At 65.2% G+C, this 42,342-nt stretch carries 41 protein-coding genes (1 of these 41 only partly in view); 23 read left to right on the forward strand and 18 right to left on the reverse strand.

Features of this window, described 5'->3' with window-relative positions:
• From DWV00_RS14510 to mnmC, 3 genes are all read right to left on the reverse strand, one after another.
• Nucleotides 1–889, reverse strand: partial view of a YbdK family carboxylate-amine ligase gene (locus DWV00_RS14510; RefSeq protein ID WP_115534262.1) — the 5' portion only. Its footprint begins 230 nt before the window's first position; the window shows 889 of its 1,119 coding nt (coding positions 1–889); the start codon lies at nucleotides 887–889; the stop codon falls past the left edge of the window.
• A gap of 59 nt (nucleotides 890–948) precedes the next feature.
• Nucleotides 949–2,151, reverse strand: a complete 1,203-nt coding sequence (locus tag DWV00_RS14515) for a cation:proton antiporter (RefSeq protein ID WP_115534263.1) — start codon at nucleotides 2,149–2,151, stop codon at nucleotides 949–951.
• A gap of 854 nt (nucleotides 2,152–3,005) precedes the next feature.
• On the reverse strand, nucleotides 3,006–4,982 hold the full coding sequence (gene mnmC, locus DWV00_RS14520) for a bifunctional tRNA (5-methylaminomethyl-2-thiouridine)(34)-methyltransferase MnmC2/FAD-dependent 5-carboxymethylaminomethyl-2-thiouridine(34) oxidoreductase MnmC1 (protein WP_115534264.1): 1,977 nt from the start codon (nucleotides 4,980–4,982) through the stop codon (nucleotides 3,006–3,008).
• A 262-nt stretch (nucleotides 4,983–5,244) separates the two neighbouring features.
• Here mnmC and DWV00_RS35080 point away from each other — a divergent pair, with 262 nt between their 5' ends.
• Nucleotides 5,245–5,391: a hypothetical protein gene (locus DWV00_RS35080; protein WP_425452775.1), complete on the forward strand. Its 147-nt coding sequence runs from the start codon at nucleotides 5,245–5,247 to the stop codon at nucleotides 5,389–5,391.
• Between the two features lie 15 nt (nucleotides 5,392–5,406).
• Nucleotides 5,407–5,685, forward strand: a complete 279-nt coding sequence (locus DWV00_RS14525) for an HU family DNA-binding protein (protein ID WP_074262967.1) — start codon at nucleotides 5,407–5,409, stop codon at nucleotides 5,683–5,685.
• Between the two features lie 173 nt (nucleotides 5,686–5,858).
• On the opposite strand, the gene DWV00_RS14530 is transcribed toward DWV00_RS14525, so the two are convergent.
• Nucleotides 5,859–7,160 carry a GTP-binding protein gene (locus DWV00_RS14530; RefSeq protein WP_115534265.1) on the reverse strand — a complete coding sequence of 434 codons (1,302 nt, stop codon included), beginning with the start codon at nucleotides 7,158–7,160 and terminating at the stop codon, nucleotides 5,859–5,861.
• 136 nt (nucleotides 7,161–7,296) lie between these two features.
• On the reverse strand, nucleotides 7,297–7,740 hold the full coding sequence (locus DWV00_RS14535) for a lytic transglycosylase domain-containing protein (protein WP_115534266.1): 444 nt from the start codon (nucleotides 7,738–7,740) through the stop codon (nucleotides 7,297–7,299).
• A gap of 456 nt (nucleotides 7,741–8,196) precedes the next feature.
• Between DWV00_RS14535 and gspD the strand changes: the two genes are divergently transcribed.
• The 3 genes from gspD to gspF are packed head-to-tail and all read left to right on the forward strand — an operon-like array spanning nucleotide 8,197 to nucleotide 13,289.
• Nucleotides 8,197–10,575: a type II secretion system secretin GspD gene (gene gspD, locus DWV00_RS14540; RefSeq protein WP_115534267.1), complete on the forward strand. Its 2,379-nt coding sequence runs from the start codon at nucleotides 8,197–8,199 to the stop codon at nucleotides 10,573–10,575.
• Nucleotides 10,572–12,068: a type II secretion system ATPase GspE gene (gspE, locus tag DWV00_RS14545; protein WP_115534268.1), complete on the forward strand. Its 1,497-nt coding sequence runs from the start codon at nucleotides 10,572–10,574 to the stop codon at nucleotides 12,066–12,068. The genes gspD and gspE overlap by 4 nt, the downstream gene beginning before the upstream one ends.
• Before the next feature lie 3 nt (nucleotides 12,069–12,071).
• A complete protein-coding gene (gene gspF, locus DWV00_RS14550; protein WP_115534269.1) occupies nucleotides 12,072–13,289 on the forward strand; it encodes a type II secretion system inner membrane protein GspF in 1,218 nt (405 codons plus the stop codon).
• 51 nt (nucleotides 13,290–13,340) lie between these two features.
• Here the strand turns inward: gspF and DWV00_RS14555 are convergent, their stop codons facing one another.
• On the reverse strand, nucleotides 13,341–13,754 hold the full coding sequence (locus tag DWV00_RS14555; RefSeq protein WP_115534336.1) for a general secretion pathway protein GspC: 414 nt from the start codon (nucleotides 13,752–13,754) through the stop codon (nucleotides 13,341–13,343).
• Nucleotides 13,755–13,890: 136 nt separating this feature from the next.
• Here DWV00_RS14555 and gspG point away from each other — a divergent pair, with 136 nt between their 5' ends.
• The 8 genes from gspG (at nucleotide 13,891) to gspN (ending at nucleotide 20,006) form a co-directional block, all read left to right on the forward strand.
• Entirely contained in the window at nucleotides 13,891–14,355 is a 465-nt protein-coding gene (gene gspG, locus DWV00_RS14560) for a type II secretion system major pseudopilin GspG (RefSeq protein ID WP_115534337.1), read from the forward strand.
• 67 nt (nucleotides 14,356–14,422) lie between these two features.
• Nucleotides 14,423–14,941, forward strand: a complete 519-nt coding sequence (locus DWV00_RS14565; RefSeq protein ID WP_115534270.1) for a GspH/FimT family pseudopilin — start codon at nucleotides 14,423–14,425, stop codon at nucleotides 14,939–14,941.
• A 1-nt stretch (nucleotide 14,942) separates the two neighbouring features.
• On the forward strand, nucleotides 14,943–15,368 hold the full coding sequence (gspI, locus tag DWV00_RS14570) for a type II secretion system minor pseudopilin GspI (protein ID WP_115534271.1): 426 nt from the start codon (nucleotides 14,943–14,945) through the stop codon (nucleotides 15,366–15,368).
• A complete protein-coding gene (locus DWV00_RS14575) occupies nucleotides 15,346–16,029 on the forward strand; it encodes a PulJ/GspJ family protein (protein ID WP_115534272.1) in 684 nt (227 codons plus the stop codon). Before gspI ends, DWV00_RS14575 begins: the two co-directional genes overlap by 23 nt.
• A gap of 2 nt (nucleotides 16,030–16,031) precedes the next feature.
• Entirely contained in the window at nucleotides 16,032–17,177 is a 1,146-nt protein-coding gene (gspK, locus tag DWV00_RS14580) for a type II secretion system minor pseudopilin GspK (RefSeq protein ID WP_425452771.1), read from the forward strand.
• Nucleotides 17,178–17,207: 30 nt separating this feature from the next.
• Nucleotides 17,208–18,617 (forward strand): type II secretion system protein GspL, encoded by a 1,410-nt coding sequence (gspL, locus tag DWV00_RS14585; protein ID WP_115534273.1) that lies wholly within the window; start codon nucleotides 17,208–17,210, stop codon nucleotides 18,615–18,617.
• On the forward strand, nucleotides 18,614–19,135 hold the full coding sequence (gene gspM, locus DWV00_RS14590) for a type II secretion system protein GspM (protein ID WP_115534274.1): 522 nt from the start codon (nucleotides 18,614–18,616) through the stop codon (nucleotides 19,133–19,135). Before gspL ends, gspM begins: the two co-directional genes overlap by 4 nt.
• Before the next feature lie 85 nt (nucleotides 19,136–19,220).
• Entirely contained in the window at nucleotides 19,221–20,006 is a 786-nt protein-coding gene (gene gspN, locus DWV00_RS14595) for a type II secretion system protein N (protein ID WP_115534339.1), read from the forward strand.
• Between the two features lie 7 nt (nucleotides 20,007–20,013).
• On the opposite strand, the gene DWV00_RS14600 is transcribed toward gspN, so the two are convergent.
• Nucleotides 20,014–21,492 (reverse strand): efflux transporter outer membrane subunit, encoded by a 1,479-nt coding sequence (locus DWV00_RS14600; protein WP_115534275.1) that lies wholly within the window; start codon nucleotides 21,490–21,492, stop codon nucleotides 20,014–20,016.
• Nucleotides 21,493–21,732: 240 nt separating this feature from the next.
• On the opposite strand from DWV00_RS14600, the gene DWV00_RS14605 reads away from it, so the two are divergent.
• Nucleotides 21,733–23,295 carry a DHA2 family efflux MFS transporter permease subunit gene (locus DWV00_RS14605; RefSeq protein WP_115534340.1) on the forward strand — a complete coding sequence of 521 codons (1,563 nt, stop codon included), beginning with the start codon at nucleotides 21,733–21,735 and terminating at the stop codon, nucleotides 23,293–23,295.
• A gap of 73 nt (nucleotides 23,296–23,368) precedes the next feature.
• On the opposite strand, the gene DWV00_RS14610 is transcribed toward DWV00_RS14605, so the two are convergent.
• The 4 genes from DWV00_RS14610 to ada form a co-directional block, all read right to left on the reverse strand.
• Complete coding sequence (locus DWV00_RS14610) at nucleotides 23,369–23,770, reverse strand: hypothetical protein (protein WP_115534276.1); 402 nt, start codon at nucleotides 23,768–23,770, stop codon at nucleotides 23,369–23,371.
• 125 nt (nucleotides 23,771–23,895) lie between these two features.
• Nucleotides 23,896–25,512 (reverse strand): glutamate--cysteine ligase, encoded by a 1,617-nt coding sequence (gene gshA / locus DWV00_RS14615; protein ID WP_115534341.1) that lies wholly within the window; start codon nucleotides 25,510–25,512, stop codon nucleotides 23,896–23,898.
• A gap of 217 nt (nucleotides 25,513–25,729) precedes the next feature.
• Nucleotides 25,730–26,662, reverse strand: a complete 933-nt coding sequence (locus tag DWV00_RS14620) for a DNA-3-methyladenine glycosylase family protein (protein WP_115534277.1) — start codon at nucleotides 26,660–26,662, stop codon at nucleotides 25,730–25,732.
• Complete coding sequence (gene ada / locus DWV00_RS14625; protein ID WP_425452776.1) at nucleotides 26,659–27,783, reverse strand: bifunctional DNA-binding transcriptional regulator/O6-methylguanine-DNA methyltransferase Ada; 1,125 nt, start codon at nucleotides 27,781–27,783, stop codon at nucleotides 26,659–26,661. The genes DWV00_RS14620 and ada overlap by 4 nt, the downstream gene beginning before the upstream one ends.
• Before the next feature lie 500 nt (nucleotides 27,784–28,283).
• On the opposite strand from ada, the gene DWV00_RS14630 reads away from it, so the two are divergent.
• On the forward strand, nucleotides 28,284–28,709 hold the full coding sequence (locus DWV00_RS14630; protein WP_115534279.1) for a VOC family protein: 426 nt from the start codon (nucleotides 28,284–28,286) through the stop codon (nucleotides 28,707–28,709).
• 6 nt (nucleotides 28,710–28,715) lie between these two features.
• On the opposite strand, the gene DWV00_RS14635 is transcribed toward DWV00_RS14630, so the two are convergent.
• On the reverse strand, nucleotides 28,716–29,264 hold the full coding sequence (locus tag DWV00_RS14635) for a YaeQ family protein (RefSeq protein ID WP_115534280.1): 549 nt from the start codon (nucleotides 29,262–29,264) through the stop codon (nucleotides 28,716–28,718).
• Between the two features lie 293 nt (nucleotides 29,265–29,557).
• Nucleotides 29,558–29,902: a surface attachment protein Sap1 gene (sap1, locus tag DWV00_RS14640; RefSeq protein WP_115534281.1), complete on the reverse strand. Its 345-nt coding sequence runs from the start codon at nucleotides 29,900–29,902 to the stop codon at nucleotides 29,558–29,560.
• Nucleotides 29,903–30,424: 522 nt separating this feature from the next.
• Between sap1 and DWV00_RS14645 the strand changes: the two genes are divergently transcribed.
• Together DWV00_RS14645 and DWV00_RS14650 are read left to right on the forward strand one after the other, a co-directional pair.
• A complete protein-coding gene (locus DWV00_RS14645) occupies nucleotides 30,425–31,051 on the forward strand; it encodes a LysE family translocator (protein ID WP_115534282.1) in 627 nt (208 codons plus the stop codon).
• A gap of 75 nt (nucleotides 31,052–31,126) precedes the next feature.
• On the forward strand, nucleotides 31,127–31,345 hold the full coding sequence (locus DWV00_RS14650; protein ID WP_115534283.1) for a hypothetical protein: 219 nt from the start codon (nucleotides 31,127–31,129) through the stop codon (nucleotides 31,343–31,345).
• A gap of 36 nt (nucleotides 31,346–31,381) precedes the next feature.
• On the opposite strand, the gene hutG is transcribed toward DWV00_RS14650, so the two are convergent.
• The 5 genes from hutG to DWV00_RS14675 all read right to left on the reverse strand — a co-directional run bounded on the left by hutG (nucleotide 31,382) and on the right by DWV00_RS14675 (nucleotide 35,538).
• Entirely contained in the window at nucleotides 31,382–32,359 is a 978-nt protein-coding gene (gene hutG, locus DWV00_RS14655) for a formimidoylglutamase (protein WP_115534284.1), read from the reverse strand.
• Complete coding sequence (locus tag DWV00_RS14660; RefSeq protein ID WP_115534285.1) at nucleotides 32,356–33,147, reverse strand: amino acid ABC transporter ATP-binding protein; 792 nt, start codon at nucleotides 33,145–33,147, stop codon at nucleotides 32,356–32,358. The genes hutG and DWV00_RS14660 overlap by 4 nt, the downstream gene beginning before the upstream one ends.
• Complete coding sequence (locus tag DWV00_RS14665; RefSeq protein WP_115534286.1) at nucleotides 33,144–33,812, reverse strand: amino acid ABC transporter permease; 669 nt, start codon at nucleotides 33,810–33,812, stop codon at nucleotides 33,144–33,146. The genes DWV00_RS14660 and DWV00_RS14665 overlap by 4 nt, the downstream gene beginning before the upstream one ends.
• Before the next feature lie 129 nt (nucleotides 33,813–33,941).
• Nucleotides 33,942–34,697 (reverse strand): transporter substrate-binding domain-containing protein, encoded by a 756-nt coding sequence (locus DWV00_RS14670; RefSeq protein WP_115534287.1) that lies wholly within the window; start codon nucleotides 34,695–34,697, stop codon nucleotides 33,942–33,944.
• Nucleotides 34,698–34,791: 94 nt separating this feature from the next.
• Complete coding sequence (locus DWV00_RS14675) at nucleotides 34,792–35,538, reverse strand: IclR family transcriptional regulator (protein ID WP_115534288.1); 747 nt, start codon at nucleotides 35,536–35,538, stop codon at nucleotides 34,792–34,794.
• Between the two features lie 381 nt (nucleotides 35,539–35,919).
• Here DWV00_RS14675 and DWV00_RS14680 point away from each other — a divergent pair, with 381 nt between their 5' ends.
• The 6 genes from DWV00_RS14680 to cysD all read left to right on the forward strand — a co-directional run.
• Nucleotides 35,920–37,587: a methyl-accepting chemotaxis protein gene (locus DWV00_RS14680; RefSeq protein WP_115534289.1), complete on the forward strand. Its 1,668-nt coding sequence runs from the start codon at nucleotides 35,920–35,922 to the stop codon at nucleotides 37,585–37,587.
• 174 nt (nucleotides 37,588–37,761) lie between these two features.
• A complete protein-coding gene (gene cysC, locus DWV00_RS14685; protein ID WP_115534290.1) occupies nucleotides 37,762–38,469 on the forward strand; it encodes an adenylyl-sulfate kinase in 708 nt (235 codons plus the stop codon).
• Nucleotides 38,459–39,493, forward strand: a complete 1,035-nt coding sequence (locus DWV00_RS14690) for a DHHA1 domain-containing protein (protein ID WP_115534291.1) — start codon at nucleotides 38,459–38,461, stop codon at nucleotides 39,491–39,493. Before cysC ends, DWV00_RS14690 begins: the two co-directional genes overlap by 11 nt.
• A 55-nt stretch (nucleotides 39,494–39,548) precedes the next feature.
• Nucleotides 39,549–40,685 (forward strand): sulfotransferase family protein, encoded by a 1,137-nt coding sequence (locus DWV00_RS14695; RefSeq protein WP_115534292.1) that lies wholly within the window; start codon nucleotides 39,549–39,551, stop codon nucleotides 40,683–40,685.
• A 174-nt stretch (nucleotides 40,686–40,859) separates the two neighbouring features.
• Complete coding sequence (locus tag DWV00_RS14700; RefSeq protein WP_115534342.1) at nucleotides 40,860–41,654, forward strand: sulfite exporter TauE/SafE family protein; 795 nt, start codon at nucleotides 40,860–40,862, stop codon at nucleotides 41,652–41,654.
• Between the two features lie 88 nt (nucleotides 41,655–41,742).
• Nucleotides 41,743–42,342: sulfate adenylyltransferase subunit CysD (cysD, locus tag DWV00_RS14705; RefSeq protein ID WP_115534343.1), on the forward strand; the 600-nt coding region annotated here is incomplete at its 3' end.

Here is a 42,342-nt window from a genome sequence, read left to right on the forward strand (position 1 = left end):
TGCAAGTGCCGCCGAGTCCGAAACGGCAAGCCTCGAACCGGTTGAACGTATAGACGAGGTAGTCGTCTTCCTTGGGCACGAACGGCCGATCGATGAGCAGGTGCCGCGCAAGCGTCTGGATATAGCAAGCAATGGCTGCGGCCCGGTCCACCGATAGCGGCGTATCCATCACGCGTACTTCGATCGTGCCGAAGCCGGGCTTCGGTCGAATATCCCAGTAGAAATCTTTCATGCTGTTGACGACACCGGTGGCGACCATCTTCGAAAAATATTCCTCGAAGCCTGACCAGGTCAGCACGAACGGCGCGCGCCCCGACAGCGGAAACGCGAACACGGAATTGAGCCGCGCCGAATGGAAGCCGGTGTCCACGCCCTGCACATAAGGCGACGATGCCGACAGTGCGATGAAATGCGGAATGAATCGCGACATCGCATGCAGCAGGAACAGTGCGCTATCGGGATCGGGACAGCCGATGTGCACGTGCTGGCCGAAGACGGTGAACTGCTTGGCCAGATAGCCGTAAAGTTCGGACAGGTACTGAAAGCGCGGCGCATCGAAGATCTGCCGCTCGCTCCATTGCTGGAACGCATGCGTGCCGCCGCCGGCCAGGCCGACGTTCAGATGATCGGCCGCGGACACGAGCGTATCGCGCAGCGCGCGCAGCTGGGAGAGCGCCTCCTCGTGCGAATTGCAGATGCCCGTCGACAGCTCGATCATGCTCTCGGTGATTTCGGGCGTGATGTTGCCCGTGATCTTCTGATCCTTGACGAGCCGCATGAGATCGGATGCGGCTTTCGTCAGATCGTAGTCGTGCGTGTTGACGACCTGGATCTCGAGCTCGACGCCGAACGTGAACGGCTTGGAATTGATGAACGGTTCAAGTGCCATGATGTTTTCCTTCGGGCCGGCCCATTAGGGCTGGCCCCATTCGGGCTTGCGGGCAGCTTTCAAGCGCGCCGTTCGCCGACGAGCGCGAGCGAGCGGTAGACGAGCCAGGGTCCGACGAGCTGCAGGACGGCGATGGAGCACATCACGACGGCGCGCAGCGTGGGGTCGAAGTTCGGATACAGCGCATAGGTATCGTCGACGAGCAGATAGGCGAGCGCCGACATCGGCGAGAGCGACAAACCGAGCGCCACCCCTTGCTTCCAGCCGATGCCGCTCGGCTTCGCGAACGCGAGCACGCCGACGAGCTTGCCGATGAAGCGCGCCACGATCAGCAGCACCGCCGCGACGCCGCCCAGCGCGATGTCGTGCCATTGGAAGGCCGTCATCGTGAGGACGAACAAGATGACGGTGAGCAGCCAGCCTGCCGTGCCGAAATGCTCCGGCCACAGTTGCGGCTTGGCTTCGACGTTCTTCACGATGATGCCGGCCGCGAGCAGGCTAAGGATCGTCGACAGATTGAACAGGTGGGCGATCGCGATCGCCAGCAGCACGAGGCCGAACAGCGCGACGAACGAATGCTCGTCCTGCACTTGCATCGAACGATAGAAGAACGTGCAGGCCTTGGCGAGCAGGTAGGCGAGTATGAGCGAACCGACGAGCAGGTAGAGCGGCTGAGCGATCGTCGCAAAGACGTTGCCGTAGACCTCCTGATGCAGCCAGCCCGAGGCGATCTTCTCGATCACGACCGCGTACATGCTGTTGAGCGCCGTGAGCGTCAGCAGACGCTGCGTGACTTGTCCTTCCGCGCGCAGCTCGGTCTTGAGCTGAATCACCATCGCCGGCGAGGTCGACATCGCGATGGCCGCGATCACCGTTGCCACTGCGGCGCTGATATGCGTGAACAGCAGCGCGGCGAGGACGAGCACGAAGGTCAGCGTCGCCTCCGCCAGACTCGAAGCCACCAGCCACGGATTGCGACGAATCCAGCGCAAATCGAGCCGGCTGCCGAGTTCGAACAGCAGCAGGCCGAGTGCGACGTCGAGCAGCAGGCGCAGCGTCCCGCCCGAGCTGGCGTCGATCGCGCCGAATCCCGCCGCCCCCGCGATCAATCCGATCACGGCGTAGCCCGAGACCCGCGGCAGCCGCCACGTGCGATAGCACAGCTCGCCCAACAGGCCGGCAACGAGCAAGGCGAGCCCGGCCCAGAAAACCGCGTCCGGCACGAACGGCCAGTGAGGAAGAAAGGAAAACGCCGATTTCATCTGATAGCTGCTCCTTTACGGAAGGGCCCTGCAAGGCATCTTGCCCGCTTTTGGGCGCGTTCTCGTGGGTTGCGGGTCCGGTCTTACGGCGACGTGCCGCGGCGCGGACGGAAAGGGTGATTGCCGACGGCGCGGCGGCTGCCGGACGTGGCGATTGGGCACGCTCGATTCGATGCGTGCGGCCGGGCGCTCAGGCGGAGCGTGGCGCATGCCCGGCAAGAGGAACCAAGGTGTGGCGGCACCGACCTCCGGCTCACGCCGGCCCGGCTATCGACATCGCCTCCATTGGCGCAGCGGATCCGTGATGCGCCGCCATGCAACTTGTGCAAGAGGAACACCGATTGTGCCATAGCTTGACTCCAAAACGCACGATTGTTCATCGATTAGCATCGATATCGGTACAAACGACGTCAAATTTCGTATTGCGGAGAAAAAATGGCCGATTTCGTCTGCGTTTGGCACAACCACCGAATGGGTGTAGACGAAAAATAGCGTGTTCGGGTTCGCCGTGCTTGGACAGTTCCGGCGGCGAGGCGTGCGTGCCGGGTTAGGGTTTACTGTTTACGTATGTATACGTAGTAGAAGTTAACAAGGGTGGGCCAAATCTGTGCAAAACCCTTGTTTACTCAAACGGATCAAGATCTTGCCGAACGCATAACCGCATGTGCAGCATGTGCGGGGCGCAGGGGTTTCGAGGCATAACTTTTGCCTCGTCCGGCGCCGAAGGCAAGTTGTCCCGAAAGCATCCACATCGACCTCACACCCATTTCACCGCCGTTTCACTCGCTTATCCACACGTTGCGGTGGATAACATGGCGTATTAGGCCGGGAATCGGGCGGCGTGCAAAGGGGAGTTATCCTCGATCGAAGGTGCCCTGGCGCAACGCGCGCAGCAGATAGCGCGCCGGATCGAGTGCCTCGGCCAGATCGCGCTCGAGCGGCCAAGGTTCGCCCTCGAGCTGGGAGGCGGCCAGTTCGGCGCCGAGCGAGGCCCAGACGAGCCCGCGCGAGCCGAATGCGAAGCTGCCGTAAAGGCCGGGCGCGCGAGGCAGATCGAGCGGCCACGCGCCGCACAGCGAAGCGGCCTGCTGCTCGCTGGCGGTTTCGTCGGCAAGCGCGCCGATCATCGGCAGGCGGTCGCTCGTCACGCATCGGAAGGCCACGCGCCCGCTCAGCGTCGCCGGGTCGAGGCTGGCGCTCTCCTGCGTTTCGCCGAAAGCCGGAAGCAGCCTTGCCAGCCTGGCGAGATTGTCGGCGTGGCTCTCGACACGCAGATCGTTGCCCGCGTCGTCGATATCGTAGGTTGCACCCGTCAGCAAGCCGTCCGTGAGCGGAATCGCGTAGCCGTCACCGATCGCCGGCAGGCGCAGAGCAGGTGCGCAAGCGTGCGGCAAGCGCGTCAGCTGACCGCGCACGATACGCGTCGGCGCGTGCGCGAGGCCTGCGAGGCGCGCCGCATCGCGCGCGTTGGCGAACATGACGACGCTTGCGCGCGCGATGACCTCGCCGTCGGCTCCGAGGACGTTCCAAGCATCGCCGTCGCGTGCGATGCGGCCGGCTTCGGTGCCCGTGCGCCAAACGATCGCATCGCCCGCACTCGCACATAACGCCGCGCACAGTGCGGCCGGATCGAGCGATCCGCCTTGCGGGTAAAAGCATCCGCCGCGCGCGACGCTCACGCCGGCCGCCGCGTGGGCTTCGGCCGCCGACATCGGCCGAACGAGTTCGCGCGGATATCCGAGCGATTCGATCGCTCGGGTGAGCGCGTGCAATTCGTCTTCGTCGCAGGCGATTTGCAGCAGGCCCTCCCGGGTGCGCGCGAAGTCGTAGCCCGCGCGCTCGAGCGTTTGCCATCGCGCCAGCGCGTACTCGAAGCCGGCGCGCGTGATTTTCGACGCGACGCTGTCGTCACGAGAGAGCAAAGGGTGAAACACGCCGGCCGGATTGCCCGATGCCTCGCGTCCCGGCCGAGCGTGGCGCTCGACGATCGTGACCCGCCAGCCGCGGGCGGCGAGCCGATCGGCCAACGCACAGCCGGCCAAACCGGCACCGACGACGATCGCATGGCGCTCGCTCGCGGCGAACGGCAGCGGCGGCTCGTGGCGCCGCACGCGCCAGCGCGGCGAGAAGCGGCCGACGAGCATCGCGTGCTTTCCCGCGAAACCTTCCGTCTTCGTGCATTCGAACCCGGATTGAGCCAGCCCCCGCAGCACGTCGCCGGCACAGGTGTAGGTGGCGAGCGTCGCGCCCTCGCCCGCCAGCCGAGCCAAGGCCTTGAAGGCGAACGGCGACCACATGTCCGGGTTCTTGGCGGGGGAAAAGCCGTCGAGATAGAACGCGTCCGCGCGCAGCCAGAGCTTGGGCAGCAATTCGAGTGCGTCGCCGAAAGCGATCGTCAGCGTCACGCGCCCGCCCTCGAACTCCAGGCGATGCAATCCGGGCGTCAGCATCGGCCAAGCCTGCGTCAACTGCTCGGAAAGCGCCCCGACCGTTGTGTCCGCAACCATGCGGGCGTGCAGTGCGCGCAGATCCTCGGCCCTGAAAGGATGCTTTTCGATCGAGACGAATGCCAGGCGCTCGCACCGGTTGGGATCGGCGCGCCAGGCTGCCCAGGTCGAGAGGAAGTTGCCGCCGATGCCGAAGCCGGTCTCGACGACGGTGAAAAGGCGCCGTCCGCGCCAGCGTCCGGGCAGGCCGTTTCCGCTCAGAAAGACATGCTCGGCCTGGGCGAAAGCGCCCGCGGCGCTATGGTAGATGTCGTCGTACGCGGGGGAAAACGGCGTGCCGTCGTCGCGAAAGGCCAAGATGGCGGGAGTCAGCGTTGAAGTCATCGGCAAAGCGAAAACTGTGGGAAGAGCGCAAGTTTGGACGTAAGGGGCAACCCTAATCGCGACATCCGAGGTGTTGCCGATCGCCCGAAAACCCATGCTGGACAAGGCTTTGCGGGCGTTGGCAAAATCCAACGACATACGGACGCAACGTTGAGAAGCCCTTGGCAGCAGGGGTTCGCGAGTACGACAATGCTCAAACCCAGCGCCGACAAGGCTCGCCAGCGTTAAATTCTTTGAGAGCCTTGCCGTTATTGGGTTTGCGCTGAGCTATCATAGCAAGCGCCGCAAGGCCGTAGCGCCAGGGGTTCAGCGCGACCGAGCGGCGCACGCTTCGCCACTGCTACTCGACGGCACAGCTTGCGTACGTATAATTCGGCGCGTTTGCGCTGTCCGTGTCACTTCAATCTGAAAAAGAGGAACGTTAATGAACAAACAGGAACTGATCGACGCCGTCGCAGGCCAGACCGGCGCCAGCAAAGCTCAAACCGGCGAAACGCTCGACACGCTGCTCGAAGTGATCAAGAAGGCAGTGTCCAAGGGCGACGCGGTGCAGCTCATCGGCTTCGGCAGCTTCGGCTCCGGCAAGCGCGCAGCGCGCACGGGCCGCAACCCCAAGACGGGCGAGACTATCAAGATCCCGGCAGCCAAGACGGTCAAGTTCACGGCTGGCAAGGCGTTCAAGGATGCCGTCAATAAGCGCTAAGCCCGTGTCGGCCCAATGAGGCCCGGCTTGACGTTTTGTCGACACCCGCCAACGGCGGGTTTTTTTTCGCCTAGTTAATCGCACGCCGGCGGCAAAGCGCGCGAAGACGATGGAGGCAGGAACCGCCCCGGGCTCGAAGTTGAAGACCCCGGGGCTTCGCCTTCAGCAAGCGATCAATGGACGATTTGTCCTTCGTCGTCGCCTTCGTGATCGTCGGCGTCGAGATCCCACGCCGGGAAAGGGTCGGGCATCCGCGCCCAGCCTTGCGGGCCGAGCGCGTACTCCTCGTCGGTCAACAGACACGCGTCGAACTTGGCGCGCCAGCGCTCGGCATCGAGCGCGACACCGATCAACACGAGCTCCTGACGGCGGTCGCCGATCGTCGCATCGTCCGCCGCGCCGTACCAATCGGCTGCGATCTCACCGGCGAGCTCGTCGTCTTCGGGCCATTCGTCGCGCGGCTGCGCGGCCCACCACATGCCGGCCGGCCCATGACGGCAAACGCCGCCCGCCTGAGAGAGCGAACCGGCCACCTCGTTGCGCGTGGCGAGCCAGAAAAAGCCCTTGCTGCGCAGCACGCCTTGCCATTGCTCGTGCAGCAGCGCCCACAGCCGTTCGGGGTGGAACGGCCGGCGCGCGCGGAAAACGAAGCTGCCGATCCCGTATTGATCGGCTTCGCTGACGTGGGAATGACCGTGTTCATGATCGTGACCATGGTCGTGGTCGTGGTCATGCCCGTGCTCGAGCGACGCGAGCCAGCCCGGCGCACCCGCCGCTGCCTCGAAGTCGAACCGCTTCGTATCGACGATTTCCGAAAGCGGCACGTTGCCAAAGCGGCTCGAGACCTGAACCGCGCGCGGATTGAGCCGCGCCAAGATTCGCTCGAGCCGCACGAGCGCGTCGGCATCGACGAGGTCCGCTTTGTTGACGACGAGCACGTCGCAAAACTCGATTTGCTCGATCAGCAACTCGACGATGGTGCGATCGTCCTCTTCGCTCGCGGCGAGGCCGCGCTCGGCAAGCGCCTCGGCCGACGCGTAATCGCGCAGGAAGTTGAACGCGTCGACGACGGTGACCATCGTGTCGAGCCGCGCGACGTCGGCCAGCGTGCGGCCGTCGTCGTCGGTGAAGGTGAACGTTTCGGCGATCGGCATCGGCTCGGCGATACCGGTCGACTCGATCAAGATCGCGTCGAAGCGGCCTTCGTCGGAAAGGCGCCGGATTTCGGCGAGCAGGTCGTCGCGCAGCGTGCAGCAGATGCAGCCGTTCGAAAGCTCGACGAGGCGTTCCTCGACGCGCGAGAGCGATGCGGCGTCCTTGACGAGCGCCGCATCGATGTTCACGGCCGCGAGGTCGTTGACGATGACGGCGACGCGCAGGCCGGCGCGGTTCGCGAGAATGTGATTGAGCAGCGTGGTTTTGCCCGCTCCGAGAAAGCCGGAGAGCACGGTGACGGGCACAGGCGAATGGTTCATTACGGTCGACATCGGATGGGGCGATGGCGCGAAGCGCCGCCGCATGGAGGGCGTAGGGAGCATTGTGCACCAAACGCCGGAGCCCCATCCTCGCGGCAGCCGCCGGCCGCGGCTCCGTGCGAATCCCTTCTGGGCCTTAGCGCTGCGCCTGCAGCAGCTTCCACTGCGAAAGAATGCCGATGATCTGGTGCGCGTAATGGTCGCGCAGCGAGGGTGTTTCGGAGTGATACGCGCCGACGGCGGCCCAAGTGTTGCCGTACTTGTTCATCTTCTGCCGCAGATGCCACGCCGCGATGTAGACGTTCTTGCAAGGCTCCATTAGCGTGCCGGTCGAAATGCCGTAATGGGCCAGCGTGGGCAGATGAATCGAATTGATCTGCATGAGGCCGTAGTCGGTCGACCCGTTCGCGTTCTTGTGCAAGGCGTCGGGATGATTGTGCGATTCCTGCCAGGCGATCGCACGCAAAATCAGCGGGTTGACCTTCTGGTAGCGTGCCGCTTCGTCGAAACAGTCCGCGCGTGCGTTCGCGCACGCGAAAGACGCGAGCAACACTGCCAAGATCAGAACTGTCCGTTTCATGGTTCGAGTGCCTTCTTCGACAGAACTACGTTTTTATTCGCGGCGCGCAGCTTGCCCCGGCCAGGACGAGCGTCGCACGGGCAGGTTGGGGAAAACCCGAAGCCGCCGTTCGATTCAGTCGAAATATTCGACCGTATGATACCGGGTGCCGACCGACTGCCATAGCACGCCGTCCGACATAACCGAGCCATTGGCGCTCAGCAGGGGGTACGGCATGGGGGATACGGCGTGCAGATTATCGGACAGTGACCGTCGCGACTGTGGCAATCGAGAATTTTCTGACGTAAAAGCGAAGCCTTGCTCGGCGCTTCGTGATTATTCAGACACAAAAAACTGCTAATGTTCGTCTTCTTGAGAGGCGGGGCGAACATCCGACACTTATACCGACCGGCCAGATCGGTGTTTGCGAGGCGCTACCGCCGAGAGCCAGGCACTTTCGCATTGAACCTATCTTCCATGACAAGAAATCGTATGGCACTGCGTCGCATCGCTACCGCGCTCCTGATGGCCGGGCTCATGACCGCACAAGCCGCGCACGCCGATGTAACGCTGAACTTCGTGAATGCGGACATCGACCAGGTAGCCAAAGCGATCGGCGCCGCGACGAACAAGACGATCATCGTCGACCCGCGCGTCAAGGGGCAGCTGAACCTGGTATCGGAAAATCCGGTTCCCGAGGAGCAGGCGCTCAAGACGCTCGAAGCGGCGCTGCGCATGCAAGGGTTCTCGCTCGTCCAGGATCACGGCGTCCTCAAGGTGGTGCCCGAAGCCGACGCGAAGCTGCAAGGCGCGCCGACCTACGTGGGCAACAACCCGCAGGCGCGCGGAGACCAGGTCATCACGCAGGTGTTCGAGCTGCATCACGAATCGGCCAACAACCTGCTGCCCGTGCTGCGGCCGCTGATCTCGCCGAACAATACGATCGCCGCCTACCCGGCCAACAACACGCTCGTCGTGACCGACTACGCCGACAACGTGCGGCGCATCGCGGCGATCATCGCGGGGGTGGACAACGCCGCCGGACAGCAGATCGTCGTCGTGCCGTTGAAAAACGCGAATGCGCTCGATCTCGAGCCCCAGCTCTCGAAGCTGCTCGATCCGGGCTCGATCGGCAGCACCGACGCGACGCTGAAGGTCACGGTCATGGCCGATCCGCGCACGAATTCGCTGATGCTGCGCGCATCGAACAAATCGCGCCTCGATATGGCCAAGCAGCTCGTCGCGCAGCTCGACGCGCCGAGTTCGCAGCCCGGCAACATGCATGTGGTTCACTTGCGCAACGCCAATGCGGTGGCGCTCGCCAAGACGCTGCGCGGGATGCTCGGCAAGGGCGGCAGTTCCGGCAATAGTGCGGAAACCAGCAACGCCAGTTCGTTCAGCCAAAATAACGCTTCCGGAAGTTCGAGTTCGACCGGCACCTCCGGCACCCCGCCGCTACCTTCGTCTTACGGCAGCAGCGGCAGCAGCATGCTCGGCGGCAGCAGCTCCGGCTCGAGCGGCGGGCTTGGCGGCAACAGCAACGGCAATAGCGACTTCCTCGGCGAAAAGCAAGGCCAGAACAGCGACGACAATCAACCGGGCGGCATGATTCAGGCCGATGCGGCCACCAACTCGCTCGTCATCACCGCATCGGATCCCGTCTACCGCAATCTGCGCGCGGTGATCGACCAGCTCGATGCGCGTCGCGCGCAAGTCTATATCGAAGCGTTGGTCGTCGAGTTGAACTCGGCGACGGCCGGCAACCTCGGGATTCAGTGGCAGGTTGCGAGCGGCAACCTTCTCGCCGGCACCAATCTCTCGAGCAGCGCGGGCAACTCGACCAGCTCCAACATCCTCAGTGTGGCCGCGGGCCTGGCCGCCGGCGGTGCGGCCGGGGCGGCAACGCTGCCCAACACGCTCACCCAGGGCCTGAACGTCGGCTGGCTGCACAACATGTTCGGCGTCCAAGGCCTCGGTGGATTGCTTCAATACTTCGCCGGCACGAGCGACGCAAACGTGCTGTCGACGCCGAACCTGATCACGCTCGACAACGAGGAAGCGAAGATCGTCGTAGGCCAGAGCGTGCCGTACATTTCGGGCCAGCTCGGGAACCTGAACAGCACCTCGGCGGGCTCGGTGTTGAATTCGTACGACCGCCGCGACGTCGGTCTTACGCTGCATGTGAAGCCGCAAATCACCGATGGCGGGATCCTGAAGCTTCAGCTCTATACCGAAGACTCGTCGATCGTCAGCGGCACGACGAACGCGGTGACGAATCCCTCGGGTCCGATCTTCAACTTGCGTTCGATCCAGTCGACGGTTCTCGCGGACAATGGCGAGATCATCGTGCTTGGCGGTCTGATGCAGGACAACTATCAGGTATCGAACAGCAAGGTGCCGTTGCTCGGCGATATCCCATGGATCGGCCAGCTGTTCCGTTCGGAAACCAAGCAGCGCCAGAAAACCAATCTGATGGTATTTCTGCGCCCGGTGATCATCAACGACAGCGAGACCGCGCAGCAGATCACTCAGAACCGTTACGACTACGTGCAGGACGTGACGAACAGCTATCGCTCCGACAACAACGTGATGCGCGACAAGAACTTCCCGGTCGTCCCGCCGATGCCGGCTGGTCCGAACCAGGGCGCGTCGCCGGCAGCGAATTTGTTCGACCTCAGGCAGATGACTCACCAGCCGACGCCTGCACCTGCGCCTCAGCTTCCGGCACCGCAGCAACCGGTCGCGCAGCCGCAGGCCGTGCCGCTGCAGCCGGGGCAGCCGCAGTCGGTGCCGCTACAGCCTCAGCAGCAGCCCACGCCGCAGCCCCAGACGGCCGCGCCGGGAGCATCGCAGTGAGCAGCGTACTGGGTTCAGCCAACGAAGGCATGCCGGGTGGACGCCAGGCGCCTTCGCCGTTCGCGGCACGGCTCGTGCCCTATGTGTTCGCGCGCAATGGTCAGATCCTCGTCGCTCATCAGCGCGCCGAGGGCATCGAAGTCTGGATCAGCGATCGCACGAACCAGGCGGCGCTGGCCGAGGTCGCGCGCAACTTCGGCGCGCTGACGGCCGTGCGCCTGCCGGCCGAAGAGCTCGCTCAAGCGATCAATCAAGCCTACGAACGCAACGACGGCAGCGCCGCCCAGGTCGTCGGCGAAGTGGAAGGCGAAGTCGATCTGTCGCGGCTCATGCAAGACATCCCCGAAGTCGAGGACTTGCTCGAGTCGGAGGACGATGCGCCGATCATCCGCATGATCAACGCGCTGCTCACGCAAGCGGCGCGCGAGCATGCGTCGGACATCCACATCGAACCGTTCGAGAACGCGTCGGTCGTGCGTTTCCGCGTGGACGGCACGCTGCGCGACGTCGTCCGCCCGAAGAAAGCGCTGCACGGCGCCCTGATCTCGCGGATCAAGATCATGGCGCAGCTCGACATCGCCGAAAAGCGCTTGCCTCAGGATGGCCGGATCACGCTGCGCGTGGGCGGCCGCGCGGTGGATGTGCGCGTGTCGACGCTGCCGACGGGGCACGGCGAACGCGCGGTGCTGCGTCTGCTCGAAAAGGACGCGCAGCATTTGAATCTCGAGGCGCTCGGCATGGGGCCCGATACGCTCGCGAAGTTCGACAAATTGATTTCGCGGCCGCACGGCATCGTGCTCGTGACGGGGCCGACGGGCTCCGGTAAGACGACGACCTTGTACGCGTCGCTCTCGCGTCTCGAAACGGCGACGACGAACATCATGACCGTTGAAGACCCGATCGAATACGACCTGCCCGGCATCGGTCAGACGCAGGTCAACGAGCGGATCGGGATGTCGTTCGCAAGGGCGCTGCGCTCGATCTTGCGGCAAGACCCGGACATCATCATGATCGGTGAAATCCGCGACTTGGAAACGGCGCAAATCGCGGTGCAGGCCTCGCTCACGGGTCACTTGGTGCTGGCGACGCTGCATACGAACGACGCGGCGTCCGCTGTGACGCGGTTGACCGACATGGGCGTCGAGCCGTACCTGCTCGCGTCGTCGCTGCTGGGCGTGCTCGCGCAGCGGCTCGTGCGGCGTCTGTGCCCGGTGTGCAAGGAAGAGCGCGTCGAGGAAGGCCATGCGCAATGGCATCCAGTCGGCTGCGACAAGTGCGCGCGATCGGGCTATTCGGGGCGCCGCGGTGTGTATGAGCTGCTCACCATCGACGATTCGATCCGAACGATGATCCACCATAACGCGGCTGACGCCGAAATCCTGACGGCGGGGCGTGCCCAAGGCATGCGAACGCTGCGCGAGGATGCCGAGCGCTGGCTGACTTCGGGCCTCACCTCGCTCGAAGAGGTGATTCGCGTGACGGGCGGGGTCTAGCGCATGCCGGCCTTTCGCTTTGAAGCGATCGATGCGGCGGGACACCCGCAAAAAGGCGTGCTCGACGCGGACAGCGCGCGTTCGGCCCGCGCGCAATTGCGCACGCAGGGGCTCACGCCGCTCGTGGTCGAACTCGCGGGCAGCGCGGCGCGCGGCGAACGCACGCGCCGCCTCGCGCTCGGCCGCAAGCTGTCCTCGCGCGAGCAAGCGATCCTCACGCGCCAGCTCGCGAGCTTGCTGACGGCCGGGCTGCCGCTCGACGAGGGGCTGGCCGTGCTGACCGATCAAGCGGAGCGCGACTACATTCGGGAGCTCGTTGCGGCGATCCGCGCCGAAGTGCTCGGCGGCCATTCGCTCGCAAACGCGCTCGCCCAGCATCCGCGCGATTTTCCCGACATCTACCGTGCGCTCGTCGCGGCCGGCGAACATACGGGCAAGCTCGGCCTGGTGCTCTCGCGTCTGGCCGATTACATCGAGCAGCGCAACGCGCTCTCTCAAAAGATCGTGCTGGCGTTCACCTACCCGGCCATCGTCACGCTGATCGCGTTCGGCATCGTTACGTTCCTGCTCAGCTACGTCGTGCCGCAGGTGGTCAACGTGTTCGCCACCACGAAGCAGCATCTGCCGGTCATCACGGTCATGATGATGGCGCTGTCGGGGTTCGTGCGCCATTGGTGGTGGGCGGTGCTCCTTGGCGTCATTTTCGTCGTCTATGCTGCGCGGGCGATTTTGTCGCAGACGGGCCCGCGGCTTTCGTTCGACCGATGGCTGCTCACGGCACCGCTGCTCGGCAAGCTCGTGCGCGGCTATAACACCGTGCGCTTTGCGAGTACGCTCGCGATCCTGACCGCGGCGGGCGTGCCGATTCTGCGCGCACTGCAAGCGGCCGGCGAGACGCTGAACAACCGTGCGATGCGCGGCAACGTCGACGATGCGATCGTGCGCGTGCGCGAGGGCACATCGCTGTCTCGGGCGCTCGGCAATACGAAGACGTTTCCGCCCGTGCTCGTGCACTTGATTCGCTCGGGCGAGGCGACGGGCGATGTGACGACCATGCTCGATCGTGCATCGGAAGGCGAAGCGAGCGAACTCGAGCGTCGGACGATGTTTCTGACCAGCTTGCTCGAGCCGCTTCTGATTCTGGCGATGGGCGGTGTCGTCCTGGTGATCGTGCTAGCCGTCATGCTGCCGATCATCGATCTGAACAACATGGTGCAGTAGCGAACATGGATGGGGCCGAGCGGCCCCTTGGAAGACGGGCGGGCGAGCGGTTCAGCGGACGTAGATGGTCGGGCCGCCCGCGTTGGGTGCCAGCGGGACTTCCGAGCGCACGCCGTTGTGATCGATGACGATCGAGCGAGCGCGCACTTCGGCGAGCGTCGTGCCGTCGGTGATCTTGCTGCCGAGGGCGATTGCGCGGGCCGGTTCATCGCCCACGCCGACGATCGCCGCGGCACCTTCGCGCAGCGCGAGAATGCCGACGAGCTTGATGTTGCGATTGACTTCGTGCGTGAGCTTGCCGCCGAACAGCGCGGCGGCATCTTCGGCCGATGCGCTCGGCGTGACGGCGGCCGCTTGCGGCGCCGGCGCGGGGTGCGCGGTCAGCACGACGATCCAATAGGTGAGCGTCGCGCAGAAAACCGCGAACAGCGCGAACGACAGTAGGCGGATTTGGAGTGTATTCATGCGTGTCATTGTAAGGGCTATTCTGGTCTTTGCGAGTTTTGCGAACCCTGACGCGCAGCCCCATTACAATCGGCGGCGCAAAGCGAAGTGCGCGGGTTGCGCTTCGTCGACAATTCATCGAAAGAGGTAGTGAATGATGCAACTGTGGAACCAACGTCGTAACCAAGACGCGGCCCTGCGCGCGCGCCGCCAACGCGGCTTTACGCTGATCGAGATCATGGTCGTGATCGCGATTCTCGGCATTCTGGCCGCGCTGATCGTGCCCAAGATCATGAGCCGCCCCGATGAGGCGCGTCGCGTCGCGGCGAAGCAGGATATTGGGACGATCATGCAGGCGATGAAACTGTACCGGCTCGACAACGGACGCTATCCCACGCAGGAACAAGGTCTGCGCTCGCTCATCGAAAAGCCCTCGACGGATCCGATCCCGAACAACTGGAAAGACGGCGGCTATCTCGAGCGCCTGCCGAACGATCCGTGGGGCAATGCCTATCAGTATCTCAATCCGGGCGTGCACGGCGAGATCGATGTCTTCAGCTATGGCCCGACCGGCAAGCCGGGCGGCGAAGGCAACGATGCCGACATCGGCTCGTGGCAGTGACGCGGCGCATACCGCGCACGACGCGTGGCTTGCCTTAAGCCCTAGCCCTCTAGCACTCCCCGCGAACATGTCCATCGACGGCGGCATCGGCTCGTCGCGTCAACGGCTCGGTCGGGCGGCGTCAGGCCCGGCGCGCGCGCGCGGCTTCACGCTGCTCGAGATGATGGTCGTGCTCGTCATCGCGGGGTTGCTCGTCTCGCTCGCGTCGGTTTCGCTCAAGCGCAATCCGCGCACCGATCTGAACGAGCAGGCGCAGCGTCTCGCGCTGCTGTTCGAATCGGCCTCCGACGAAGCGCAGGTGCGCTCGCGGCCGATCGCTTGGCAACCCGTCGGAGGCGGCTATCGTTTCGACATCCGCACCGAGGACGGCTGGCGCCCGCTGCTGCGCGACGATCTCTTTCGCCAGCGCAATTGGGAGGCCGGCGTGACCGACGTGACGATCGACTATCCGGGCTCGGATCTGCATCCCGATCGTCTCGTGTTCGGGGTCGAAAGCATCGGGCAGGCGGTGACCGTCACGCTCTATTCGTCGGTCGGACGCGCGACGATCGTCGGCACCGGCAACGGCCGCTATGAGGTGCGTTGAGATGCGTTCCCCTCGCCCGCCTGCTCGTGCCCCGGCTCCTGCTTCTGCTTCCGCTCGGGAGCAAGGCTTCACGATGATCGAGGTGCTCGTCGCGCTCGCGATCATCGCCATCGCCCTCGCCGCGTCGCTGCGCGCGGTCGGCATGCTCGCGGGCGACGAGGCCGAACTGCACAGGCGCCTGTTGGCCGGATGGAGCGCCGACAATGCGTTGGCCGAGCTGCATCTGGCGCGCGAGTGGCCCGAGCTCGGGACGCAGACGTTCGACTGCTCTCAAGGCAATCTGCCGCTCACGTGCACCGAGCGCGTAAGCGGCACGCCGAATCCGATTTTCCGCCGCGTCGAGGTGTCGGTGACGACGCCCGGGCGCGCCGGCAACCTGGCTCAACTCGTCACGGTGGTCGCCAATGAGACGAACCGTGCGCTCTGAACGCCGACGCGCCGGGCGGCGCCAGCGCGGGTTCACGCTGATCGAGCTGATGGTCGCGATCGCGATCCTGGCCGTCGTCGCCATCCTGTCGTGGCGAGGCCTCGACCAGATCATGCGCGGGCGGCAGACCATCCAGAACGCGATGGAAGACGAACGCGTGTTCGTCCAGCTGTTCGATCAGCTGAGCGTCGATGCGCGCCAGGCGGCGACCGACGACGAAGTGGGCCAGCCGGCTGTGTCCGCCACCAGCAACGGGCTGCAGATCGTGCGCTCGTTCGGGTCTCCGGGCGAGGCGCCGCGCCTGCAGGTCGTGCGCTATCAAGTGCAGGACGGGCGGGTGACGCGCTATGCATCGCCGCCGGTTGCGACGCTCGGCCAGTTGCAGCGCGCGCTGGCGGCGTCGAGCACGAGCGGCGCTTGGAGTGCGGTGCCGCTCATTTCCGGGGTCGGCAAGATCACCGCGCGCATGTACGTGCCGAACGTCGGCTGGACGACGAAGATGGGTGACGTCACCAACGAAATCGCACGCAACGCCAATAACGTGAAGGTGCCGCAGTTCGGTTCCACGCCGCTGGCCCGTGCGGTGATGGGGCTCGAAGTGTCGATCGGCGCGCCGTCTCTGCACGTGCCGATCCGCCGCGTGTTCCTCGTCGGAGAATGACGATGCGCGCGCAAATCCCCTCGTTCAAGCATTCGCTTCGCAAGCGGCCGATGGGGCCGCGGCGCCAGCGTGGCGCGGCCATCATCAGCGCGCTGCTCGTCGTGACGCTCTCGGCGATTCTCGTCGCCGGCGTGCTCTGGCGTCAGCAAGTGCAGATCCGGCGCATTCAGAATCAGCGCCTGATGTCGCAAGCGCTGTGGGTGTCGCGCGGCGCGGTCGATTGGACGCGTCTGATACTGCGCTCGGAAGCCGATACCGCGCCCACGGTCACCTATTTGGGCGGTATTTGGGCCGTGCCGATCGCCAAGACGCGGCTCTCGGATTTTCTCGGCAAGGTCGGCGTGGGCGATGCTGCGGAAAGCGAGCAAACCTACCTATCGGGCTCGATCGAAGATGCGCAGGCGAAGTTCAACTTGCGCAATCTCGTCTCGGTCCCGGCGCCAGGCAGGCTGCAGGTCGACGTCAACGAAATGGCCGTATTTGCCCGGCTGCTCACGCTCGTGGGGCTCGACGGCAGCCTCGCGAAAACCGCGGCGCTGCGCGAACGCGCGTCGTTGATGCGATCGGCCACGCGCTTTCAGAACCCGCTCAGCAGCCGGCTCGGCTCGGCGGGACAAACCGTGCAGCCGCAACCGCAGACCGGTGGCACGGTGGGGGGCGACAGCTCCACGAACACGCCGGGCCTGCAAGACGGCTTTAGCGACGGCTCCGAGGGCGCTCCGCTGCAATTCACGAGCGTGGATTCGCTGCTGAACGTGCCGGGCTTCACGCCCGAAATGGTCGCGCGGCTGCGGCCGTTCGTGACCGTGCTGCCGACATCGACGGCCGTCAACATGAATACCGCGCCGGCCGAGGTGATCGCCGCGCTGGTGCCGGGCATGTCGCTCGGGAGCGCGCAGGCGCTGGTGTCTCGGCGTCAGAGCGCGTTCTTCCGGAATACGAGCGACGTGCAGCTCGCCTTGCAGGGCACGGGTGCGCTACCTCCTAATTTCGACATCACGCAGATTCCCATGGACGTCACGACGAGCTATTTTTTCGTGCATGGGCACGTGCAATACGAGCGGGCCGAGGTCGACCGTACGACACTCATCTATCGCGATCCGCTTACGCATACGACACGAGTCGTGCGCGTGCGCGATCAGCTTTGAACCGGATTCAAAACCAAGAGAGGGCGGGCCTTGAGCACGTTGATCGTCTTACTGCCGCCGCGAGATCCGGCGGTGCCGTCGCAAGAATGGCAGATCCCGGAGATGCCGTTCATGCTCCTCGACAAGAGCGGGCGCAAGGAGCGCGCGGGCCGCGCGGCGCTTGCGTTCCTGCCGCGCGCGTCCACGACGGTGCTGATCGTCGCGGCGCGCGACATGCTGATGCTCGCGGCGACGCTGCCGCCGGTGAAGGGGCCTCGGCTCAAGCAAGCCTTGCCGAACGTGGTCGAGGACTATCTGATCCAGGACGCGCAAACCTGCCACATCGCGCTCGACCCGCGGCCGCTTGCCGACGGCAAGCGCATGATGGCCGTCATCGACCGCGGCTGGTTCCGCTTCATCGTCGAAGCCTTCAACTCGGCCGGCCACCGCAGCCTGCGCGCGGTGCCGGTCACGCGCTGTCTGCCGGCGCCGGTCGCCGCACCCACGATGGCCGAGGAGCCGGCGCTTGCCGACGTCGCGGCGGTGGCCGCGTCGGCGAGCGAGCCGGGTGCCGAAGCGGTGCCGGCCGGGGCCGTGCCGCTGGTCGCGGCCGTGCTCGGCACGGTGGCGCAGACGGCGCCCGCGATTCTGGCCGACGCTGCGCTCGCGGCCACGCCCGAGCCGACCTTCATCGACAACACCGAGCCGCGCGTCGAACTCGCTCTGGCTCGGGGCGAGCACGGCGAAGGGCTCGCGGTGCCGCTTTCCGCGCTCGGCACGACGCTTGCGGCGCTGGCCGGCGAAGCGAGCGTGACGGCGTACGAGCTGACGGGATTGCCCGGCGGCGAACCGACGCTGGCCGGCGAGGCGATGCCGGCACACGGCGTGCACGTGGGGGTCGCACCGCTGCCGTTCGAGACGCTCGCTCGCAACGCGCTCGACAGCCGTTTCGACCTCTGCCAGTTCGAGTTCGAATCGCGGCCGTGGCGGCTCGATCGCGCGACGCTGCGCCGGCTGCGCCTGCCGGTCGCGCTCGCGTGCGCGGCACTCGTCGCGGCCGTGATCGGCGCGAACGTGCAGTGGATGATGCTCGCGCACGAGCGCGACGCACTCACAGCGCAAATGACGGAGCTGCTGTTGAATGCGTTCCCGAAGACGACCGTGGTGCTCGATCCCGCATCGCAGATGACGACGCAGCTCGAGCATCTGCGCCTCGCCGCCGGCGAACTGTCCCCCGACGATTACCTCTCGTTGGCGGCGCGGCTTGACCGTTCGCTCGGCGGCATACCCGTGAACGGCATCGCCGCGCTCGATTATCACGATCGCCGTCTCGACGTGACGTTCAAACCCGCCGTCAAACCCGATCCCGCATTCGGGCAGCGGCTCGCGCAGAACGGGCTCGCGGGCGAAATCGATACGAACACCGGCAAGTGGGTCATTCGAAACGGGAGCGGTCAATGAATCTGGGCACACTCGGTGATGTTTGGGCCAGCTTCTGGGAGCCGCGCACCGCGCGGGAGAAGCTGCTGCTGACTTGGGGCGGCGTCGCCGTCGCGGTAGTCGTCGCTTACTCGGTGCTGTGGGCACCGGCGCAGCAAGGCCGCTCGCATCTGCACCAAACGCTGCCGGCGATGCAGCGTCAGATCGCGCAGATGACGGCGCAGGCCGACGAGGCGCGTGCGCTCGCGTCGGCCGCGCAGGGGCTCGCGCCCACGGGCGGCGCGTTGCGCGACGCGCTGTCCGCATCGCTGACGCAAGCGGGCCTCGCGACGACGCAGGCACGCTTGACCGGCGAGGCGGTGCAGCTCGAAGCGAAGAACGCGTCGTTTCCGGCTTGGACGATGTGGCTCGACGGTGCGCGCAAGCAGTTCAAGGTGCGCGTCATCGAACTGCACGCCACGGCGCTGAAGGACGACGGCCAAGTCGACCTCACGGTCGCGCTGCAGCCCGCCACGGCCCCGGCGAGGACCGAGCAATGACGAGCGTCTTTACCTTGGCCGCGAAACGGAGCTGGGATTGCGCGTCGAGTTGCGCGTCGATGCGGCATACGGTGCGAGGTTGCGCATGAGCGGGATGGGGCGGCGTTTGCTCGCCGCGCTGCCGTGGCTCGTGATTGCCGTCGTGTCGTGCGGCGTGACGTTCGTCGCGATGGCGCCCGCCGCGTGGATCACGCCGCAGTTCGCCAAGGCGACGCAGGGCCACGTCAATCTCATCGAGCCGTCGGGTTCGCTTTGGCACGGCTCGGCCACGCTCGTGCTGGCGGCAGGCAGGGATTCGGGCGCCGGTACGCTGCTGCCCGGGCGCGTGCAATGGGATACGGCTTTCTGGCCGTTGTTCACGGGACGCTTGAGCATGCGCATGCGGCAAACACCGGCGATGCCCGACCCGATCGAGGTCGACGCGGCGCCGCGCAACGCCACGGTTTCGTCGGGCGAAATCGCCGTGCCGGCGGCGCTGCTTGCGGGATTGGGGGCGCCGTTCAACACGCTGGATCTGCAGGGCGCGGTGCGGCTGGCCTGGACGCCTTGGCGGCTGCTCGGTACGCGCTCGTACGGCCAGCTCGTCGTGACGTTGAACGACATGAGTTCGCGCGTGTCGCCCGTCAAGCCGCTCGGTTCCTATCGCGTGGCGCTGCAATCGCAAGGCGATTCGTCCACGATCGACCTGTCGACGGTGAACGGCTCCTCGCTGCTGCTGAGCGGGCACGGCACGATCTCGGCGAACGCGAGTTCGTTTCATGGGCAAGCGAGTTCGACCGGGCAGGCCAGCGAAAATCTGGCGGGCCTGCTCAACCTGCTAGGACGCCCGACCGGCCAGGAGGGAACGGTCGCGCTCGACTACACGCATTAGCGTTAGGCTAGCGGGCGCTGCCCACCTCTTCACGATCCATCTGCGCGATGTTCCATCCTCCCCCGAGCGCTTTGACTAGGCCGACCGACGAAACCATCCGTTGGCCGGCCAGACTCGCGAGCTTTTGCTCGGCGGAGAAGGCCGTCGTCTGCGCGGTCAGCACGCTGACGTAGGCGACGGTGCCGGCCTTGTATTCGTTCGTGACGATGGCGAGCGCTTGCTTGGCGGAGTCGACGGCCTGGCGCTGAACGACGATCTCTTGAGCGAGGATCCGTTGCGATGCGAGGTCGTCCTCGACTTCCTGGAACGCGCCGAGCACTGTCTGCCGGTAGACGGCGACTTGCTGGTCGTAGGCAGCGCGCGCGGCTTCGGTCTGCGCGTGGCGCAAGCCCGCATCGAACAGCGTTGCGGCGAGTTGGGGGCCGACGCTCCAGAACCGCGACGGCAGCGTGAACAGCTTGGACAGCACCGAGTTTTGGTAGCCGCCTTGCGCGGAGAGCGTCAGCGTGGGGAAGTAGGCCGCGATCGCGACGCCGATCTGCTCGTTGGCTGCCGCGGTTTTACGCTCGGCCGCCGCGATGTCGGGCCGCCGCTCGAGCAGTGCCGAGGGCACGCCGACCGGCACGGACGGCGGTTCGGCGGCGAGCGGGATCGGCGGAATCGAAAACGTCGACGCACTCTGGCCGACGAGTACGGCAATGGCGTGCTCGTCTTGCGCGCGCGTGACACCGTTGTCGATCGCGGCTGCCTGCGCCGACTGCAGCTGCGTTTGTGCCTGAATGACATCCGAACGCGCGACGACACCCTGCCCATACTGGTTCTGCGTCAGTTTGAGCGCTTGCGTATAGGCGCTCACCGTGTCGTCCAGCAGCTTTTGCGTCGCATCGAGCGCGCGCAGCTGGAAGTAAGTCTGCGCGAGCGTGGCCTGCGCCGACAGCCGCGCGTTCGCCAGGTCGGCCGCGGCACCTTGCTGCCCGGCCTTTTGAGCGGAGACGGTGCGGCTCACTTTGCCCCAAAGATCGGGCTCCCACGACGCATCCAGTCCCGCGCTGAACGAATTGCTGATGCCACTGGACCCTGAGCCTGCCGAACCGAGCGAGCCGCTGCGCGAAGAAAACTGCTGCCCCGCGCGCGACGCGCTGGCCGTCAGCCCGAGCGTCGGGAAATACGCCGCGCGCGCTTCGGCAACGAGCGCGCGCGCCTGCCGGTAAGCTGCCTCGTACTGGGCGATCGTTTGGTTCGACGTATCGAGTTGGTCCATCAACGCCGAAAGCCGCGCGTCGTGGTAGATCGACCACCAGTCGCCGCGATCGGCGTGGTCCGCGGGTTCGGCCACCTTCCATCCGGCCGGCGTTTCCTTGTACGACGCAGCGCTCGGCGTGCTTGGGCGATGGTAATCGGGGCCGACGGCGCACCCGCTCAGCGCGGCTGCCGCGGTGGCGCACGCTAGCGCGGCGGCGAGGGAAGGAAGGGGACGAAGCGGCATGCCTGCGTGTGTTCGATGGAATTCGCCCGATGGTAACGCAGCCGGCCGGCAGCGGGGGTTACGGCAAGTTACCGCACGATGCAATCCTTCAAATGCCTCCGAGTTACAGGACTGAACCATCATTGCATAGAAAAATATTGACAGGGCAATCAAATTTCGAGATATTGGCGCCGAATGGAACCGAACCCCGGTGGGCCACCGCGCGTGGGTTCGCAGGATCAAAGAACAAGGAGAATGCGCATGGCAAATGCGGCTTCCGCCGCGGCCGCGCCGCCGCCGGCTCCCGTGCAGCTGACCGGCGGCACGTTGGCGCTGCTGACGGTCGGTCTCGCCTTCGGCACGTTCATGGAGGTGCTCGACACCTCGATTGCCAACGTCGCGGTGCCGACGATATCGGGTAGCCTCGGCGTCGCCACGAGCGACGGTACGTGGGTCATCTCATCGTATTCGGTGGCGGCGGCGATCGCCGTGCCGCTTACCGGATGGCTCGCGCGGCGCGTAGGCGAGGTGCGTCTGTTCACGATCTCGGTGCTGGCCTTCACGATGGCTTCGGCGTTGTGCGGTCTGGCGGTGAACTTCCCGTCGCTGATCGCATTCCGGTTGCTGCAGGGGCTCGTGTCGGGACCGATGGTGCCGCTCTCGCAGACGATCCTGATGCGCAGCTACCCGCCGGCCAAGCGCGGTTTGGCGCTCGGGCTTTGGGCGATGACGGTGATCGTCGCGCCCATCTTCGGGCCCGTGATGGGCGGCTGGATCACCGACAACTACTCCTGGCCCTGGATCTTCTATATCAATTTGCCGATCGGCCTCATCTCGGCCGCGTCTGCGTACTTCCTGCTGCGCGGGCGCGAAACGCCGACGGCCAAGCAGCGGATCGACGGAGTTGGCCTGGGGCTGCTCGTCGTGGGTATCTCGTGCCTGCAGATGATGCTCGACAACGGCAAAGACCGCGATTGGTTCAGCTCGCCGTTCATCGTCGCGCTCGCGTTGATCGCGGCCGTGGCGCTGGCCTTTCTGCTCGCCTGGGAGATCACCGAGAAAACGCCGGTCATCGATCTGACGCTGTTCAAGGACCGCAACTTTGCCCTTGGCGCGCTGATCATCTTTCTCGGCTACATGACGTTCTTCGGATCGGTCGTCATCTTTCCGCTTTGGCTGCAGACGGTGATGGGCTACACGGCGGGCCTCGCCGGCCTCGCGACGGCGCCCGTCGGCCTGCTCGCGCTCGTGCTCTCTCCGCTCATCGGCCGCAACATGCATCGGCTCGATCTGCGCATGGTGGCGAGCTTCGCGTTCGCGGTGTTCGCGATCGTCTCGATCTGGAACGGCACGTTCACGCTCGACGTGCCGTTCGGCCACGTCATCATGCCGCGGATCGTGCAGGGTATCGGCGTTGCCTGCTTCTTCGTGCCGATGACGACGATCACGCTGTCGAGCATTCCCGACGAACGGCTCGCGAGCGCCTCGGGCTTGTCGAACTTCCTGCGAACGCTTGCCGGCGCGATCGGCACGGCGATCAGCACCACGTTTTGGGAGAACGATGCGATCTATCACCACGCCGTTCTCTCCGAGTCGGTCAGCGCTTACTCGCAGAACACGACGGCCTATCAGCATGCGCTCGGCACGCTCGGAATGACCGGCGACAGCATCACCGCGCAGTTGAACTCGCTCGTCACGCAGCAGGGCTACATGATGGCGACGAACGACTTCTTCCGGATTTCCTGCGCGGCGTTCGTGCTGCTGGCCGGGCTCGTTTGGATCACCAAGCCCAAACGCGGCGCCGGTGCCGCCATGGGGCATTGACGCGGATGGGCCGCACGCCGCGCGGCCTCGCCCCAGGGGCTGGGCGCGAGGCTTAAAGTTTAAGGTTCAAAGCTCAAGGCTGCGCATGCTCGGCGCCGGTTTGAACGAATTGCTTGAAATCGGCGGCCGCTTGCCACGGATTGGGACGGCAGCCTTCGAGCGGACGGTCGCAGTGCGCGGCGAAGCCGATCGTCGACGAGCCGTCGGGGTTGCGCGCGAGCGTGACTTGGAAAGCGGGCGTGCCGCTGCCGCCCGCGGGGCCCGCCGTTTCGATCGCTTGGCTCGTATCGATCTGCAACGGGTAGTGGGTGTGCCCGATGATCCATTGCCTGGCGCGCTGCCACCAGAGCGAGCATTGGTCGGCGCGGCACACGAGCGGCTTCGTCGCGGCCTGCATCGTTTCCGGATTGACCTGGTTCGTCGCGGCGCATCCCGCGACGAGCATGCAAGCGAGCACCGATGCGATCGTTTTCATGGCGAGCGCCCTCCTTCCATCTTGTTCTGAAAGGTTCGACGTGATTGTCGAGCAGACGTTCGCATGAAGCACGGCGCATGCCGTTCGGCCGCCCTTGCCCGGCCGCCGCGGCTCGGACTGCCGGCCTATACGCTGAAGCGATCGAGCGTGTAACCGCGATAGTCGTTGACGAAATCGTCGAACGAGCCCGGGGCGTCGCGGCGTTCCAGTTCCACCTGTTCGGCCAGCGAGCGCTCGGCCAGCAAGCGGGCCGCCTCCAACACATCGGCCTTGGGCGGTTGGCCGCGGAAGTAAGCCGCATGTGCTTCGCTTTGGGCCAAGCCGAACGCGAGGAAACTCTGGCCGCGTTCACGCATCGTGCGCAGCACGCGCGCGGCGGGCGTCGCGTCGGGATCGGCCAGCTTCGCGCGTTGCGCGGCGACGGCGTGCACATGGGCGTCACCACCCTTGACCGCATCGAGTGCCTGCGCGGCGGCTTCGATATGCCCCATGAGTTCGTCGGCCCAGTCGCGCATCGAGACCTCTTGGCCGTCGCGCGACAGCGTCAAGCCGGGCTTGCGCCCTTCGAGCGTGATGCGGCCGAAATTGGCGTTCGCCTCGGCGTAGGCCGTCGGCGGCAGCGACGGGCTATCCGCGAGCGCGCACACGAGCAGATAGGCGTCGAGGAAGCGCGCCGTCTCCACGCTGATGCCGCTCGGCTCGAACGGATCGATGTCGAGGCAGCGCACCTCGACGTACTGCACGCCGCGCGACGCGAGTGCGTGCAAGGGCCGCTCGCCCGAGTAGGTCACGCGTTTCGGCCGGATCGTCGAGTAGAACTCGTTCTCGATTTGCAGCACGTTCGTGTTGATCTGCACCCAGCCGCCGTTGCGATGCGTGCCGATCGTCTCGTACGGCGGATAAGGTTCGCTCACGGCGCGCGCGAGCGCGTCCAGATAACCGGACAGCGTGTCGTAGTTCGGTTGCAGCGCCGCTTGCGCGGTCGTATTCGAGTAGCCGAGGTCGCTCATGCGCAGGCTAGTTGCATAGGGGCGATAGAGCGTGCTGTCGTCGAACCTTTCCAGCCCGTGCGGGCGTCCTCGCAAGAAGGCTTCGTCGAGTGCCGGCGATGCGCCGAACAGATACATCAGCAGCCAGTTCGTTCGGCGGAAGTTGCGAATCAGCGCGAAGTAGCACGCCGATTGGAAATCGACGGCGGTGGCGTTCGTCGGGCGCTGCGCGTGCAGCAGACGCCACGCCTCCTCGCTCAGCGAAAAGTTGTAGTGGATGCCCGCGATGCATTGCATCGTCCGGCCGTACCGCAGCGCGAGCCCGTGACGGTAGACGTGCTTGAGACGGCCGATGTTCGACGTCCCATATTCAGCAATCGGGATTTCGTTGTCGGCCGGCAGCCGGCCCGGCATCGAGTCGGTCCAGAGCAGTTCGTCGCCGAGCTGCGAATAGACCAGGCGATGCAGCTCGTCGAGCCGCTCGATCACTTGCTCGGGTGTCGCCTCGGCCGGCGTGATCAGCTCGAGCAGCGCCTCGGAATAATCGGTCGTCAGCGACGGGTGCGTCAGTGCCGAGCCGAGCGCGCGCGGGTGCGGGGTCATCGCCAGCGCGCCGTCGCGCTCGATGCGCAGGCTCTCCTTCTCGATGCCGCGCAAGCCATGGGCGAGCACGCCCCGCGCCGCCGGTGAGGTCAACACCGACAAACGCTGCGCGAACGCTTCCGACCTGGATGGTATTTGGATATCTGACATCGAAGCCATGCGGGCGCCACGCCGTCATGCGCGGGCACCTCGGTGCAATTATTGTTGAGTAGCGGGCACTCTAACACCGTGCCGAGAACCTCGCTTGAAGCCAATATGGGCTTGGGAAAGCGGCCCTAGCGCATGGTGGCGGAACGTGTGCGCCCAGCGTGCGTAAGTGCGGCGAGCACTCTCGGCGCGACGGGGATAAGGCAGGAAACGCGCGGCGCTATCCGCCGCGCTGACCGCCGGCGCGATCGGCGATTTCGTTCCACAAATGCATGGCGGCATAGGCGCGGAACGGGCGCCATGCCTCGGTCCGCGCGCGCTGAGCCGGAGCGCGGACGAGGGTAGGGTCGCGCTCGGCGATCGCCTGCATCAGGACGAGGTCGGTGGCGGGGAATGCGTCGACGTCTCGCCACGCGCGCATGGCGATGTATTCGACCGTCCAAGGGCCGATGCCCGGCAGCGCGAGCAATGCCGCGCGCGCCTGCGCCAATGAGGCGGCCGGAATCCGGGCGGCATGAATGTCGTCGATCGGCATCTCGCCCGAGGCTACGGCACGCGCGAGCCCCTGCAACGCGGCGACGCGTTTCCCGGGCATGCCGATCTGCACCAGGTCGGCATCGGCGAGCGCGGCCGGAGTCGGGAAGCGCCAGGCCGTGCCCGGATGAGGATGATCGGCGATGGGCTCGCCCGCCCGCATGACGAGCCGGCCGATGATCGTCGTTGCGGCTTTGACGCTGACCTGCTGCCCGACGATCGCGCGGACGACGAGCTCGAACGCCGACCACGCGCCCGGCAGGCGCAAGCCCGGTGCGGCATCGAGGAGCGGCGCGAGCCATGGATCGCGCGCGAGATGAGCGCCGATGGCGGCGGGGTTCGCGTCGACGTCGAACATCGTCGCGACATGCGGCATGAGCGCTTCGGCATGGCAGCCGGCATCGCCTTCCACTGTGACGACGAGCCGATGCTTGCGCGCATGGCGGGCGACGCAGAGCGTGCCGCTCGCGCCGTCCCACTCGATCGCGCGCCGGTAGGTGCCGTTCTCCACCGCCTCGACGCCGGGCGTCGCGCGCCCGGCGAAGAACCGCAGCACGCGGGCCCAGTCGTAGGGCGCTTTGAACGGCAGCTCGAAGATAACGGCGGGTGCGGTGCTCAAGCTGCGTCGTCCAGGTCGCGGCGGATCTCGGCGCCGGCGCGTGCGTCGCCGGCCGCTGCCGAAACGCTTGCATGCCGCGCTTCGGCATCGAGCAAGGCGGCCTTGCGGGCGAGGCCCCAGCGGTAGCCGGCGAGCGCACCGCCCTTTTGCAACACGCGGTGGCACGGAATGGCCAATGCGACCTCGTTCGACGCGCACGCGCTCGCCACCGCGCGCACCGCGCGGGGCGCGCCGAGCAATTCGGCGATCTGCGTATAGCTGCGCGTCTCGCCGTAGGGGATGTTTCGCAGCGCGTCCCATACCCGCTGGCGGAACGCCGTCGTGCTGACATCGAGCGGCAGGTCGAAGATCTCGCGCCGGCCGCACAAATAGGCATCGATCTGCTCGATGAACGGCGCGATCCGCTCGCGGTCTTCGACCAGGTCGGCTTTGACGAACGCATGCCGCAGCGCTTGGACGAGTTCGGTTCCGTCGTCACCGAATGCGATCCGGCAAATGCCCTTGTCGGTCGCCGCGACGAGCACATGGCCGAGCGCCGTGGCGGCGTAGGCGTAATAGAGACGCCGCCCCTCGCCTTTTTTCCGGTACGCGGACGGCGCCATGCCGAGTTCGCCGGCGACGCTATCGTAGAGCCGCGACGGCGAATTGAAGCCGGCATCGAGCGCCGCGCGCGTCACGCCCTCGCCGCGCTGCAGCGCGGCGCGCAGCGCAGCGCCGCGCCGGGCGGCCTGATATTCGCGCGGCGAGACGCCCACGATGCGCTTGAACAGACGCTGGAGATGGAACGGGCTCACGTGCACGGCCTCGCTGAGCTGCGCGAGCGTCAGACGGGCGTGGGGATCGGCATCGAGCGCGGCGCAGGCGCGTTCGACGATGGCCATGTCGCGCGGCAGCCCCTCCGGCTGGCAGCGTTTGCACGGGCGGAAGCCGGCCGCGCGGGCTTCGCCGGTCGTGCCGAAGAACGACACGTTCTCGCGCCGCGGCAGACGCGAAGCGCACGAGGGCCGGCAAAACACGCCCGTCGTGGCGACGGCATAAAAGAAGGCGCCGTCCGCCTGCGCGTCGCGGCCGACGACGGCGTCCCAGCGCTCCGTATCCGTTTGATAGGCGGTGTCCATGATTTTCCTCGACATTGGCTCGGTGAACGATGCCAACTGTATGCGTCCTCGCTGCGTGCCGCGCGCCGAATGTTGCGGTCTAATTCCAGCGATGCCTGACGTCAAAATACCATCCGACCCCATGACGGCTAAGGCGGATCAGCCTGCGCGCTCGGCGCGGCCAGGCTTGGCTCGCTGGCCGAATTGGGGCACCTGCCGCACCCTCTTTCCCCTCTTTCAGAAATCGTTTGTCACATCCGTCATTTTCCGTCATAAAAAAGATATTGCATTGCACCATCGACGTGTGTATAGTTGGAACTGTCTCCTCCATGTCTCCTCCTGATATGGATTCAGCCCGCCTCTTAGGCGGGCTTTTTTTTGCCCGCGTTTTCCCCATTCCGTCTTGCCGCCTTGGCCGCATCGCCGCACGCGCGGTGAGACGCGCTGCCGTACACTGCTTACATCCCCGCGCACAGGCCGGCGGTATGTCCGCCCGCAGCCGCCCGACAAGGAGGAAAGCCTCGATGAAGCCGACGATTCGTGAAATCGACCACGTCGTCATCCGCACCGCCGATCCCGCGGGCATGACGCGTTTCTACTGCGAGGCGCTCGGATGCAGGGTCGAAAAGGAGCAGCCCGAGATCGGGCTCACGCAATTGCGCGCGGGGCGCTCGATGATCGATCTGCTGGCCGTGGGCTCCTCGATCGACCGCGCCGATAGCGGCACGCCGGGCGGCGGCCGCAACATGGATCATTTGTGTCTGCGCGTCGAGCTGTACGATCCGGCGCAGCTCATCGCTCATCTGACCGCGCACGGCGCGCGGCTCGGGACCGAGGGAAGACGGTACGGTGCCGACGGATACGGGCAGTCGATTTATCTATTCGACCCCGAAGGAAACATGGTCGAACTGAAGGGGCCGCCGGAATCGGCGCGCGCAACCGCGCTTTGATCAGGCTCAGGCGCGCGCTTTCAGCACGGTCCACTGCAATTCGACGGGATCCGCGATCGCGTTGGTGAGCCAGGCGGCGCCGTCCTGCAAGGTGAACTGCAATCGCATCGTGCGCTCGGCCAAGCTGGCCAAGGCATCGCCGACGCCTTCCGCGAGCGACCACACCTCGACGTTGCGCAGCCGCTCGACCTTCGTGCGCAACCCGTCCCACCAGATCTGCGACGTGCGTCCGCCGTAAGCGATGACGATCACGCGCTCGGCGCGCCCGCTCGCTTTGGCGAGCCGCCGTTCGTCGGGCTGTCCGACCTCGATCCAAGTCTGAATCGCACCGGTCAGGTCCTTCTCCCAAAGATCCGGCTCGTCCGTATCGGACAGCCCTTTGGCCAGTTCGAGCCGCTCGCCCGCGAAGAACGCGAACGCGGCCAAGCGCACCATCATCCGCTCGTCGGTCTCGGAGGGATGCCGTGCGATGGTCAGCGAGTGGTCGCCGTAGTAATGCCGATCCATGTCTGCGATTTGGAGTTCGGCTTTGTAGATCGTCGATTTGAGGGCCATGCGGCGTCGGAGAGGCGTGTCGTTGCGCGAAACGGTCGCGTATCGGGGCGGGGCTGCGCGCGATGCGCGGCAGCCTTCGGCGCGTGATGATAACGAAAAACGGCCGCGCAAATACAAACGGCCCGGATAGACCGGGCCGTCGTCCGACGAATCGACGAGAAATTATCGGTGGCGAACTCGCCGGCGCAGCGCCAGGGATCGCTACAGCGGCGACATCCTTCGCGCCGAAACGTTTGGCGCGTCCGGCGCGAAGATCACGAAGCGCTATCCCTACTGAAGCGTGATCGCTGTCGCTATTGCTTGATGAATTCGGCGTGGGTCCAAAGGCCCTGCGTATCGTCGTTGCCGGCATTCACGAATTCGACATCTCGGCCCACGACGCGCACGACGCGGAAATCGGCGTGCTCGGGCGCGGACAAGCATTGGAATCCGGAGAAGAACTCCTGCATCTGCTGCTGTTCACCCGCTTGCGCGTGCTGATAAGCCGAGTCGAGCTTATCCTTCGACAGGCAGCCATACGCGTTGGCTTTGAATTGGAACGTCTGTTGAGGCTTCAGGACATTGTCCTGCGCTTGCGCGATCGTGGCCGTGGCGGTCAGCCCCACGAGCATCAAAAGCATGCCGGCTTGCTTTTTCATATATGCCTCCATGCGGGTTTTTACGTAGGTTAGCTATGTATTTAAAGGCAATCCAAAACCCGCGTGTTTGAGCGTAGATCATACGTGTAAAAGCTCAAGCACATCTTGTGTGCGCTTGCAAAAGCGGCGGATTGTCGCACCGCCCGGAAGCCCCTCCGAGCATGCAATCCGGGTCGCGCGAGGGCCTTGCCCGGCGGGCGCGCAGGCGACCCGTAAGCGTCGAAACCGGCGTGGCGTAAGGCTCTGCGGGGAGCGATCAGCTTGGAATCACGAACGAATTAAGCTGATTAATAATTCGCAAAGCATTTTGCCGCGCCGCACATAAAGACGTTTTAAAGCAAATGCCGAATACCGGGAATAACGGTTTAGCTACAGGACAAAAAGAATGCCAGGGTGCGATGCGCCCGCTTCTTCGTCGGACGCAAGACTCGGCAACGCCCAATGCGGATGGCCGATGCGGTTTGGCTTGCATTGTCGCCGGCGCGGTGGATAAATCCGACCATCCCCACCTAGGAGAACCCCATGAGTCTCGTTCACTGGCTGTCGTTCGCACTCGCTTCGGCCATCCTCATCCTCATTCCGGGGCCGACCGTGCTGCTCGTCGTGTCGTATGCCCTTGGGCACGGCCGGCGCTACGCGCTGGCGACGACGGCCGGCGTGGCGCTCGGCGATTTGACGTCGATGACGGCCGCGATGTTCGGCCTCGGCGCTCTGTTGGCCGCATCCGCCGAGTGGTTCACCGTCCTCAAGTGGGGCGGCGCGCTATACCTCGTCTATCTCGGCGTGAAGCTCTGGCGCGCCCCCGTCACCGCCGGCGAGACGCCCGACGTGTCGGAAACGCGCACGAGCCGCGTCGTCGCGCATGCCTATGCCGTCACCGCGCTTAATCCGAAAAGCATCGTGTTCTTCGTCGCGTTCGTGCCGCAGTTCATGGATCCGCACGCGCCGGCATGGTCACAGGCCGCCGTACTCGAGGCGACGTTCGTCGCGCTGGGGACGCTGAACGCGTTCGGCTACGCGATGCTCGCGTCTGGCGCGCGACGTGCTATCCGTAATCCATCGGTGCAGCGCGCGGTCAACCGCACGGGCGGATCGCTGCTGATGTGCGCGGGGGTGCTGGCGGTCGCATGGAAGAAGGCCGCTTCCTGAAATGCTCCACGGAACGCGCGCGCGCCCACGCAAGCGTCACGACCTATCGCGCGAGTCGGACGACATGCGCCTAGAATGACTCTCACGTTCTTCGCTTATGCCTTGAATTGGCGCGGGAGGCTCATCGTGATCGAGCGAGTGATTTTGGGCGCGTTCCTCGTGCTGCCGCTGTTGATCGTCGCGTTTCTTTTCTCCGACGAACTCTGGCAAGACCATGTGCGCCAGGCGCGCGACCCGCAACCGCGCCGCGTCGACTGGCGCCACCCGCTGCGCAGCCTCCTGCATCGCCACTAGCCGGCCTTCGCCCGGCCACCCCATCTCGTCGCCCGGTTAAAGCAGACGATAGACGAGCCTCGCCGCGGCACGTGCGCTTCGAGTGTCCTGATCGTATTCCGGGTTGTACTCGGCGATGTCCGCCGCGCGCAATTTCGGCGACGCACGAATGCGCATGACCATTGCTTCGACCACGGCGAGCGGCACGCCGAACGCCGCGGGCGCCGATACGCCGGGTACGACGCTCGCTGGCAGCACATCCAGATCGATCGTCAGATAAATGTCGTCGGCCTGCGCGATCAGGCCATCGAGCTCGGCCAGCCGCTCGCCGAGATGGCGCTCCTGCATGTCCAGGTCGATCACATAGTGCGCGCCGATTTCGTTTGCCCGCGCAAACAGCGCCGCCGTGTTGGCCAACTCGCTGACGCCGAAGCAGGCGTAAGTCAGTGCAACGCCGCGTGCTTCGCAGTCGCGCGCGATCTGATCGAACGGCGTGCCCGAATTGCCGGGGCGCGCCGTGCGCAAGTCGAAGTGCGCATCGAAATTCACGACGAGCAGCTTTCTTGCGTCCGCGGCATCGCTGTTCGCGGCGCGCGACGATGACCCAGCCTGCTCGTCGAGCCAGCCGCGCAGGCCGCCGTAGGTCCCCCAGGCGACTTCGTGTCCGCCGCCAAGGACGATCGGGCGTGCCCCGGCCGCCAACACGCGATGCACTTGCTCGCTCAGTGCGGCTTGCGCGCCTTCGAGGTCCTCGCCGGCGCAGACGATATCGCCCGCATCGAAGCATTCGCCCAGCCGATGCGCGGGCAGACCGGCCAGCGCCCGCCGCAATGCGCGTGGCGCGTGTGCCGCGCCGACGCGTCCCTGATTGCGCCTGACGCCTTCGTCGCAGGCAAATCCAATCAGCACGGGCGCACCCTTAACGTTCGAGCCGGCATCGTACGGCCGAACGCGCTCGAATAGCCGCGCGGTATCGCCGTGCTCGCCGGCGTCGCGGCGGCCGGTCCAAACGGACGAATCGAATGCGGTACTCATGCGCGTGACAGTACGGCTTGCAAGAACGCGCGCGTGCGCGGCTGCGTCGGCGCCGAGAAGATCGTCTGCGGCGGCCCCGCTTCGACGATCGCCCCGCCGTCCATGACGACAACCACGTCGGCCACCTCTTTGGCGAAGCCCATCTCGTGCGTGACGACCACCATCGTCATGCCGTCGCCGGCGAGCATCTTCATGACTTGCAGCACCTCGCCTACCAGCTCGGGATCGAGGGCCGACGTCGGCTCGTCGAACAGCATCACCCGCGGGCGCATCGCGAGCGAGCGCGCGATCGCGACGCGTTGCTTCTGCCCGCCGGACAGGCTGGCCGGCATCGCGTGCGCCTTCTGCGCGAGGCCTACCTTCTCGAGCAGCGCCATCGCGGCGGCCGCGGCCTCGTCCTTCGACGCGCCGCGCAGCTTGCGCGGACCGAGCGTGATGTTATCGAGCACGGACAAATGCGGAAACAGATTGAACGACTGGAACACCATGCCCACTTCGGTGCGCAGCGCGTTCAGCGGACGCTCCTTGAGCATGACGCCGTGGTCGACGAGCCGATGGCCGCAGATGTCGACCGTGCCGCCCTCGGGCTGTTCGAGGCCGTTGCAGCAGCGCAGGAACGTGCTCTTGCCGGACCCGCTGGGCCCGATGACGACGACGACCTGCGAGGGGGCGACGTCGAAATCGATCCCGTTCAGGACGATATGCTCTCCGAACGACTTCTTGAGGCCGCGGATGCGGACGATGGGTTCGTCGCTCTTCGGAGCGGCGGCTTTCGGCACGGCGTTCATTGGACCATTCCTCCGGCGCGCAGCCGTCGCTCCGCGCGTTGCAGCAGGTAGTTCGTCGAACTCGTCAGCACGAGATAGACGAGCGCGATGACCAGATAGACTTCGAGCGAGCGGTACGACACGCTGATGATCTTCTGGCCCTCGTGCATGAGATCGTCGATCGTCAGCAGCGAGACCAGCGCCGAGTTCTTGATCAACGCGATGAATTCGTTGCCGAGCGGCGGGATCATGCGCACGATCGCTTGCGGCAGGATCACGGTGCGCATCGCGAGCGACGACGACATGCCGATCGAGCGTGCCGCTTCCATCTGCCCGCGGTCGATCGACTGAATCGCGCCTCGCACGATTTCCGACACGTAGGAGGCCGAATAGAGCCCGAGGCCGATCACGCCGCAAAAGAACGCCGGCAGCATGATGTTGAACTGCGGCAGTCCGAAGAACAGCAGGAACAGCTGCACGAGCAACGGCGTGCCGCGAAAGAACGTCACGTAAGTGGAGCAAATGGCGTAGACGGGGCCGCGGCGGTGCCCGAGGCGGCCGATGCCGATCAGCAGGCCGAGCACGCAGCTCACGACGAGCGACGCCGCCGTGACTTCGATCGTCACGGCCGCGCCATGCAGGATTTCAGCCCAGCCCGCGAATACGGGAGAAAAATCGAGTTCCATACCAATCGATTCCTAAACGTGAAACTCAGGACGGCGGCCGCAACCGAGTGTCACTCAGCGCGGCCTCGCGCGGGGGCGGCTTCGGCGTCGGCGTCGACTTCGATATCCGCGTCCCCATTTCCATCCGCATTACTTGCTGCTGAACCACTTCTTGACGAGCGCCGCGTAGGTGCCGTCGGCTTTGATCTTCTGGAGGGCGCCGTTGAGCGCGTCGCGCAGTTGCGGCTCGTCCTTGCGCACGGCGATGCCGTACTTCTCCGTCGTCAACTGCTCGTCGAGGACGCGGAAGCCCGGACGCGTCCGCACGAACTGGTAGGCCGCGGGCTTGCCCGTCACGGCCGCGTCGGCACGTCCGATGCCGACGAGGTCGAACATCTCCTCGTTCTTCTCCACCTCGACGCGGTGCACCTGCGGATAGTTTTGCGCGAGAAAGTTCACCGACTTCGTGCCCACCTGAACGCTGACTTTCTTGCCGTTCAGATCGGCGAGCGTCTTGATCGGCGAATTGGCCTTCACGAGCGCGACGAGGCCGCCCGCGTAGTACGGCTCGGTGAAGTCGACGACTTGCGCGCGCTCCGGCGTGATGTAGATGGCCGAGATGGCGACGTCGAAGCGGTGGGCGACGAGGCCCGGCACGAGCCCCTTGAAGTCGATGTCCGTCCATTGCACTTGTTTGCCCATTGCCTTGGCGAGCGCGTTCATGAGGTCGACGTCGAAGCCCGTGCGCGCGTTGTTCTCGGTGTACTCCATCGGCGGGAACGTCGCATCGGTGGCCACCTTCAGCGCGCCGGAATCGGCATCGGCGGCGAGGGCCGAGCTCGGGGCGGCGGCAACGGCGAAGGCCGCGGACAGGAATAGGGCGGCGAGCAAGCGGATCGGTTTCATCGAGGGTCTCCTTTGAGGTACCGGCGGGTACGGTTCAGTGCGTTCGGTTCGGTGGGCGGCGGGTTCGGGTCGTTCAATCGGGTGCAATCGGGGTTCAATCGGCCTGCAGCCGGCGCGAAATCTCGCGCGCGGTGCTGCGTGTCGCGTCGATCAACATGGCTTCGCGGCCCGGCACGCGCGTGACGGGCGCCATCAGCGTGATCGATGCAACGCTCGGGCTCGTGCGGCCGGCGCGCGCGAAGATCGGCGCGCTCACGCCCCAGACGCCCGGGTCGACTTCGCTGTCGCTGACGACGAACCCCTCGGCGCGGATCGTCGCGATCTGGTTCTTCAATGCCATGCGCGCCGCTTCGTCGTCGGCGAACACCGCATCGACGATTTCCGCGCAGCGGCGCTCGTTCATGAACGCGAGCAGCGATTTGGCCGACGCCCCCGCCTTGAGCGGTACGGCGCGGCCCTTCTCGAACGAGCAGCGCAGCGAGTGCAGGCTTTCGATCATTTCGAGGCAGACGACTTGCTCCTTGACGGCGACGAGGAGCCCGACGCTTTCGCCCGATGTGTGAGCGAGCCGCTGCATCGCGCCGCGGCTCGCTTCAATGAGATGCGACCCCAAATCGAACGAGAGCGCGAGCTGCAAACTGACGGGACCGGGCGCGTACCGCCCGCCGTCCTCGGAGACGAAGCCCCATCGCTTGAGCAGCGCGATTTGCCGGTAAAGCGTGCTTTGCGCGAGCCCCGTCTTGCCGACGAGCTCGCGCACCGACATGGCTTTGCCGTGATGGGCGAGCGAGGAGAGGACGAGCAGGATTCGTTCGGCTCCGGCCCCGGGTGCATCGGACATGACAGATGGGTCCGTTCAGAAACATAACGATGCTTAGGATGCCTGACTATTCCCAAGAAAGAAAAACATCATTCCCACCGCGCGGGAGTGAGGGCGAAGGGGTTTACACCTAGCCGCGCAAAAAAGAGGGAAATTGATATCGGTCAAATTCGCGCCGGCCATGTCGTTTTACCTTGCGCGGTTCGGTCCGAATATTAGTCATACTTAAAAGAATTCGGTCTCGATCAACTTCCAATAATCTGGTCATTAAAAACGTTTTCATCCGATAAATCACTTAAGGCCTTGTACGGATATGCCGTTCACGGGCCTTGTGACCGGTGCTCATGGGGTTAGTACCGGTGGACGGCGAGAGACGTCCTTTTATCAAAGGTAGTGAAGACAATGAACTTTGCCCATATGAAGGTGGCGAGCCGCCTTGGAATTGGATTTGCGCTGGTTTCGATCCTGCTCGTTCTGGTCACGGCGTTCGCGCTGTTGCGCATGTCCGAACTCGAATCGTCGATGATCGACATCACCGACGTGAACGCGGTCGAGGCCAGTTTGGCCAATCGCCTCGACGAAAGCATCTCCAATCGAGCCCTCGCGTTGCGCAATCTGGTCCTGCTGCAGGCGGACCAGCAAGACCAACTTCAGATCGAGACCGGCCGCTTCGACGCGGAAACGGCGGCCTACGACGAGAGCCGCGACAAGCTCGCCAAGATGTTCGCCCTGCCGGGTACGACTTCGGAAGAGACCGATCTGCTGCAGCAGATCGGTCGACAGGGCGAGTTGGCGTTGCCGCTCATGCAGAAGGCAAGAACGCTCGCGCTGTCGGGCCAGCGAGATGCGGCTTATCACCTGCTGCGTTTCGACTTGCGTCCGATCCAGGCGAAGTGGTGGCACGACGTGCGCCAACTGCGCGATCTCGAGCACAAGCAGAACGACGAGCTGACCGCCGACGCCAAGGCATCGTATGCGTCGAGCCGCCTGGGCATCGTCGGGCTTGCGCTCGCCGCGCTTCTCGTCAGCGTCGTGTCGGCTTTGCTGATCACGCGGGGCGTCATCCAGCAGCTCGGCGGCGAGCCCGCCGACGCGGCCGACGCCGCCGATCGCGTCGCGACGGGCGACTTGACGAACGACGTCTATGTCAAACCCGGTGACAGCACGAGCCTCATGCATTCGATGAAGACGATGCGCACGAGCCTCGTCGGCATCGTGAGCCAGGTGCACGTCAGCACGGGAGCGATTGCCTCCGCCGCGGGCCAGATCGCGAGCGGCAACCTCGATCTCTCGTCGCGTACCGAAGAGCAGGCCGCCTCGCTCGAGCAGACGGCCGCGTCCATGGAAGAGCTGACCGCGACGGTCAAGCGCAACTCCGAACACGCACGGCAAGCGAACGAACTCGCCACGGCGGCGTCGCACGTGTCGGAGCGGGCCGGCAGCGTCGTCTCCGAAGTCGTGCAGACGATGGGGGCGATCAACCAGGCGTCGCAGAAGATCGTCGAGATCATCGCCGTGATCGACGGCATCGCCTTCCAGACGAACATTCTCGCGTTGAACGCGGCCGTCGAGGCGGCGCGCGCCGGCGAGCAAGGCCGCGGCTTCGCGGTCGTTGCGTCCGAGGTGCGCAGCCTCGCCCAGCGCTCGGCCACGGCCGCCAAGGAGATCAAGGCGTTGATCGGCGGCTCGGTCGAACAAGTCGAAGTGGGCAACCGCTTGGTGGACGAGGCGGGCACGACGATGAAGGAGGTGCTCGACGGCGTCAAGCGCGTGACGCTGATCATGGGCGAGATCATGAGTGCGAGCGAAGAGCAGGCGACGGGCATCGAACAGATCAACCTGGCGCTTACGCAAATGGATCAAGTGACGCAACAAAACGCCGCGCTCGTCGAGGAAGCGGCGGCCGCCGCGGAATCGATGCGCGAGCAGGCCGGCGCGCTCGTCGAGGCCGTCAGCGTGTTCAAGCTGCGCGAGGGGGGGCAAAGCGGCGCGACGGCGCACGAGCGCCCGGTATCGCGCCGCGTTGCCAGAACGGCGGCCAGCCCTATGCTGGCGTATGAGGCGGCCTGATTCCCGAGCGATCGAATCGGCCTGCGACGCAAACGTTTCAATCGAATGTTTGCCGGTGCAGCGTCGATTCGCAGTTACTGAAAGTCGCCACGCGCTTCAAAGTAGAACCGTCTGTATAAAAGATGCACGACGGCTACAGTGGTCGATGAACCTAGCAAAAAGCAGGTGTATCCCATGGACGATCAAGGGCCGGTTTGCGGCACGCAGCACGGTGCGCCCGTGTTGAACGCGCAGGGAGAACGTGCCCGGTACGTGCACGCTCCCGAGGCGGGTGCCAACATCTTCCGGCACATCGGCGCGATGTCCGACGACGCGCGCGCGCTGCAATTCGGACGGCCGCCGCTGACGTTTTGGCTGACGGGCTTGAGCGGCGCGGGTAAATCGACGATCGCCTTTGAATTGGAGCAACGTCTGCGGCGCGAGATGCGTCCCTGTGTCGTGCTCGACGGCGATAACCTTCGATGCGGCTTGAGCCGAGATCTCGGCTTTTCCGAAGGCGACCGGCGCGAAAACATTCGCCGCACGGCGGAAGTCGCGCGCATGATGAACGAGGTCGGTCTCGTGGTCATTACGTCCCTCGTCTCGCCGTTTCGCGACGATCGAGCCGTGGCGCGCGCGATCATCGGCGAGGCGCGGTTCGCGGAGGTGTACGTCAGCACGTCGCTGCAGGTTTGCGAATCGCGCGACCCGAAGGGGCTCTATCGGAAGGCGCGGCGCGGCGAGCTGACGGACTTCACGGGCGTGAGCGCGCCCTACGAGCCGCCGCTCGCGCCGGCTTTGGCCGTCGACACTTCGGATATGAAACACGGCGGCGCCGCGGCGCTGCTCTATGCCTACTTGACGAGTCACGATTCGGTAAAGGGAGACGGCCGTGTCAGCTGAAGCCCCAAAATCGAGCGCACCCGGCGCTTACGACGTGTTCAACGGCGATGCCGACGGACTCTGCGCGCTGCATCAACTGCGCCTGGCTCGGCCGAGGGAGGCGCACTGGGTCACGGGCGTCAAGCGCGACGTCGCGCTGTTGTCCCGCGTGCCGTGCGAAGCGGGCGTCGACGTCACGGTGCTCGACGTTTCGCTCGATGCGAACATCGATCCGCTCGCGCGCTTGCTCGACGCCGGCGCGCACGTAGCCTACTTCGACCATCACAGCGCACGCCGCATGTTTCTGCACCCGCGGCTGCAACTCGAATGGGACGACTCGCCCGATGTCTGCACGAGCGTCATCGTCGATCGCACCCTCGGGGGACGCTATCGGCCATGGGCGATCGTCGGCGCATTCGGCGACAACCTCGATGCGACCGCCCACAGGCTTGCCATGGTGCAGGGTCTGGCCGAGCGCGAGGTCGCCTGGCTGCGCACGCTCGGGCAATTGCTGAACTACAACGCGTATGGCGAGACGATCGACGATCTGCATATCCGGCCCGATATGCTTTATCGAACGCTGCATGAGTTCGTCGATCCGCTCGAGTTCGTCGCGATATCGCCTTGCTACAGGCAACTCGACGAGGGGTATCGAGAGGACCTCGCTCGTGTCGACGCGCTGGCGCCCTATCGCACATGCGACGACGGCGCCGTTTATGTGCTGCCGGACGAGCCGTGGGCCCGGCGCATTTCAGGCACGTTCGCCAACCGGCTGGCTGCCGAGTGCCGCGAAAAATCGTTCGCAGTCCTAAGCGAACGCGGGGATGGATCGCATTGCGTCAGCGTCCGTTCCGCCAAGCCCGATGCCTGTCCGGCCAACGTTCTTTGCGAGCGCTTCGACGGCGGCGGCGGCCGGCGCGGCGCCGCCGGCGTCAACGCGCTGCCGGCCGCGGACCTCGACCGGTTCGTCGATGCATTTTCCACCTATTTCAAGATCGCGCCCGCGCACGCCGAGCGCGTGCGGTGCGCGGGCAATTCGAAGTAGTCACTCAATAGTCCGAAGCAAGAAGCAAGAGTACAAGAGCACAAGAGTACGAACGATGAATACGAAGCAAAATCCCGTTTTGGCCGATAAGCGGCCACGCCCTGTATTGATGATTCCCCTGCGCCGCTGCGGCAGTCACGCGCTGCGGCTGCGATTGAATTTCAATCCCGATTTCTATTCGCCTTATCCGCTGCACGTCGTCGATTTCATGCCGATCGTGCCGCTGTACGGAAATCTCGAAGACGATCGCGCGTATTTCCGTCTGGTCAGCGACGTGATCGGGCTGCAGGCAGCGAGCATGGTGAAGTGGCCCGGGATCGTTTTCGACCCCGTCGACGTCTTCGAAGCGATTCGCCACGAGCCGCGCAGCGTGCATCGCGTCGTCTGGGAGCTGTTGCTGCGCGCCGGCGAACAGCGCGGGGCCCGCGTCGTGATGGACAAGTCGCTCGACAGCGTCCATTACGCCGACGAACTGATGCGGCTTTTCCCCGACATGCTGTTTCTGAACGTCGTGCGCGATCCGCGCGCGCAGATCGCGTCGATGAACAAGGCGATCATTCACGACTTCGACACGCTGCTGAACACGCATACCTGGCTCGAGGCGCATCGGGCGGCCGATGCGGTCCTTGCCGAGTATCCGGACCGCACGCTCACGATCCGCTACGAGGATTTCCTCGCCGATGAAGAGGCCGTGCTCCAAGAGATCTGCGCGTTCTTCGGCATCGAGTTCATGCCGTGCATGCTCGACGTTTCCCGTTCGGAGGAAGCCAAGCAGTTCTCGCGCATGTCCGCGCTCTGGTCGTCGAATTGCTTTGCGCCGATCACGGCCAATGCCGACAAGTACAAGAAAGTGCTGTCGATGGACGAGATCGCGTTGATCGAAACGCTGACGAACGACTACATGCGGCGATACGGCTACGAGCGGTTGAGCGAAGCGTCGGCGCCGATCGCGCAATCGGCGTTCGATACGGCGCGCGGCGCTTCCGATCTGGGGCGAACGCAGGCCTGGCAAGGGCTCGAGCACAGCAATTTCCGCGACTTCGCGCTGCGGCGCCACCGCTCCGAATATTTGGCCTCGGTGCGCGCGCGCATGGAGCAATGCGCGAATGCGCGCGCGGCGCGTGGCAACGGTGCGCCGCCCGAAATCGTCAAGCTCGATGAGTTGACGGAAGCATTCGAAGTGACGGATTGACCGCTCACGGCTCGATAAAAAGCATTCGAAAGCGATCGAAGGCGATCGAAGGCAATCAAGCTTCCCAAGCAAGCCAAACAACCAAGCAACGAGACCAACCGCGTCGGCCGCTGCGCGCAACGCATGCGCATGCTAGATGACGGAAGGCCGTGCAACCTGAGAGAAACCAGCATCATGTCAATTGCATTGACATTGCAGACGCAGCTCGTGCTCGCGTCTTTATCGGGCCTGTCGATCGGTTTTGCGCTCGGGCTCGTCGGCGGCGGCGCCGGCATGCTGTCGGTGCCGCTGCTGCTCTATGTCGTCAAGGTCGACGACCCCCATGTCGCCATCGGGACGACGGCCGCCGCCATCGCGGCGACTGCGCTTGTGAACCTCATCTCGTATGCGAGAGCGGGCCTCGTGCGTTGGCGCACGAGCGTCGTCTTCGCTTGCGCGGGCGTGGGCGGCGCGTTCGCCGGCTCGCGCTGGTCCCTGCATGTCGACGGCGGCGCCGTGATGCTGATCCTCGCGGCGATCGTGGCAGTGGTCGGCTTGCTGATGCTGGCCGGCGCGCAAGCGGCACAAGAGCCGGCGCTCATCCATGCCCAGGTCGCCCCGGGCCGAGGCTTTGCGACAGCAGGGGCGGGCGCCGCCGTCGGCGGCGTGGCCGGCTTCTTCGGCATCAGCGGCGGATTCCTGTCGGTGCCGGCGCTGCACTTCATTGCACGCGTGCCGATGCTCGAAGCGGTGGCGACCTCGCTCCTGTCGGTCGTCGTGTTCGGCGCGACGACGGCAGCCAACTACGCGGCGGCCGGCAAGGTGAGCCTGCCGCTGGCGCTGGCGCTCGTGGCCGGCGGTGTCGTGGGCGGTAACGCCGGAATGCGCGCCGCCAAAGCCATGGCCGTCAAAGGCACCGCGCTCAAACGCGTCTTCGCGACCTTGCTGCTCGTCATTGCCGCTTACATCGCCTATCGAAGCATCGTCTAGCCGCCCCGAATTGCCCGACATACCTATCCACGCTCGTTTCAACGCCCCTTTATCGAAAGCGCATTACCGAACATCGAAGAGATCAATCATGTGTACCCTTCTTGAATCCGCCGAAGCGGATGTCGCACCGATAACCGCTTCGCGCATGGACCACCTCGACTGGCTCGAGGCCGAATCGATCCACATCCTGCGCGAGCTCGTGGCCGAGTGCAGTAAGCCGGCGCTGCTGTTCTCGGGCGGCAAGGATTCGGTCGTGGTGCTGCATCTGGCGCTGAAGGCATTCGGCCTGGGCGCCAAGCGCGCCACGTCGCTGCCGTTCCCCCTCGTGCATATCGACACGGGCCACAACTATTCCGAGGTGATCGATTTCCGCGATCGCCGCGCCGAGCAGATCGGCGCGCAGCTGGTCGTGGGCCACGTCGAGGATTCGATCAAGCGCGGCACGGTGCGCCTGCGCCGCGAGACCGATTCGCGCAACGCGGCGCAAGCGGTGACGCTGCTCGAGACGATCGAGGCGCACGGCTACACGGCGCTGATCGGCGGTGCGCGCCGCGACGAAGAGAAGGCCCGCGCCAAGGAGCGCATCTTCTCGTTCCGCGACGAGTTCGGCCAATGGGATCCGAAGGCCCAGCGCCCGGAACTGTGGAGCCTGTACAACGCACGCCTGCACAAGGGCGAGCACCTGCGC

Source organism: Trinickia dinghuensis (assembly GCF_003367175.1).
Lineage (GTDB): Bacteria > Pseudomonadota > Gammaproteobacteria > Burkholderiales > Burkholderiaceae > Trinickia > Trinickia dinghuensis.

Excerpts from the sequence above, each read along its gene's own strand:
- DWV00_RS14610 (WP_115534276.1), bottom strand. The coding sequence starts at position 23,770 with ATGAAAACGATCGCATCGGTGCTCGCTTGCATGCTCGTCGCGGGATGC.
- DWV00_RS14695 (WP_115534292.1), top strand. The coding sequence starts at position 39,549 with ATGAATACGAAGCAAAATCCCGTTTTGGCCGATAAGCGGCCACGCCCT.
- gspG (WP_115534337.1), top strand. The coding sequence starts at position 13,891 with ATGCAACTGTGGAACCAACGTCGTAACCAAGACGCGGCCCTGCGCGCG.
- DWV00_RS14635 (WP_115534280.1), bottom strand. The coding sequence starts at position 29,264 with ATGGCCCTCAAATCGACGATCTACAAAGCCGAACTCCAAATCGCAGAC.
- cysC (WP_115534290.1), top strand. The coding sequence starts at position 37,762 with ATGGACGATCAAGGGCCGGTTTGCGGCACGCAGCACGGTGCGCCCGTG.
- DWV00_RS14515 (WP_115534263.1), bottom strand. The coding sequence starts at position 2,151 with ATGAAATCGGCGTTTTCCTTTCTTCCTCACTGGCCGTTCGTGCCGGAC.
- gspD (WP_115534267.1), top strand. The coding sequence starts at position 8,197 with ATGACAAGAAATCGTATGGCACTGCGTCGCATCGCTACCGCGCTCCTG.
- hutG (WP_115534284.1), bottom strand. The coding sequence starts at position 32,359 with ATGAGTACCGCATTCGATTCGTCCGTTTGGACCGGCCGCCGCGACGCC.
- DWV00_RS14605 (WP_115534340.1), top strand. The coding sequence starts at position 21,733 with ATGGCAAATGCGGCTTCCGCCGCGGCCGCGCCGCCGCCGGCTCCCGTG.
- DWV00_RS14670 (WP_115534287.1), bottom strand. The coding sequence starts at position 34,697 with ATGAAACCGATCCGCTTGCTCGCCGCCCTATTCCTGTCCGCGGCCTTC.
- DWV00_RS14680 (WP_115534289.1), top strand. The coding sequence starts at position 35,920 with ATGAACTTTGCCCATATGAAGGTGGCGAGCCGCCTTGGAATTGGATTT.
- DWV00_RS14600 (WP_115534275.1), bottom strand. The coding sequence starts at position 21,492 with ATGCCGCTTCGTCCCCTTCCTTCCCTCGCCGCCGCGCTAGCGTGCGCC.
- gshA (WP_115534341.1), bottom strand. The coding sequence starts at position 25,512 with ATGTCAGATATCCAAATACCATCCAGGTCGGAAGCGTTCGCGCAGCGT.
- DWV00_RS14530 (WP_115534265.1), bottom strand. The coding sequence starts at position 7,160 with ATGAACCATTCGCCTGTGCCCGTCACCGTGCTCTCCGGCTTTCTCGGA.
- DWV00_RS14575 (WP_115534272.1), top strand. The coding sequence starts at position 15,346 with ATGAGACGAACCGTGCGCTCTGAACGCCGACGCGCCGGGCGGCGCCAG.
- gspF (WP_115534269.1), top strand. The coding sequence starts at position 12,072 with ATGCCGGCCTTTCGCTTTGAAGCGATCGATGCGGCGGGACACCCGCAA.
- DWV00_RS14700 (WP_115534342.1), top strand. The coding sequence starts at position 40,860 with ATGTCAATTGCATTGACATTGCAGACGCAGCTCGTGCTCGCGTCTTTA.
- DWV00_RS14565 (WP_115534270.1), top strand. The coding sequence starts at position 14,423 with ATGTCCATCGACGGCGGCATCGGCTCGTCGCGTCAACGGCTCGGTCGG.
- DWV00_RS14535 (WP_115534266.1), bottom strand. The coding sequence starts at position 7,740 with ATGAAACGGACAGTTCTGATCTTGGCAGTGTTGCTCGCGTCTTTCGCG.
- DWV00_RS14675 (WP_115534288.1), bottom strand. The coding sequence starts at position 35,538 with ATGTCCGATGCACCCGGGGCCGGAGCCGAACGAATCCTGCTCGTCCTC.
- gspM (WP_115534274.1), top strand. The coding sequence starts at position 18,614 with ATGAATCTGGGCACACTCGGTGATGTTTGGGCCAGCTTCTGGGAGCCG.
- DWV00_RS14630 (WP_115534279.1), top strand. The coding sequence starts at position 28,284 with ATGAAGCCGACGATTCGTGAAATCGACCACGTCGTCATCCGCACCGCC.
- DWV00_RS14650 (WP_115534283.1), top strand. The coding sequence starts at position 31,127 with ATGACTCTCACGTTCTTCGCTTATGCCTTGAATTGGCGCGGGAGGCTC.
- mnmC (WP_115534264.1), bottom strand. The coding sequence starts at position 4,982 with ATGACTTCAACGCTGACTCCCGCCATCTTGGCCTTTCGCGACGACGGC.
- DWV00_RS14665 (WP_115534286.1), bottom strand. The coding sequence starts at position 33,812 with ATGGAACTCGATTTTTCTCCCGTATTCGCGGGCTGGGCTGAAATCCTG.
- gspI (WP_115534271.1), top strand. The coding sequence starts at position 14,943 with ATGCGTTCCCCTCGCCCGCCTGCTCGTGCCCCGGCTCCTGCTTCTGCT.
- gspK (WP_425452771.1), top strand. The coding sequence starts at position 16,032 with ATGCGCGCGCAAATCCCCTCGTTCAAGCATTCGCTTCGCAAGCGGCCG.
- DWV00_RS14555 (WP_115534336.1), bottom strand. The coding sequence starts at position 13,754 with ATGAATACACTCCAAATCCGCCTACTGTCGTTCGCGCTGTTCGCGGTT.
- sap1 (WP_115534281.1), bottom strand. The coding sequence starts at position 29,902 with ATGAAAAAGCAAGCCGGCATGCTTTTGATGCTCGTGGGGCTGACCGCC.
- gspN (WP_115534339.1), top strand. The coding sequence starts at position 19,221 with ATGAGCGGGATGGGGCGGCGTTTGCTCGCCGCGCTGCCGTGGCTCGTG.
- DWV00_RS14660 (WP_115534285.1), bottom strand. The coding sequence starts at position 33,147 with ATGAACGCCGTGCCGAAAGCCGCCGCTCCGAAGAGCGACGAACCCATC.
- DWV00_RS14525 (WP_074262967.1), top strand. The coding sequence starts at position 5,407 with ATGAACAAACAGGAACTGATCGACGCCGTCGCAGGCCAGACCGGCGCC.
- DWV00_RS14645 (WP_115534282.1), top strand. The coding sequence starts at position 30,425 with ATGAGTCTCGTTCACTGGCTGTCGTTCGCACTCGCTTCGGCCATCCTC.